The 57,671-nt window shown below is 71.2% G+C and carries 46 protein-coding genes, 6 tRNA genes and 1 rRNA gene (1 of these 53 running past the window's edge); 38 read left to right on the forward strand and 15 right to left on the reverse strand.

Annotated elements, in window-relative coordinates:
- The 13 genes from rrf to AC5020_RS05980 form a co-directional block, all read left to right on the forward strand.
- Positions 1-101, forward strand: a 5S ribosomal RNA gene (gene rrf / locus AC5020_RS05920); the annotation flags it as partial.
- Between the two features lie 557 nt (positions 102-658).
- Positions 659-2,362: a tetratricopeptide repeat protein gene (locus AC5020_RS05925; RefSeq protein ID WP_464987570.1), complete on the forward strand. Its 1,704-nt coding sequence runs from the start codon at positions 659-661 to the stop codon at positions 2,360-2,362.
- 5 nt (positions 2,363-2,367) lie between these two features.
- A complete protein-coding gene (locus AC5020_RS05930; protein ID WP_464987636.1) occupies positions 2,368-3,378 on the forward strand; it encodes an HAD-IIA family hydrolase in 1,011 nt (336 codons plus the stop codon).
- Positions 3,375-4,220 carry a TlyA family RNA methyltransferase gene (locus AC5020_RS05935; RefSeq protein WP_377020124.1) on the forward strand — a complete coding sequence of 282 codons (846 nt, stop codon included), beginning with the start codon at positions 3,375-3,377 and terminating at the stop codon, positions 4,218-4,220. Before AC5020_RS05930 ends, AC5020_RS05935 begins: the two co-directional genes overlap by 4 nt.
- 6 nt (positions 4,221-4,226) lie before the next feature.
- A complete protein-coding gene (locus AC5020_RS05940) occupies positions 4,227-5,171 on the forward strand; it encodes an NAD kinase (RefSeq protein WP_377020123.1) in 945 nt (314 codons plus the stop codon).
- A 17-nt stretch (positions 5,172-5,188) separates the two neighbouring features.
- Positions 5,189-6,934: a DNA repair protein RecN gene (gene recN / locus AC5020_RS05945; RefSeq protein WP_464987571.1), complete on the forward strand. Its 1,746-nt coding sequence runs from the start codon at positions 5,189-5,191 to the stop codon at positions 6,932-6,934.
- Positions 6,931-8,103, forward strand: coding sequence for a putative cytokinetic ring protein SteA (gene steA, locus AC5020_RS05950; RefSeq protein WP_377020121.1), 1,173 nt, complete (start codon positions 6,931-6,933; stop codon positions 8,101-8,103). The genes recN and steA overlap by 4 nt, the downstream gene beginning before the upstream one ends.
- A gap of 15 nt (positions 8,104-8,118) precedes the next feature.
- Positions 8,119-9,156, forward strand: coding sequence for a copper transporter (locus AC5020_RS05955; protein ID WP_464987572.1), 1,038 nt, complete (start codon positions 8,119-8,121; stop codon positions 9,154-9,156).
- A gap of 47 nt (positions 9,157-9,203) precedes the next feature.
- The gene (locus AC5020_RS05960) at positions 9,204-10,040 is read left to right on the forward strand and encodes a hypothetical protein (protein ID WP_464987573.1); all 837 of its coding nucleotides are present in this window, start codon (positions 9,204-9,206) and stop codon (positions 10,038-10,040) included.
- Positions 10,037-11,911 carry a murein biosynthesis integral membrane protein MurJ gene (gene murJ, locus AC5020_RS05965; RefSeq protein WP_377020118.1) on the forward strand — a complete coding sequence of 625 codons (1,875 nt, stop codon included), beginning with the start codon at positions 10,037-10,039 and terminating at the stop codon, positions 11,909-11,911. Before AC5020_RS05960 ends, murJ begins: the two co-directional genes overlap by 4 nt.
- Positions 11,908-13,014 (forward strand): glycosyltransferase, encoded by a 1,107-nt coding sequence (locus AC5020_RS05970; RefSeq protein WP_464987574.1) that lies wholly within the window; start codon positions 11,908-11,910, stop codon positions 13,012-13,014. Before murJ ends, AC5020_RS05970 begins: the two co-directional genes overlap by 4 nt.
- Positions 13,015-13,025: 11 nt before the next feature.
- Positions 13,026-14,834 (forward strand): CTP synthase, encoded by a 1,809-nt coding sequence (gene pyrG, locus AC5020_RS05975; RefSeq protein ID WP_494564400.1) that lies wholly within the window; start codon positions 13,026-13,028, stop codon positions 14,832-14,834.
- A 4-nt stretch (positions 14,835-14,838) separates the two neighbouring features.
- Positions 14,839-15,480 (forward strand): NUDIX domain-containing protein, encoded by a 642-nt coding sequence (locus AC5020_RS05980; RefSeq protein ID WP_464987575.1) that lies wholly within the window; start codon positions 14,839-14,841, stop codon positions 15,478-15,480.
- Between the two features lie 39 nt (positions 15,481-15,519).
- On the opposite strand, the gene AC5020_RS05985 is transcribed toward AC5020_RS05980, so the two are convergent.
- Together AC5020_RS05985 and AC5020_RS05990 are read right to left on the reverse strand one after the other, a co-directional pair.
- Positions 15,520-15,924 carry a VOC family protein gene (locus tag AC5020_RS05985; protein ID WP_464987576.1) on the reverse strand — a complete coding sequence of 135 codons (405 nt, stop codon included), beginning with the start codon at positions 15,922-15,924 and terminating at the stop codon, positions 15,520-15,522.
- 75 nt (positions 15,925-15,999) lie between these two features.
- A complete protein-coding gene (locus tag AC5020_RS05990; protein ID WP_464987577.1) occupies positions 16,000-16,941 on the reverse strand; it encodes an NAD(P)H-dependent oxidoreductase in 942 nt (313 codons plus the stop codon).
- 71 nt (positions 16,942-17,012) lie between these two features.
- Here AC5020_RS05990 and AC5020_RS05995 point away from each other — a divergent pair, with 71 nt between their 5' ends.
- Positions 17,013-17,399, forward strand: a complete 387-nt coding sequence (locus AC5020_RS05995) for a winged helix-turn-helix transcriptional regulator (RefSeq protein ID WP_464987578.1) — start codon at positions 17,013-17,015, stop codon at positions 17,397-17,399.
- A gap of 37 nt (positions 17,400-17,436) precedes the next feature.
- Here the strand turns inward: AC5020_RS05995 and AC5020_RS06000 are convergent, their stop codons facing one another.
- The 3 genes from AC5020_RS06000 to msrB form a co-directional block, all read right to left on the reverse strand.
- Positions 17,437-18,669, reverse strand: a complete 1,233-nt coding sequence (locus AC5020_RS06000; protein WP_464987579.1) for a ribonuclease D — start codon at positions 18,667-18,669, stop codon at positions 17,437-17,439.
- Complete coding sequence (locus tag AC5020_RS06005; protein ID WP_464987580.1) at positions 18,666-19,358, reverse strand: DUF3000 domain-containing protein; 693 nt, start codon at positions 19,356-19,358, stop codon at positions 18,666-18,668. The genes AC5020_RS06000 and AC5020_RS06005 overlap by 4 nt, the downstream gene beginning before the upstream one ends.
- A gap of 156 nt (positions 19,359-19,514) precedes the next feature.
- The gene (msrB, locus tag AC5020_RS06010) at positions 19,515-19,967 is read right to left on the reverse strand and encodes a peptide-methionine (R)-S-oxide reductase MsrB (protein WP_377020109.1); all 453 of its coding nucleotides are present in this window, start codon (positions 19,965-19,967) and stop codon (positions 19,515-19,517) included.
- 254 nt (positions 19,968-20,221) lie between these two features.
- Here msrB and AC5020_RS06015 point away from each other — a divergent pair, with 254 nt between their 5' ends.
- Genes AC5020_RS06015 through AC5020_RS06025 form a run of 3 tightly spaced genes read left to right on the forward strand, consistent with a single transcriptional unit; the run spans position 20,222 to position 23,338 of the window.
- Complete coding sequence (locus tag AC5020_RS06015; RefSeq protein ID WP_464987581.1) at positions 20,222-21,448, forward strand: alpha/beta hydrolase family protein; 1,227 nt, start codon at positions 20,222-20,224, stop codon at positions 21,446-21,448.
- A 49-nt stretch (positions 21,449-21,497) separates the two neighbouring features.
- On the forward strand, positions 21,498-22,646 hold the full coding sequence (gene zapE / locus AC5020_RS06020; protein ID WP_464987582.1) for a cell division protein ZapE: 1,149 nt from the start codon (positions 21,498-21,500) through the stop codon (positions 22,644-22,646).
- Positions 22,643-23,338 (forward strand): GntR family transcriptional regulator, encoded by a 696-nt coding sequence (locus AC5020_RS06025; protein WP_464987583.1) that lies wholly within the window; start codon positions 22,643-22,645, stop codon positions 23,336-23,338. Before zapE ends, AC5020_RS06025 begins: the two co-directional genes overlap by 4 nt.
- Before the next feature lie 6 nt (positions 23,339-23,344).
- Here the strand turns inward: AC5020_RS06025 and AC5020_RS06030 are convergent, their stop codons facing one another.
- The gene (locus tag AC5020_RS06030; protein WP_464987584.1) at positions 23,345-24,217 is read right to left on the reverse strand and encodes an NAD(P)-dependent oxidoreductase; all 873 of its coding nucleotides are present in this window, start codon (positions 24,215-24,217) and stop codon (positions 23,345-23,347) included.
- Positions 24,218-24,309: 92 nt separating this feature from the next.
- Here AC5020_RS06030 and AC5020_RS06035 point away from each other — a divergent pair, with 92 nt between their 5' ends.
- The 3 genes from AC5020_RS06035 to AC5020_RS06045 all read left to right on the forward strand — a co-directional run bounded on the left by AC5020_RS06035 (position 24,310) and on the right by AC5020_RS06045 (position 27,599).
- A complete protein-coding gene (locus tag AC5020_RS06035) occupies positions 24,310-25,098 on the forward strand; it encodes an SDR family NAD(P)-dependent oxidoreductase (protein WP_464987585.1) in 789 nt (262 codons plus the stop codon).
- A gap of 97 nt (positions 25,099-25,195) precedes the next feature.
- A complete protein-coding gene (locus tag AC5020_RS06040) occupies positions 25,196-25,936 on the forward strand; it encodes an SDR family oxidoreductase (RefSeq protein ID WP_464987586.1) in 741 nt (246 codons plus the stop codon).
- A gap of 253 nt (positions 25,937-26,189) precedes the next feature.
- The gene (locus AC5020_RS06045; RefSeq protein ID WP_377020102.1) at positions 26,190-27,599 is read left to right on the forward strand and encodes a GntP family permease; all 1,410 of its coding nucleotides are present in this window, start codon (positions 26,190-26,192) and stop codon (positions 27,597-27,599) included.
- Between the two features lie 24 nt (positions 27,600-27,623).
- On the opposite strand, the gene AC5020_RS06050 is transcribed toward AC5020_RS06045, so the two are convergent.
- The 6 genes from AC5020_RS06050 to AC5020_RS06075 all read right to left on the reverse strand — a co-directional run bounded on the left by AC5020_RS06050 (position 27,624) and on the right by AC5020_RS06075 (position 35,640).
- Positions 27,624-28,604 carry a C-terminal binding protein gene (locus AC5020_RS06050; RefSeq protein WP_464987587.1) on the reverse strand — a complete coding sequence of 327 codons (981 nt, stop codon included), beginning with the start codon at positions 28,602-28,604 and terminating at the stop codon, positions 27,624-27,626.
- Between the two features lie 62 nt (positions 28,605-28,666).
- Positions 28,667-30,457 (reverse strand): malto-oligosyltrehalose trehalohydrolase, encoded by a 1,791-nt coding sequence (treZ, locus tag AC5020_RS06055; protein ID WP_464987588.1) that lies wholly within the window; start codon positions 30,455-30,457, stop codon positions 28,667-28,669.
- Entirely contained in the window at positions 30,454-33,036 is a 2,583-nt protein-coding gene (treY, locus tag AC5020_RS06060) for a malto-oligosyltrehalose synthase (RefSeq protein ID WP_464987589.1), read from the reverse strand. Before treY ends, treZ begins: the two co-directional genes overlap by 4 nt.
- 52 nt (positions 33,037-33,088) lie before the next feature.
- The gene (gene glgX, locus AC5020_RS06065) at positions 33,089-35,254 is read right to left on the reverse strand and encodes a glycogen debranching protein GlgX (RefSeq protein ID WP_464987590.1); all 2,166 of its coding nucleotides are present in this window, start codon (positions 35,252-35,254) and stop codon (positions 33,089-33,091) included.
- A gap of 210 nt (positions 35,255-35,464) precedes the next feature.
- Positions 35,465-35,539 (reverse strand) — tRNA-Val (locus AC5020_RS06070).
- Between the two features lie 25 nt (positions 35,540-35,564).
- Positions 35,565-35,640 (reverse strand) — tRNA-Gly (locus tag AC5020_RS06075).
- A gap of 383 nt (positions 35,641-36,023) precedes the next feature.
- Here AC5020_RS06075 and AC5020_RS06080 point away from each other — a divergent pair.
- From AC5020_RS06080 to AC5020_RS06155, 16 genes are all read left to right on the forward strand, one after another.
- Positions 36,024-36,095, forward strand: a tRNA-Val gene (locus AC5020_RS06080).
- 26 nt (positions 36,096-36,121) lie between these two features.
- A tRNA-Gly gene (locus tag AC5020_RS06085) sits at positions 36,122-36,194 on the forward strand.
- A 63-nt stretch (positions 36,195-36,257) separates the two neighbouring features.
- A tRNA-Cys gene (locus AC5020_RS06090) sits at positions 36,258-36,331 on the forward strand.
- A gap of 23 nt (positions 36,332-36,354) precedes the next feature.
- A tRNA-Val gene (locus AC5020_RS06095) sits at positions 36,355-36,429 on the forward strand.
- Positions 36,430-36,915: 486 nt separating this feature from the next.
- Positions 36,916-38,916, forward strand: coding sequence for a threonine--tRNA ligase (thrS, locus tag AC5020_RS06100; RefSeq protein ID WP_494564401.1), 2,001 nt, complete (start codon positions 36,916-36,918; stop codon positions 38,914-38,916).
- Positions 38,913-39,452: an HIT family protein gene (locus AC5020_RS06105; protein ID WP_377793839.1), complete on the forward strand. Its 540-nt coding sequence runs from the start codon at positions 38,913-38,915 to the stop codon at positions 39,450-39,452. Before thrS ends, AC5020_RS06105 begins: the two co-directional genes overlap by 4 nt.
- 95 nt (positions 39,453-39,547) lie before the next feature.
- The gene (locus AC5020_RS06110) at positions 39,548-40,840 is read left to right on the forward strand and encodes a PrsW family intramembrane metalloprotease (protein WP_377793840.1); all 1,293 of its coding nucleotides are present in this window, start codon (positions 39,548-39,550) and stop codon (positions 40,838-40,840) included.
- Positions 40,841-40,994: 154 nt separating this feature from the next.
- Positions 40,995-41,753: a YebC/PmpR family DNA-binding transcriptional regulator gene (locus AC5020_RS06115; RefSeq protein ID WP_377020094.1), complete on the forward strand. Its 759-nt coding sequence runs from the start codon at positions 40,995-40,997 to the stop codon at positions 41,751-41,753.
- An 82-nt stretch (positions 41,754-41,835) separates the two neighbouring features.
- A complete protein-coding gene (ruvC, locus tag AC5020_RS06120) occupies positions 41,836-42,426 on the forward strand; it encodes a crossover junction endodeoxyribonuclease RuvC (protein WP_377020093.1) in 591 nt (196 codons plus the stop codon).
- A 26-nt stretch (positions 42,427-42,452) separates the two neighbouring features.
- Complete coding sequence (gene ruvA / locus AC5020_RS06125; protein ID WP_464987591.1) at positions 42,453-43,079, forward strand: Holliday junction branch migration protein RuvA; 627 nt, start codon at positions 42,453-42,455, stop codon at positions 43,077-43,079.
- The gene (ruvB, locus tag AC5020_RS06130; protein ID WP_464987592.1) at positions 43,076-44,173 is read left to right on the forward strand and encodes a Holliday junction branch migration DNA helicase RuvB; all 1,098 of its coding nucleotides are present in this window, start codon (positions 43,076-43,078) and stop codon (positions 44,171-44,173) included. Before ruvA ends, ruvB begins: the two co-directional genes overlap by 4 nt.
- Positions 44,174-44,337: 164 nt before the next feature.
- Complete coding sequence (gene yajC / locus AC5020_RS06135) at positions 44,338-44,736, forward strand: preprotein translocase subunit YajC (RefSeq protein ID WP_377020090.1); 399 nt, start codon at positions 44,338-44,340, stop codon at positions 44,734-44,736.
- 53 nt (positions 44,737-44,789) lie between these two features.
- Positions 44,790-46,724 carry a protein translocase subunit SecD gene (secD, locus tag AC5020_RS06140; protein ID WP_464987593.1) on the forward strand — a complete coding sequence of 645 codons (1,935 nt, stop codon included), beginning with the start codon at positions 44,790-44,792 and terminating at the stop codon, positions 46,722-46,724.
- Positions 46,721-48,025 (forward strand): protein translocase subunit SecF, encoded by a 1,305-nt coding sequence (secF, locus tag AC5020_RS06145; RefSeq protein WP_464987594.1) that lies wholly within the window; start codon positions 46,721-46,723, stop codon positions 48,023-48,025. Before secD ends, secF begins: the two co-directional genes overlap by 4 nt.
- Positions 48,022-48,573: an adenine phosphoribosyltransferase gene (locus AC5020_RS06150; protein ID WP_464987595.1), complete on the forward strand. Its 552-nt coding sequence runs from the start codon at positions 48,022-48,024 to the stop codon at positions 48,571-48,573. Before secF ends, AC5020_RS06150 begins: the two co-directional genes overlap by 4 nt.
- 110 nt (positions 48,574-48,683) lie before the next feature.
- A complete protein-coding gene (locus AC5020_RS06155) occupies positions 48,684-51,122 on the forward strand; it encodes a RelA/SpoT family protein (protein WP_377020086.1) in 2,439 nt (812 codons plus the stop codon).
- A gap of 2 nt (positions 51,123-51,124) precedes the next feature.
- On the opposite strand, the gene AC5020_RS06160 is transcribed toward AC5020_RS06155, so the two are convergent.
- Together AC5020_RS06160 and AC5020_RS06165 are read right to left on the reverse strand one after the other, a co-directional pair.
- A complete protein-coding gene (locus AC5020_RS06160) occupies positions 51,125-51,805 on the reverse strand; it encodes a hypothetical protein (protein ID WP_464987597.1) in 681 nt (226 codons plus the stop codon).
- A 92-nt stretch (positions 51,806-51,897) separates the two neighbouring features.
- The gene (locus tag AC5020_RS06165) at positions 51,898-53,781 is read right to left on the reverse strand and encodes a DUF349 domain-containing protein (RefSeq protein ID WP_464987598.1); all 1,884 of its coding nucleotides are present in this window, start codon (positions 53,779-53,781) and stop codon (positions 51,898-51,900) included.
- Between the two features lie 226 nt (positions 53,782-54,007).
- Between AC5020_RS06165 and hisS the strand changes: the two genes are divergently transcribed.
- Positions 54,008-55,405 (forward strand): histidine--tRNA ligase, encoded by a 1,398-nt coding sequence (gene hisS, locus AC5020_RS06170; RefSeq protein ID WP_464987599.1) that lies wholly within the window; start codon positions 54,008-54,010, stop codon positions 55,403-55,405.
- A 90-nt stretch (positions 55,406-55,495) separates the two neighbouring features.
- On the forward strand, positions 55,496-55,864 hold the full coding sequence (gene trxA, locus AC5020_RS06175; protein WP_377020082.1) for a thioredoxin: 369 nt from the start codon (positions 55,496-55,498) through the stop codon (positions 55,862-55,864).
- Between the two features lie 204 nt (positions 55,865-56,068).
- On the opposite strand, the gene AC5020_RS06180 is transcribed toward trxA, so the two are convergent.
- Positions 56,069-57,671, reverse strand: the 3' portion of a protein-coding gene (locus tag AC5020_RS06180) for a DEAD/DEAH box helicase (protein ID WP_464987600.1). Its footprint extends 371 nt past the window's final position; the window shows 1,603 of its 1,974 coding nt (coding positions 372-1,974); the start codon falls outside the window, past its right edge; its stop codon occupies positions 56,069-56,071.

Raw genomic sequence — 57,671 nt, forward strand, 5'->3', positions numbered from 1 at the left:
TCGAGGAAACGCCCGGTTCCATTCCGAACCCGGAAGCTAAGCTCGATTGCGCCGATGGTACTGCACTCGCGAGGGTGTGGGAGAGTAGGTCGCCGCCGGACATCTTCACTGGGAGTGGGAGTGAGCTTGAGACCCCTTGAAAAAGGGTGTTTCGCTCCTCCCACTCCCTTTTTTCGCGCCCGAAAACAACCGGCCCCAGCGCAGATCGGCGTGGCGTGGACGGAGCGGGCAGACCCGGGGGCCCCGGCAAGGGGTGCGGGCGCGTGGGCTGCGCCCCCGCAGCGGTTCCGGGCGGCGACGGCATCGGCGGCGGCCGATCCTCATCGCGCCGGCACGCGTCCGTCCGTCGGACGCCGCCGCTGACTGCACGGCGGGCGACCCTAGCCCGGGCAGCGTTCCCACGTTCTGCAGTCGCTGTGGCGGCCCCATGTCCCTGACGTCGTCCCCGTTCCGGGAGCCGTCCGCTCGCTTGCGGCGCTGCACGAAACCGCCCCTGTGACCGTCTGCACCTCGAGCCACTGCGTACGATCGAAGGGCCGGTGGAGCTCGTGAGAGCAGTCACGGATGGTGGGCTTACTGCCCGGTCTCCTGGACGGGGTCGCATACGCTGGGTGTTCGATAAGGGCATAGGGCGAGCTAGAAGAGACGGACGATCTACGTGGCTGAGGACAGCAAGAGCGAGGACGACCGCGGGTACGGCAGCAGCCGGGACAGCCAGCGGCGCAGCTACCGCTCGCCCGGCGCCCGGAAACGTCCGCAGGGCGGCTCCGGGGACTGGAACTCGCGCTCTCAGGGGGCGAGCCGGGGAGGCACCACTCGCAGCTCCCAGAGCGACGGCGCACGGTCCACCGCCCCGAAGCGTGAGGGCCGGCCCCGTGGCGCGGACGAACCGGGTCGCAGGGGCCCCGCCGGCGACCGCAGCCAGGATCGCCGAGACCCGGCACGCCGGGACCAGAACCGCAGCTCCGACGCTCGCCGCGGCTCCGATCGTCGTGATGGCGGTCGCGGCTCCGACCAGCGTCGTGGAAGCGATCGCGGCTCCGGGAGCGTCCGCCCCTACGGTGCGCAGCGCCGCGATGGCCGTGATGGTCCTGGCCGTCCGGCCGGCTCGCGGTACAGCCCCGGATCCGCCGACCAGCGGGACGGCCGCAGCTCATCCGCAGGGAACCGGCACCCGCGCTCCGGCGAGGGCGCTCGTCGCCCGTCGTCCCGGCAGGGCGACCGCCCGCGGGATGACCGCCGCACTTCGCGCCCGGGGCAGGAAGCACGCGCGGATCGCCCGTTCGAACCTCGCATCCCCCCGGGCATCACCGGCCGGGAGCTGGACAAGGAGATCCGCGACGAGCTCCGGGGGCTCAGCCGCGAGACCGCCGAGCGCGTCTCCCAGCACATGGTCGCCGCCTACCTGCTCGAGGACAGCGATCCGGAGGCCTCCCAGGCCCACGCCCGCTTCGCAGCCCGCATCGGAGGCCGCATCGGCGGGGTCCGCGAGATGTACGGCATCCTCGCCTACCGCTACGGCGACTACCGTACGGCCGTGCGTGAACTGCGCACATCGCTGCGGATCACCGGCCGCACCGACATCCTTCCGATGATCGCCGACGCCGAGCGTGGAATGGGCCGGCCCGAGCGTGCCTTCGATATCGCGGCGTCGGACGATGCCTCCGAACTCGGAGTTCACGCAGCCATCGAGCTGATGATCGTCGTGGCCGGCGCGTACTCGGACATCGGGGACACCGAGACCGCGCTGCGCACGCTCGAGATCCCCGCGCTGCGCCACAAGGTCGACGGCCGCTGGCAGGTGCGCCTCTGGGTCGCCTACGCCGATCTGCTCGACCGTGCGAACCGTCACGAGGAGGCGAAGCGCTGGCTGACGTTGGCAGCCGACGCCGACACCGAGCACCTCACCGACGCCGCCGAGCGTCTTGGCCGTGCGGTACCCACCCCGGACGCCGATCCCCTGTGGGAGGACGACGAGGAGGTGGCGGTGCTCGACGCCTATGATCCCGACGCCGACGACGGCTCTGATGCCGGCGACGACCGCGCAGAAGCCTCTGACGCCGACGAGAGCGGCATCGACGACTCCGGCGCAGGCGGGAGCGGCACCGACGACTTCGATGCGGATCAGAGCGTCACCGACGACTCCGACGCGGACGCGGACGGGGCACAGGCTGGACCCGTCGAGGCCGTCGAGGCCGTCGAGGCCGTCGAGGCCGACGAGCTCGACGGCGACCGCGCGGAGACCGACGGGCTCGACGGCGAGAGAGCGGAGCCCGATGAGCTCGACCGCCCGGAGTCCGACAGTGGCTCGGGCCGCGTGCTGAGTGCGACTCCGAACAGCGGCCCGGAGGCGCGCGCGTGACCCGCATGCCGGACCCGTCGCTGCTGGACCTCTACGACGTGCTGATGTTCGACCTCGATGGCACGTTGATGCACGGCGCGAGACAGATTCCGCACGCCGCCGCAGCTGTGGAACGGGCACGGGAGGGCGGACGCACGCTCGTCTTCGCCACCAACAATGCCTCACGGACGCCGCAGCAGGCCGCCGAGCACCTGGCCGAGGTCGGGATCCCGGCGCGGCCGGAGGAGTTCGTGACCTCCCCGCAGGTGGCATCCCGCCTGCTCGCGGACCGTCTCGACCCCGGCGCGAAGGTCCTCGTCGTCGGGGGAGCCAGCCTCGCCGAGCAGATCCGCGAGGTCGGCCTGGACCCGGTCGAGAAGGACACGGACGATGTCGCCGCAGTGGTGCAGGGGTGGTCACCGGACCTGAGCTGGCCGCTGCTGGCCGAGGGCGCCTACGCGATTCGCCGCGGCGCCTCCTGGATGGCGACCAACGTCGACGCGACCCTGCCCACCGAACGCGGTCTGGCGCCCGGCAACGGTGCCATGGTCGCGGCCCTGCGCCATGCCACCGGCGCCGACCCTGATGTGGCGGGCAAGCCCGAACCGGGCATGTTCACCGTCGCCGCCCAGGACCACGAGGCACGTCGGCCGCTGATCGTGGGGGACCGCCTGGACACCGACATCGAGGGCGCCGTGCGCGCCGGCATGGATTCGCTGCTGGTGCTGACGGGCGTCGACGGCATCGAATCGGCTCTGCGGGCCGACCCCGTACGGCGACCCACCTTCATCCTCCCCGACCTCTCCGAGCTCCACGCTCCCTTCCCGCTGCCCGTCGTGGATGGTGATCGGGCCCGCTGCGGCGCCGTCAGCGCGGCCTGGGGCGAGGACGGGGACATCATCCTGCGCGGCGACGCCGAGGACCCGCGAGTGCTGCGGGCCGTCCTGGCCCTGCTCGGCGCGCATCGTGCGGACGCGGCCTGGACCGGGCGCCTCCTGGACCGGCACGGCATCGAGCAGCGCCCCGGCGACCGGTGAGCGGGCAGCGGCTCGACGTCGCCCTCCTCGCAGCCGGTCTCGCCCGGTCCCGCAGCCACGCCCGCCGCATCATCGAGGAGGGCCGTGCCCGCGTCGACGGCCGGGCGGCCACCAAGGCATCCGCCGCCGTCGCCACCGGCGCGGCGCTGGAGGTCGTCGATGTGCCCGACGGCACGGAGTACGCCTCCCGAGCCGCCCACAAGCTGGCCGGCGCGCTGGACGGTCTGGGCCTCGATCCCACGGGTGCGCGCTGCCTCGACGCCGGCGCGTCCACGGGAGGCTTCACCGACGTCCTCCTGCGCCGTGGTGCCGCCGAGGTGATCGCGGTCGACATCGGCCACGATCAGCTCGCGGACCACGTGCGCGAGGACCCGCGGGTCATCGTGCGCGATCGCACCAGCGTGCGGGAGCTCACCCCGGCGCTGATCGGGACCGCCGTCGACCTGCTGGTCGCCGATCTCTCCTTCATCTCCCTGCGCACCGTGATCAGCCCGCTGGGCGGGGTCGTCCGCCGCGGCGGAGATCTGCTGGTCATGGTCAAGCCCCAGTTCGAGGTGGGCCGAGAGGCTCTTCCCCGCACCGGCGTGGTCAGCGACCCGGCCGCCCGGGCCGGTGCCGTCCGCGGCGTCGCGGAGGCGGCCGCGGCGGCCGGTCTGGCGCTGCTGGCCGTCGGCCCCAGCGGCCTGCCCGGGCAGGACGGCAACCGCGAGTACTTCCTGCATCTGCAGCCGAGCGGCGTGACCTGCGCCCTCGACGCGGATGCCTATGACATGATCGAGACCGCCGTGCGCGGGAATCAGCCGCGCCATCGCGGCACCCAGCACCCCACCCAGGAGGATTGACCCAGGATGCGACGGTTCCTCCTCTACGTCCACACCGGTCGCCGCGCCGCTCTCGGCGCCATGCTCACCGTGCTCCAGGAGCTCACCGCCCGCGGCGTGCGCGGCATCGTGATCGACGACCAGGTCGAGGAGATCAAGGCGCTGCCGGCCGACGTCGCCCCGGAGGGACTGCTGGACGTCCTCACCGGAGGCGAGGTCGACGTGCTCGATGCCCTCTCGGCCGCCGACCTCGTCGAGCTCGGGATCGTCCTCGGCGGGGACGGGACCATCCTGCGGGCGCTCGAAGTGGTCCGCGACGCCGATGTCCCCGTCCACGGGGTCAACCTCGGCCACGTCGGGTTCCTCGCCGAGAGCGAGGCGGAGGCCCTCGCGACCACCGTCTCCCGCCTCCTGGACGGCGACTACGAGATCGAGAAGCGCTCCACGCTGGATATCACCGTGCTGGACGCCGAGGACCACCCCCTGGCCCAGCACTGGGCCCTGAACGAGGCCTCGCTGGAGAAGGCCGACCGCCAGAAGATGATCTCGGTGGCGGTCGAGATCGACGGCCGCCCCGTGTCCTCCTTCGGCTGCGACGGCGTGCTGCTGTCGACCTCGACCGGTTCGACCGCGTACGCCTTCAGCGCCGGCGGACCGGTGATCTGGCCCGAGGTCGACGCGATGCTGCTGATCCCGCTGGCCGCGCATGCGCTGTTCTCCCGGCCCCTGGTGCTGGGCCGTTCCTCCGAAGCGGCGATCGAGATGACGCTGGACAACCGCGAGGATGCGGTGCTGACCCTGGATGGCCGTCGCACCGTGGACGTCACCGTCGGCGCCCGCGTCGAAGCGCGGCTGTCGGCCCAGTGGGTGCGCCTGGTGCGTCTGAGCGCCACCCCGTTCGCCGACCGGCTCGTCGAGAAGTTCCAGCTGCCGGTGGTCGGCTGGCGCGGGCGCGGCCCTCGCACGCGCTGAGGGGGCTGAGGCCGACCATGCTCTCCACCCTGCGGATCCGCCACATCGGCGTGATCGACGACGCCACCCTCGAATTCGGGCCCGGCTTCACCGCGCTCACGGGCGAGACGGGTGCGGGCAAGACCATGATCGTGACGGGGCTGACGATGCTCCTGGGCGGGCGACTGGAACGCGGCCGCCTGCGCGAAGCCAGCACGGTCGACGGGACCCTGGCCCTGGCCGGGCACGACGAGCTGGAGGCCGCTCTGGACGACCTCGGGGCCGAGGAGGAGGACGGCGAGGTGCTGGTGGTGCGCCGCGTCACCCGCGACGGCCGCTCCCGCGCCCAGATCGGCGGGGCCCCGGTCCCCATCGGAACCCTCGCCCGGCTCGTCGGCACCGCCGTCACCGTCCACGGCCAGTCCGACCAGCAGCGCCTCCGTGACCCCGACGCCCAGCGCGAGGCGCTGGACCGCTTCGCGCGGGAGGAGATCGAGCCGCTGCTCGAGCGCCACCGCGAGCTCTGGCGGGAGCGTTCGGCACTGACAGAGCGGCTCGCCGAGCTCGACGACCTGCTCAGCGAGCGCGATCGACGCGCCACGGTGCTGCGCGAGACCCTGGAGCGCCTCGAACAGGCCGATCCGCAGCCCGGCGAGGATGCCGCCCTGCGCTCCGAGCTCGAGCGCCTCGGCAACGCCGGCGAACTGCGTGCCGCCGCGAACCAGGCCGCGCTCGCCCTGGTCGCCGACGACGACGCGCCCGCCGCCGGGCCGCTGCTCGACGTCGCCGCCGAGGCACTGGGACGGGCCTCCCGCACCGACGACTCGCTCGCGCCCCTGGTCGAGCGGCTCGAGGCCTCCCGCATCGAGCTGTCCGACATCGCCGCCGAGCTCACTCGCTACGCCGAGGACATCGACGCCTCCCCGGGGCGGCTCGAGGAGGCGAACGAGCGGCTGCACGAACTGACCGTCCTGATCCGCGACCTCGCGCCGGTGCTCTCGGCCCCCGACGTTCCGGTCGAGGATGTGACCTCACTGCTGGAGGCCTCCCGCGGCGCGGCGGTCGATCTGGACCGCTACGACGGCGCGGATCAGGAGCGGGCCGCGGCCGCGGAGCAGCTGGAGAGCACCCAGGCGGAGCTCGACGAGGCGGCCGCCGCCCTCACCGCAGCCCGCGTCGCGGCGGCCCGTGAACTGTCCGACGCGGTCCAGGAGGAGCTGCGCCACCTCGAGATGCCCGATGCGGCCATCCGCGTCGATGTCGGCGAGCAGTCGCACCGGATCCACGGCCGCGACGCCGTGGCGATCCTGCTGGCGCCCCACCCGGGGGCCGACCATCTTCCCGTCGCCAGGGCAGCCTCCGGCGGCGAACTCTCCCGCGTGATGCTCGCCCTCGAGGTGGCGCTGTCCGCCTCCCGCAGCGATCGCACCGCCGCCCCGGTCTTCGTCTTCGACGAGATCGATGCCGGCATCGGCGGCCGCGCGGCCCTGGCCGTCGGGCAGCGTCTGGCTCGCCTGGCCCAGCACGCCCAGGTCATCGTCGTCACCCACCTGCCGCAGGTCGCCGCGCACGCCGGCACCCACCTGCAGATCGTGAAATCCTCCGTCGACGGCTCCACCAGCTCCACCGTCGAGACCCTGGACCGCGCCGGCCGGATCGGCGAGCTGGCCCGGATGCTCGCCGGCGACACCTCGGATCTCGCCCTCGCCCACGCCGAGGAACTGCTGGAGGAGGCGGGCACCGTCGCCTCCGGCGCACAGGCCTCCGCCGGGACCCGCCGATGAACGCCGCCGAGGTGACCGGCACCGCCCGGCTCGGGAAACGGACCAAGGACCTCACCAAGCGGCTCCAGGCCGGTGACATCGCGGTCATCGACCACGAGGACATCGACCGCGTCGCCGCCGAGGCACTCCTGGAACGCCACCCCGCAGCCGTCCTCAACGCCGCCGCGTCCACGTCGGGCCGTTACCCCAACGCCGGGCCGCGCATCCTCGTCGAGGCCGGCATCGTGCTGGTCGACAACCTCGGCCCCGCCGTGTTCGAAGACCTCCGCGAGGGGCGGACGATCACCGTCAGCGGGGGAGCGGTGCTGCTGGGGGAGACCGTGATCGCACGGGGCACCGCGCAGGACGAGCAGACGGTCGCCGCCTCCCTCGAGGTCGCACGCGACGGGCTGTCCGAACAGCTCGAACTGTTCGCCGAGAACACCATGGAGTACATGCTGCGCGAGCGCGATCTGCTGCTGGATGGGATCGGCGCCCCGGAGGTGCGCACCGAGCTGGCGGGACGACCCGTGCTGATCGTGGTGCGCGGCTACCACTACAAGGAGGACCTGGCGACCCTGCGGCCCTTCCTGCGCGAGAATCGGCCGATCATCATCGGCGTCGACGGCGGCGCCGACGCGGTGCTCGAGGCCGGCTTCCGTCCCGACATGATCATCGGCGACATGGACTCCGTCTCCGACCGGGCTCTGCGCAGCGGAGCCGAACTCGTCGTCCACGCCTACCGCGACGGCCGTGCGCCCGGCTTCGACCGGCTGGAGGAGCTCGGTCTCGGACCCAGAGCGGTCCTCTTCCCCGCGTCCGGCACCAGCGAGGACATCGCGATGCTCCTGGCCGACGAGAAGGGCGCCTCCGTCATCGTCGCCGTCGGCACCCACGGCACCCTGGAGGAGTTCCTCGACAAGGGCCGTGCCGGCATGAGCTCGACCTTCCTGACCCGCCTGCGGATCGGCTCGAAGCTGGTCGACGCCAAGGGCGTCTCGCGGCTGTACCGTCAGAGGATCTCGACGTTCCAGCTGGTGCTGCTGGCGCTGGCCGGGCTCGCCGCCCTCGCGGTCGCGCTCTGGGCCACTCCCGGCGGGCAGGCGCTGGTCCAGATCCTCGGCGCCCGGCTCGATGCCATGCTGTCCTGGTTCACCATGCTGTTCTCACCCCGGGCCACCGGGTCGTAGGAGGGTCCCGACCCCGTGATCGATTTTCGCTATCACCTCGTCTCGCTGATCTCCGTGTTCCTGGCGCTCGCCGTCGGGATCGTGCTCGGCGCCGGCCCCCTGCGCGAGAACCTCGGCAATCAGCTGGCCGAGCAGGTCGAGCAGCTGCGCACGGAACAGGACGACCTGCGCACGCAGGCCGACGAGCTCGAGACCGAGAAGGACCAGCTGGCCTCCTTCATCACCGAGCTCGGTCCCGACCTGGTCGACGGCACCCTCACGGGGACCCGGGTGGCCGTGCTCACCGACGACGCCTCCACCCGCGCCGGCATCGACCGCATCACGGCGCTGCTCGAGGATGCCGGTGCCGCCTCCACGGTGCAGATCGATCTTCAGCCCGCACTGTGGGAACCCGATCAGGAGCAGCAGCGCAGTGAGGCCATCGAGCAGATCCGCGACATCGCTCCCAGCGTTCTCGGTGACGGGTCGACCTCCTCCGAGCAGCTCTCGGCGGTGATCGTGGCCCTGTTGAGCCCACCGGCGACCGGAGAGCTCACTCCCGAGCTGCGCGATCAGCTCTGGCAGGTCCTCACGGATCATCAGCTGGTCGCGGTCGACGGCGAGGCGCCGGCCGAGGTGGATGCGGCCCTGTACGCCAGTGCCGCGCCCGAGGAGCTGACCGGCGGGACCGAGGACGACGCGGTCGCCACCGAGCGTGCTCAGAGTCTGCTCTCCTCGCAGACCGCGCTGCTGGGAGCGCTCGCCGGGACGGGCATGCCCGCGGTGGTCTCCGCCGCGACCCCCGGCAACGATGCCACCACCGGCATCCTGCGCACCGTCCGCGGCGACGACGTATACGACAGCATCTCGACCACCGACCGGCTCCAGGAGGCCGACGGGCCGGTGCTGTCGGTCCTCGCCCTGATCGAGCAGGTCCGCGGCGGGGCGGGTGCCTACGGGACGACCGCGGACGCCGAGGATCGGCTCCCTGCCCTGCCCGAGACGCAGGGCATCGGGGAGGACTCCAGCGGCGGCGAGGGCCCGACACCCTCGGACGGCGGGGGAGCGGAGTGAGCGCGGGGAACCCTGCGGTGCCACCTGGCCCGCGGCGGCTGCGCAGCGTGCAGACAGCGCTCCGCAAGGAGCTGCGCCGTACCAACTTCGCCGGTCGCGCCGTGAGCCTGGCCGAAGGAGTGCTCGTGGTCGCCGGGACCAGCGCGCTGGCACTGCGGAGCCGGCGCCGATCCGATGCCGCCGTGCTCGCCGGCATCGGCGCCCTGGGGCTTGCCGACGACCTGCTCGAGCCGCGCCTGCGCCGTACCGGCCGCACCGTCTCCAAGGGGCTTCGCGGGCACCTCGGCGCATTGCGGGAGGGGCAGCTGACCACCGGAGCCGCCAAGGCGCTCGGCATCCCCCTGCTCGCCATGGCAGGTGCCGCTGCAGCTCCGCGACCACGGTCAGCGGTGATGACCGCGATCGACGGAGCCCTGGTCGCCGGCTGCGCGAACCTCGCCAACCTGCTGGACCTGCGACCTGGCCGCGCCCTGAAGGCCGTGCTGCCCGCGGCCGCGCTGCTGGCGGCCCGTCCCGCACGGGCCGGCACGGAGGGAGAGGCCGGGCGCGCCCTGGCCCTCGCCGCTCTCGTCCCCGGCCTGCTGGTGCTCCCGGCGGACGTCCGCGAGCACGGCATGCTCGGCGACGCCGGGGCGAACGTGCTGGGAGCCGCCGTCGGCACCGCTGCGACGCGGATCCTCCCGGAGCCGGCCAGGGCCGTCCTGCTCGTCGCCGTCGTCGCCCTCACGCTGGCCAGCGAGAAGGTCAGCTTCAGCGCCGTCATCGAATCCACCCCGGCTCTGCGTGCCGTGGACAGGCTGGGGCGCCGCAGCGCCATGCCGTCCGCGCCCGCTGCGCCCCGCGGAGCGGACGACGAGCCCGACGCCGAGGAGAAGGCACGATGAGCACGTCGCATCCTGGGCACACGGGCCATCCCGACTCGACTGCCGCGGCGCCCGCTGGCATCGCCGGAGCCGTGCTGCGCGGCGCCGGACTGATCCTGGTGATCACGGTGCTCGCCAGGATCGCCGGGTTCGTGCGCTACCTCGTGTTCGGTGCCAGCGTGGGCGCCGGTGACGTCGGCACCGCGTACGCCACCGCCAACATGCTGCCCAACGTGCTGTTCGAGATCATCGCCGGCGGAGCGCTCGCCGCCGTGGTGGTCCCGCTGATCGCCGGCCTCGTCCCCGAGCGGGACTCCGACGATCGTGCTGCCAGCGGCGCCGCCTCCGGGCACAGCATCGACGGGACCGACGCGGTCGACGACGCCCCCGGTGACGGCCCCGCTGACAGGAGCCCTAACGAGGGCCCCGGCAGAGCCGGGATGCCCGTGCCGGTGCCCACCCGCGCCGACGACGACCTCCCGCCCCGGCGGGACCGCCGTGACGGAGCCGCCCGCGCCGACCGGATCGTCTCGGTGCTGCTGACGTGGACGCTGCTGGGAACCGTCGTGCTCGCAGCGATCGTCATCGGATTCGCCGAGCCCCTGGCCCAGCTGCTGCTGGTCAGCGAGGACACCGGCTCCGGAGGCGTCCACCTCGGAGCGACCCTGCTGCGCATCTTCGCGGTCCAGCTCCCGCTGTACGGGATCTCGGTGGTGCTCGGCGCGTACCTCCAGGCCCGCAAGCGATTCCTGTGGCCCGCGATGATGCCGCTGATCTCCTCGCTCGTGGTGATGGGCTCCTACCGCGTCTATGCATGGCTGGTGCCGCCGGTCGCCACCACCACCACGATCGGCGACGGCGCGATCGCATGGCTGGGATGGGGGACCACGGCCGGGGTCGCCGCGATGGCTGTCCCGGTCGCGATCGCGGCGCTGCGAGCCGGGCTGCGCGTGCGCCCGGCACTGACGATGCCGCCGCGCTACGGGCGCCGTGCCCTCGCACTCGGCGGTGCCGGTCTCGGTGCCGTCGGTGCTCAGCAGGCCGTGCTCGCCATCGTCCTGCTGCTGGCGATGCGCGCCGGCGGCACCGGGACCCTGCCGGTCTTCCAGTACGCTCAGGCGCTGTACCTGCTGCCGTACGCGATCCTCGTGGTGCCGCTGGTCACTGCTGTCTTCCCCCATCTCTCCGAGATGCGGCTGGTCGGCGACACCACCGGGTTCGCCCGGGTCGCCTCCGCCTCGGTGCGCACCGTCATGATCGTCTCCGTGGTCGGTGCTGCGGTCCTGTTCGCCGGGGCCCCTGCGCTCGAGCAGTTCTTCCGCCTGGTGGATCGCTCCGGCGCGGCCGGCGTCGGGTCCACCGCCGCCGCCTTCGCCCTGGGGCTGGCCGGCTTCGCCGTCGCGACCCAGTGCACCCGGATCCTGGCGGCCGCGCTGCGCGCCCGTGACGCCCTGCTGGTCGGGTCGGTGGGCTGGGGCATCGCTGCCGTGATGATCCTGATCCTGATCATCCCCAGTCCCACCCGCTCGGCCGCCGAGGCCGCCACCGCCTTCGGCATCACGATCGCCGTGGGCATGGCGCTGTCGGCGCTCGTGGGACTGGGCCGCATCGCCGACGTGATCGAGCCGGGCGGCGACCTCCCCCGAGTGCGCCGCATGGCGGTCCTGGCGCCGGTGGCACTTCTGGCCGGCGGCATCCCCGGGATGCTGATCGCCAAGTGGCTGGTGACCACCGAGACCGGCGAGGTCGGCGCCGTGCTGTCCGGGCTCGCCGCGGGAGTCGTGGCCGCGCTGCTCGCCGGCGCCGTGATGGCCGCTGCTGACCCGCCGCTGGTGCGGGACATGATCTCCCGCATGCGGCGCGGAACCGGAGCCGGGAAGATGACGCCGTGACCGCGACCGTGGTCCTGGTCAGGCCTCGGGCCAGCGGAGGTCTTGCAGCACATGTCGACCAGGAGCTCCAGGAGCTGACCCGGGCGGGCCACGATGTCCGCGAGGCGCGGGCGCGGATCGGGGAACGGCCCCGGCCGCTGGCGGACCTCCGCGCGGTGCGCGCACTGCGCCGTTCGTTCAGCACCGCCCCGGTGCCGTCGGCGGTCCACGCCCACGGGCTGCGAGCCGGAGCGCTGAGCGCTCTGGCCATGCCCCGGGGACGCGAGCAGCGCCTGGTGGTCACTCTGCACAACCGCACCGTCGGCTCGCTCCTGGCTCGGGGTGTCGGTGCCGCGCTGCTGCGGGTCCTCGCCCGCCGCGCCGACACGGTTCTGGCTGTGTCCCCCGACCTCGCCGAGGACGCCCGGCGCGCCGGGGCCCGGGACGTCCGCCACGCCGTCATCCCCGCCCCGACGCGAGTCCCCACTGGCGGCACCCCTCCTGGCGGCACTCGTCCCGGCGACGCCCCTCCTGGCGGCGCTGCTCCGCTCGACGAGACTGCTGAGTCCGGCGGCGAGCAGGATCCGGCACCTGCGGAGCCCCTCGACGTGCTGGTGATCGCGCGCCTGGCGGAGCAGAAGGGCCTGCACGACCTGCTCAGCGCTGCCGCCCTGCTCCGCGAGGGATTCCCGGTGCGGATCCGTGTGGCCGGCGACGGACCGCTGGAGAGCGAACTCCGCGACCGGATCCGCGCCGAGCGCCTGCCGGTTCAGCTGCTGGGCAGGCGCGATGACATCCCTGGTCTGCTGGCCGCGACGGACCTCGTCGTCTCCGCCGCCCGGTGGGAGGGCCAGCCGGTCGCTCTGCAGGAAGCGCTGCGGGCCGGCCGCGCGATCGTCGCGACCGACGCCGGCGGCACCCGCTGGGTGACCGGGTCCGCTGCTCGGCTGGTCCCCGTCGGGGACGCGCCCGCCCTGGCGTCCGCGATCGCCGAGCACCGCGACGTGCAGCTGCGAGAACGGGCTGAGCAGGCCTCACGCCGTCGTGCCCGGGAGCTGCCCACCGCAGGTGACATGATCGACCAGCTGGGCGATGTCCTGGCCCTGAACCAGGGCCGATGGTAGGTTGGGGGTCCGTGGCAGAGAGCAACGTGAGCACCCCCCATTCCGGTACCGGCCCGATTCCACGGATCGGCCAGGCCGCCTCGGCCAAGCCGTTCCGGAACCCCGGCACCACCAAACACATCTTCGTGACCGGGGGAGTGGTCTCCAGCCTCGGCAAGGGATTGACCGCCTCCTCCTTGGGGATGCTGCTGCGAAGCCGCGGCCTGCGGGTCACGATGCAGAAGCTGGACCCGTACCTGAACGTGGACCCCGGCACGATGAACCCGTTCCAGCACGGAGAGGTCTTCGTGACCGAGGACGGCGCCGAGACCGATCTGGACATCGGCCACTACGAGCGCTTCCTGGACGAGAACCTCACCGCCGACGCGAACGTCACCACCGGCCAGGTCTACTCCGGCGTCATCGCCAAGGAGCGCCGGGGCGAGTACCTCGGTGACACCGTGCAGGTCATCCCGCACATCACCAACGCCATCAAGGAGTCGATGCGCTCCCAGGCCGGCGATGACGTCGACGTGATCATCACCGAGGTGGGCGGGACCGTCGGCGATATCGAGTCCCAGCCGTTCCTGGAGGCCGCCCGCCAGGTCCGCCAGGACATCGGCCGCGACAGCGTCTTCTTCGTGCATGTCTCGCTGGTGCCCTTCATCGGCCCCTCCCAGGAGCTGAAGACCAAGCCGACCCAGCACTCCGTGGCCGCCCTGCGCTCGATCGGCATCCAGCCCGACGCGATCGTGCTGCGCGCGGACCGTGAGCTGCCGACCTCGGTCAAGGCCAAGATCTCCTCCATGTGCGACGTCGACATCGACGCCGTCGTCACCTGCGCGGACGCGCCGTCGATCTACGAGATCCCGCTGGTGATCCACGGGGAGGGACTGGACGCCTACGCGATCCGCCGCCTCGACCTGCTCAGCCACGACGTGGACTGGACCCAGTGGGAGTCCCTCCTGCAGCGCGTCCAGCACCCGGTCTACGAGGTGACCGTGGCCCTGGTCGGCAAGTACATCGACCTGCCCGACGCGTACCTCTCGGTCACCGAGGCATTGCGCGCCGGCGGCTTCCATCACTCGGCGAAGGTGTCCATCCGCTGGGTCGAGGCCGATCTGTGCGAGACCGAGGACGGCGCCCACCAGCAGCTGCGCGATGTCGACGCGATCGTGGTCCCCGGCGGCTTCGGGATCCGCGGGGTCGACGGCAAGGTCGGTGCGCTGCATTACGCCCGCACCCACTCGATTCCGACCCTGGGCCTCTGCCTGGGCCTGCAGTCGATGGTCATCGAATACGCCCGGCACGAGCTGGGCCTGGCCGGCGCGCACTCCACGGAGTTCGAGCCGGCCTGCGAGCACCCGGTGATCGCGACCATGGCCGAACAGGCCGACATCGTCTCCGGCGCAGGCAACCTCGGCGGCACCATGCGCCTGGGCTCCTACGACCACACGCTGGTCGAGGGGTCCCTCGCCGCCCGCACCTACGGCAGCACGCGGGCGGCCGAGCGCCACCGCCACCGCTACGAGGTCAACAACGCCTACCGTGAACAGCTCGAGGAGGCCGGCCTGGTCGTCTCCGGCGTCTCGGCGGACCGTTCTCTGGTGGAGTACGTGGAGCTGCCCACGGATGTGCATCCGTACTACATCGGCACTCAGGCCCATCCCGAGCTGAAGTCCCGGCCCACCCGCGCCCACCCGCTGTTCGCGGGGCTCATCGGCGCGGCGCTCGACCTGCAGAAGGCCACCCGTCTGCTCGAGGTCGAGCCGGAGCCGGTCACGGACGAATCGAGCGAGGCGGCCGACGAGCCCGCGCCCGCCGCGGGCGACCGGGACTGACCCGATGACCCTGGCCGACGAGCCCGGCTCCCGCCCCGTCTCGGCGCGGGAGCGGGTCCACTCCGGGATGGTGTGGGACATCGTCCGTGACACCGTCGAGTTCGCCCCGGGGGTGCAGTTCCAGCGTGAGTACATGTGGCACACCGGGGCGGTCGCGGTGCTCGCCGTCGACGACCAGGACCGAGTGCTGCTGATCCGGCAGTACCGCCATCCCGTCGGCCACACGCTCTGGGAGATCCCGGCGGGTCTGCTCGATGTGAACGGCGAGGCGCCTCACGTCGGCGCCGCGCGCGAACTGTCCGAGGAGACCGGACACGCCGCCGCGCACCTGCAGACGCTGGTGGACCTGCGGCCGAGCCCCGGCGGCAGCGATGAGGTGATCCGGGTCTACCTCGCCACGGGCGTCACGGCGCTGACGGAGGAGGGCGAGTTCGTACGCACCGACGAGGAAGCCGAGATCGAGGTGCGCTGGGTGCCCCTGGCCGAGGCGGTCACGGCCGTGCTGGAGGGCCGCCTCACCAACGCGACGACCATCGCCGGTGTCCTCGCACTGCACGCTCAGCGGACCCTCGCCGCCACTGGCGCTCCCGCGCCACCGCTGCGAGCGGCCGATGCGCCGTGGATGGAGCGGCCCGGTCGGGACTGAGCCTCCGTGGTCGACCGAGCCTCAGCCGTCGTTCGAGCCTCAGCTGTCGACATACAGGCAGAACGGATGCCCGGCCGGGTCCAGCACCACACGGACATCATCCTGTGGTTGGAACTCGGCCACGGTGGCTCCCAGCGCCCGAGCTGCGGCGACGGCCTGCTCGAGGTCGCGTGCCCCGATGTCGAGGTGGAGCATCATGTGCGGGTCCCCGGGACCTGCGGGCCACATGGGAGGCGCGTAGTGCTCCTCGCTCTGGAACGCGAGGTTCGCCGGGGCGCCGGGGATCTGCATCGTGCACCATTCCGGCGTGTCCTGATGCAGCGGCCACCCGAGCAGGTCACGGTAGAAGTGCGCGAGAGGCTGCGCCCTCGGAGCGCTGAGCACGACCCCGATCCAGCCGCTCAGGTGCGGGCGGGGAGCTTCGCGGGAGGATTCGTCGTCCATCCCCGTAGCGAACACCCGCGGCGGCCGGATGGCAAGGGTCCCGCTCCCGGCGCCGCGGCCCTGGCCGGCCGGTGCTCATCCGCCGCAGCAGGCCGGCTCGTCCAGGTGCACACTCAGCCCCGATTGCCCGGGCAGCAAATGGGGTGCCAGCTCCCACTCCGGCGTGTACTGACCGGTGAACTGCGGCCGGTAGGGGAGCGGGGCCTCCGTGAACAGGCCGTCCAGCCGCGTCCGCAGGCTCCGACGGACAGGCGCGGAGTCCTCGATCCGGTCCGCACTGGGCAGCGCCCACGGACTCAGCACATCCATCCCGGTGTACGCGAAGGTGCCGTGGAGGAGCCCGAACAGCAGCTCGTGCAGCTCCCCGGACTTGCCCCGCGGCCCGATCGCGTGCGGCCGGTCTCCGAGCGTGGTGACCACCAGGGCCCGCTTCTGCCTGAACGGGCCCTGCTCGAATCTCAGCCGCCGCCCGGTCCCGGGATCGGTGCCGAAGGCGAACCCGCTGACGAACACCCGGTCGAACCAGCCCTTCATCAAAGCAGGCATCCCGTACCACCACAGAGGGAACTGGAGCACGATCGCAGCGGCCCGCTCCAGCTTCGCCTGCTCCCGCACGACATCTGCCGGCTGCCTCCCGGTCAGGAGCGCCTGGCGGGTATCCGCGCTGACCCGGAACCGCTCCGGCGGCTCGTCGCAGCCCGCGGTGTCGGCGCCGGGCCCCTCGACACGGGCGCCGTCGCGCGGGCGCAGCACCGGATCCCAGTCCATGGCGTAGAGGTCGGATTCGATGACGCTGTGTCCGAGCCGGCGCAGATGGGCGATCCCGTCGCGACGCAGCGAGCCGTTCAGCGAACGCGGCTCCGGGTGCGCACTCACCCACAGGACCGTCCGCGTCCCGTCGGTGCCGTCGGCCGCGTCGTCGGGCTCGGAGCGTGCGGGTCGGGTCGGCCGGCCGGCGCGTCCCGGCCCTCGAGGTGCGGCCGAAGCCGCGGTGTCATTCTCGGTGTGATTCGACATGACCCCATGGTCGCGCCACGCCTACGATAGGGGAAGTACGGACATTTCTGTCCACTGGTCAGGAGGTGCGCATGCGATTGCCGGTGCAGCGAGCCATGGAGGTGTGCCCCGTCGAGGTGGCGGTGTCCGTCCTCGGTGGCACCTGGAAGCTCACCCTGGTGAAGCACCTCCTGGAGGGCACCAGACGGTTCAACGAGCTCGGGCGGCTGGTCCCGCTCGCGAACACCCGGACGCTCACGCGGCAGCTCCGCGAGCTCGAGGAGGACGGCATCGTGCGGCGCACGGTCTACCGCGAGGTTCCGCCGAAGGTGGAGTACAGCCTGACCGATCTGGGACGGAGCCTCGGGGGCATCGTCGAGCGCATGGACCGATGGGGCGAGCACTTCGCCGAAGACCGCGCACAGATGACCGCTCGCGACGAGCCGGCGCACGCGCCCGCCCGCGACGAGACGCGGTGACCCGCGACTGTCAGGCCCTGACGAGCCCGGCGATGAGTCAGTCCTCCGCCGGCTCCGGGGCCGGGCTCTGCTCGCTCTGCTCGGTCAGCGCCCGGTGGATCACGGGCGCTGCCTGGTGCGCCTGCCACGGGCGGGCTCCCAGCGCGACCAGCTCCTCCTCCAGCACCGTCTCCTCGGGCACCGACTCGTGCTCCCACACCCAGTGGCGCAGCAGCGAGGGCTGGACGAGGTTCTCCGCCGGCAGCTCGAGATCCTCGGCGCGCTCACCGATGGCGGTGCGGACGACCTGATAGCGCTCCCAGACCTCCGGGTACTTCTTGGCCCAGAGCTTGTGCGGCGGCGGGTAGGAGCGCTCCGAGCGCTCGGGAAGGTGCGAGGCGGGCAGCTCGATCCCGGAGCGAGCCGCCTTCCACCAGATGTCCTTCCCGCGCAGCTTCGCAGGCAGAGCACGCTCGAAGTCCTCGCGGCCGCGGGTCGCCTCCTTGGCGGCGGCGACGATGTCACGGTCCTTGATCACGCGATGCGGTGAGAGATCCTCGCTGCGCGCGATCTCGTCGCGCCGCAGCCACATCTCGCGGGCCGCAGCCAGCTGTCGTGCCGAACGCAGCGACCCCAGTCCATGCATGCCGCGCCAGCTCGCCGAACGGGGCGGTCCCAGCTCTCGAGTGCGCTCGTACTCGAACTCCTGACGCGCCCAGTCCTCCTTGCCCGCATCCCGGAGCCGCTGCTCCAGCACGTCGCGCACCTCGACCAGCACCTCGACGTCGAGCGCGGCATAGGTCAGCCAGCCCGGAGGGAGCGGTCGCTTCGACCAGTCGGCGGCGGAGTGCTCCTTCGCCAGGCGCAGCCCCAGAGTGTCCTCCACGACGGCGCCCAGGCCCACCCGCTCCATGCCGAGCAGACGGGCGGCCAGCTCGGTGTCGAACAGGCTGCCGGGCTTCATGCCCAACTCGGCCAGGCTCGGCAGGTCCTGGTCAGCGGCGTGAAGCACCCATTCACGGGAGGCCAGCAGGTCCAGCAGCGTCGAGGGCATGGTGAAGGCGAGCGGATCGATCAGCAGGGTGCCGGCAGCCTCGGTGCGCAGCTGCACCAGATAGGCGCGCGGGCTGTAGCGGTAGCTGGAGGCCCGCTCGGCATCGACGGCGACGGGCTCGTCGGGTTCCGTGGACGCGGCCTCGCACCATGCCAGCACCGGCTGGATCCGATCGATCACCGGCACGAAACCGTCGCGGGGCGCCGTCAGATCAGTGGTGGTGGGTGCATCGGTCACCGAGCGTCACCGGCTTCCTCGGGGCGCGGTGCCCTCGCGTGGTGGGTGGGAGCGATGGGGGCGACCCGCGGCGGCGCCGGGGGCAGCCCGCCTGCGGCGGCCAGCATCGCCGTCCAGGCCGCGAAGTGCGGTGCGAGGTCGGGGGCCGTGGCCGCGGCCGACGAGCCGCCGAGGGCGAGCGGCGGCGTCTCCGGCCCGGCCGCGGAGGCGCTCGTCGTCTCCGATGCCTCCGGGGTCCATGACACGCGCATCTCGACGTCCACGGTGGAAGGCCGAGAGGCGAGCGCCCCGTAGGACTGGGAGACCACCCGCGTGGCGGTGCAGCCCAGTTCGCGCGCGTCGGCACCGTGCAGCTCGAGGGATTCGGTGACCCATGACCATGCGACGTCCCCGAGCATCGACTCGACGGCGAACTCCGGCTCCAGCTGCGCCTGGACCAGTGCCACCACGCGGTAGGTGCCGTCCCACGCCTCCTGCCCTGCAGGGTCGTGGAGGATGACCAGACGGCCGGAGGCGAGCTCCTCGTCGTGCACGAGCACCTCGCCCGTGCAGGCCCAGGTCGACGGCGCCATCTTCGAGGGCGCCGGGATGTCGCGCCATGTGAACTCAGGGCGGACCGGAGCGCTGGTCATGGCGTCGATGGCGGCACGGAAGGTGTCGTCGCCGGAGCGGAATCGATGGACGGACACACCGTGAGACTATCCGCGCGGGCGCCCGCCCCGGAACAGGCGCGCCGCGACCTCCTGCGGCAGGGCCCGCTCTCCTCGCCGGTTCCCCGACCCGTGAGCAGCCCGTGGCCGGCCCGGCCGCCGCCCCGCGGCGGGAGCCGCCGCGGGGCGGTGCGGTCAGCGTGCGGAGGCGTCCCCGGCGGGGGCGTCGTCGCTGTGCACCAGGCTGATCGAGTTGATGCAGTAGCGCTGGTCCGTGGGGGTGTCGAAGCCCTCGCCCTCGAAGACGTGCCCGAGGTGTGAACCGCAGTTCGCACAGCGCACCTCGATGCGGCGCATACCCATCGAGGTGTCCTCGAGCAGCTCGACCGAGTCGGAGTCCGTCGGCGCGTAGAAGGCCGGCCACCCGCAGTGGGCATCGAACTGGGTCTCCGCCGTGAACAGCTCCGCGCCGCAGGCCTTGCAGGCGTAGGTCCCGGCGGGCCGGACCTCCTCGTACTCGCCGGTGCCGGGACGCTCCGTGCCGCCCTGGCGCAGGACCTGGTACTCCTCGGGGGAGAGGCGCCGGCGCCATTCCTCCTCGCTGATCGCGATCGGGTAGGGACGCGTGCCGATGGGGTCGGTGGTCATGGGGGAGCCCTCCGATCTGCGGCGCTGCGGGCGTCGCTCTCGCCGATGGATCGAGCGCGCGCCTCGCCCAGGGACGGACACGGCGCTCACAGCTGCAATTCTAGCTCGCCGATAGGATGATCGGCATGACGCGAGAGTTCTTCCGGTGCCGGCCCGAGACAGGTCCCCTCGCGTGGACCCGCGCCCTGCGACCCCGTTCCGACCAGGGAAGATGGGCGGAAGCTGCCGTCGTGGGGGCGGTGGGAGCGGCGTCGATGTTCACACTCAGCGCAGGACTGCTGACCCTCGGGGCCCGCGTGATGGCGCGCCTGCCGCTGGTGCCGCAGCAGGGCCTGCGCCAACGCTCCGACCTTCCTGTGCGAGCGGTCCATCCCGACCGTGTCCATCTCGACGCGACCAAGGAAGCCGCGAGAGCCGGGTACCTCGCGCTGAGGCAGGCCGGTGGCGCGGTCCACGTGCGGCTGGGCCCGGTGGACGGCCGTCCCACCCCGACCACGGTGTCCCGTCCGCTGCTGGCCTCCGACACGGCCGAGCAGCTGACGGTCGAGAAGGCCGGCGTCAACGGTTTCTTCTGGGCGGGGTCCCCGCAGACCGCGCACGGGCTGGAGACCGAGGAGGTCGAGGTCGACTCGCCCGTCGGCCACATGCCCGCGTGGCTGGTGCGGCCCGATGCGGCGCAGGGAGCGGCCTCCGGCCGCGAGGACACGTGGGCCATCCTCATCCACGGCCACGGCTCCACCCGGGGCGAGGCGTTGCGGGTGATCCCTCTGCTGCACAGGCTGGGACTGACCAGCCTGGCGATCACCTACCGCAACGACACCGGCGCCCCGGCGTCCGCGGACAGCATGCACCACCTCGGGGTCGCCGAGTGGGAGGACACCGAGGCCGCGATCGAGTTCGCGCTGGCCCGGGGAGCCCGCCGCGTCGTCCTGGTGGGTTGGTCGATGGGCGGGAGCATCGCCCTGCGCACGTCGGTGCGGTCGGCCCATCGTGATCTCATCGCTGCGGTGGTGCTCGACTCGCCGGCGGTGGACTGGCGGGACATCCTCATCTATCACGCCACGGCGCTGAAGGCGCCGCGGCAGATGCGGCGCCTGGCGATGTGGATGATGACCTCCCGCGTCGGAGCTCGGATGGTGCGGCTGCACGAGCCGCTTGCCCTGCACGAGATGACCCCGGAGTTCTACGCCGCCCACCTCACCCATCCCACTCTCCTGTTCCACGCGCTGGATGACTCGACCGTCCCTCCCGGTCCCAGTCGGAGACTGGCGGCGCTGCGTGGCGACCTGGTGGAGTTCGTGCCCTTCGAGGGCGCCTCGCACACGCGCGAATGGAACCGGGATCCTGCCCGGTTCGAGTGGCTGCTGGCTGATCATCTGGTGCGCGTCCTCGACCTCGATGAGGACGTCAGCTCGTGGCAGCTGCCGGTGCGCGACCCCGCCGCCGCCCCGCTCGCCGAATCCATCGGACTGCGTCTGTGAGCTCACGCGCTCGTGGTCCGGTCCGGTGGCGGAACATACACTGGCCGACGTGACTGATGCGCTCTGCGACCGCCGGCCGGAACCCACCCTCGAGCGTCTGCTCGCGGATCTGGTCCCGCCGCCGAGGTTCTCCGGGGCGCGGCTGGAGAACTATGTGCCTGATCCCGCGTTTCCCTCGCAGGAGCAGGCCAAGCACAGCATCTCCGAGTTCGCCGCCCAGCTGGGCAGGCCGCGGGGCGGTTTCCTGGCGCGGCTGCGGCGCCGCCCGGAGCCCGCGCGCGGGCTGTATCTCGACGGTGGTTTCGGCGTGGGCAAGACCCACCTGCTGACCTCCCTCTTCCACGCCGTCGAGGGCGAGCGCGTCTACGGGACGTTCGTCGAGTACACCGACCTGGTGGGCGCGCTCGGCTTCCAGAAGGCCGTGGACCTGCTGGGGCAGTCGGTGCTGGTGTGCATCGACGAGTTCGAGCTCGACGACCCGGGTGACACGCTGTTGATGACCCGGCTCATCCGTGAGCTGTCCGACCGGGGAGTCGCGGTGGCGGCGACCTCCAACACGCTGCCCGACGCACTCGGTGAGGGCCGGTTCGCGGCGCAAGACTTCCTGCGCGAGATCCAGGCGATGGCCGAGCGCTTCGAAGTGATCCGCATCGACGGCGAGGACTACCGCCACCGCGACGGTGTGACCGAGGTCGTCGCACTGCCCGAGGACCAGGTGCGCGACCATGCCGCGGGCCTGGCCGACGCCACCTTGGATTCCTTCGACGACCTGCTGCGCCACCTCACGCGGCTGCATCCCTCTCGGTACGGGGCCATGCTCGACGGCGTCGCGGCCGTCCATCTGACCGGGATGCATGAGCTCTCCCACCACCACGACGCGCTGCGCTTCGTCGTCCTCGTCGACCGGCTCTACGACCGTGAGGTGCCCACCCTTGTCTCGGCCGCCGCCATGCCGCCACGCACGGACACGGCCCGGGAGACGGACTCGGCAGGGAACGGGCCGTCCTCGCCGGCGACCACCGGGGACCGCCCCGCGGAGCCCACCGTGATCACCGAGCTGTTCGCGCCCGATCTGCTGCGCAGCGGATACCGCAAGAAGTACCTCCGGGCGCTGTCGCGGCTCGCCTCGCTCACGCACGACGGCAATGCCCTCGCCGCCGGGACATCGGGTCCCCGGACCGCGGAGCGCACTGCGTGAACGGCCCGGCCGAGCGAGCTTCCGCCACGGCCTCCGCAGCTCGCGGATCCCGCTCGGAGCAGGCCCGTCGGGCCCTCGCCGCGCGGATCATGGACGGCACGCTCGCTCCGGGCACCCCGCTGCGGATCGGCGTGCTCTCCCGCGAACTGGGCATGAGCGCGACACCGGTGCGGGAGGCGCTGAACCTGCTGACCGGTGAGAAGCTCGTCGACTATCTGCCCATGCGTGGCTTCGTGGTCACCATGCCGCCCGATGATGATCAGGTGCGCTGGATGGGGGAGGCGCGGCTGCTGCTGGAGCCGGAGCTCGCAGCGCTCGCCGCCGCGCGCGCCACGGCGAGCCAGCGCGAGGACCTGGCCGCGACCCTCGAGCGCACCCGGACCGCCGGTGTCGGGGCCCGCTTCAGCGAGTACGAGGGGTACCTGCAGCACTCCAGCGCCTTCCACGCGGAGATCGCGGGCGCCGCGCGCAACCCGTATCTCGCGGCCGCGCTCGAGGCGATCCCCGTGCACACGCTGCGGTTCCGCCGTTTCGGCGACGCCGGTGTCGATGACGCCGAGGTCTCGCTCGCCGAGCATCGCGAGGTGCTCGAGGCGGTGCAGCGCGGCGACGAGGACGCCGCGCGGGCGGCGATGAGCGCCCACGTCCGCGGAGTCACCGCCCGGTCACTGGGCAGTGCCGGCTCGCCATGAGGCGGCTCAGCTCTCGGGATCCAGATAGAGCTCCTGTATCGCCGCGTGGTCCTCGTCGCCGTGCCCCTGCTCGACCGCCTCGGTGAACTGCTCGAGCAGTACGGGCAGGAGTCGCGCCGGCAGCGCCGCACGGTCCGCCGCCGCGGTCGCATACCGCAGATCCTTGACCTGGTTGATGGTCGAGCCACCTGACGAGTACTCGCGGGCCAGCAGCTTCTGCTTCTTCTGACTGAGCACCTCACTGCGGGCCAGGCCGCTGCCGAGCAGCGCCACCACCTGCTCGGCATCGAGGCCGGAGCGCCGGGCCAGGGCGAGTGCCTCTCCGAGGGCGGCGAGGGTCCCGCCGACGACGATCTGGTTGCACAGCTTCGCCACGGCCCCGCTGCCGAGCGGGCCCAGGTGCTCCACGGCGCCGCCGATGATCTCCAGGACGGGCCGCACTGCGGTGACGTCCGCCTCCGTCCCGCCGATCATGATCGACAGGGTGCCGGCGTCCGCCCCGGCGATCCCGCCGGACATCGGGGCATCGACCACGGAGATCCCGTCGGCTGCCAGCTCGTCGGCGAGAGACCTCACGGTGTCGGGGCCGGTGGTCGACATGATCACCAAGCGCGCACCGGCCGCGCCCCATGCTGCCCGGGTCTCCGCGTCCAGGCGCTCCCGCAGCTGGGCCACGTCGGGCAGCACCGAGAGGATCACGGGGGCCGCGGCGTGCGCGAGGGTCTCGGCGCGTCGTGCGCCGGCGGCGACGAGGTCGTCAGCCCGGGCGGGCGTGCGGTTCCACACCACCACGGAGTCCGGGGCGGCGGCGACCAGGTTGGCGGCGATGGGATGGCCCATCGGCCCCAGGCCGAGGACTGCGGTCCGGGGATGGTCCATGGTGGCTCCTTCACAGGTGCTGGGCCGGGGCATAGACTCCAGATCATATTTTATTCGGCAGTCCGCCGTCCCCGATCCTTCAGGAGCATCCCATGGCGCTTCCGGCCTATCCCGCCTCACCGTTCCCCGATCTGCCCGCCGCACTGGTCACGGGCGCCGCCTCACCGCGCGGCATCGGCCGGGCCACCGCGCACCGTCTTGCGCGAGAGGGGTGGGCCGTCGCCGTCGTCGACCTCGACGGCGGGGCGTGCGAGGAGCTCGCCGGGGAGCTCACGGAGCGCTATGGGGTCCCCGCGCTGGGTCTCGGTGTCGACATCTCCGACGAGCAGGCGGTCGCCGACGCCGTCGCCCGGATCGATGCCGAGCTGCCCCAACTGGTCGGCGTGGTCAACAACGCCGGCATCTCCTCGCCCACCCCGTTCACCGAGGTGAGCACCGAGGAATGGCGGCGAGTCTTCGACGTCAACGTCCACGGCACCTTCTTCGTGACCCGCGAGGCCGTGGCGATCTTCCGGCGGCACAGCCTGGGGCGCATCGTGAACATCTCCAGCGCCTCGGCCGAGCGCGGCGGCGGCGTCTACGGCCGCGCCGCATACTCCGGTTCCAAGGCCGCGCTGCTGGGGATGGCCAAGACGTGGGCTCGCGAGCTCGGGGAGTACGGCATCACCGCGAACTCGGTCGCTCCCGGCTCCATCGACACCGACATCATGGGTGGCCGGCTCACCGACGAGCGCAAGCAGGTGCTGCTCCAGGAGCTGCCCGTCGGCCGCGTCGGGACGGTCGACGATGTCGCCGGGGCCGTCCACTATCTGCTGGGCCGCGACGGCGGCTACCTGACCGGCGTCACCCTCGACGTCAACGGCGGCTCGCACATCCATTGAGGCCGGAGCCCCGGAGTCGGAGACGGGGCAAAGAAGACAGCGACGACAGCGAAGACGAAGACGTCAGCGAAGACAGAGAAGACAGAGAAGGACGGACATGAGCGCACCTGGCACCCTCAGCGTCGACCTGAACGGGGCGACCGCCGTCGTCACCGGATCCACCCGCGGCATCGGCCGCGCGATCACCGAGCGGCTGCTCGCCGCCGGCGCCGAGGTGATCGGTCTCCAGCGCGGCACCGAGCCGGTCGGGCCCGGCCACCACTGCGTCGGCGTCGATCTCACCGATCCCGACGCCCGCGCCGAGGCGGTGCGCCAGGTGCTCGCCGAGCATGAGGTCGACATCCTGGTCAACAACGCCGGGATCAACCTGCGTCACCGTTTCGAGGAGTTCCCGCTGTCGGAGTTCTCCGAGGTGATGAACGTCAATCTCGACGCCGTGGTGCAGCTGACGCAGGAGCTGGGCCGCCCGATGCTCGAGCGCGGCCGCGGTCGCATCATCAACATCGCCTCGATGCTCTCCTTCTTCGGAGGGCTCAACGCCTCGGCGTACGCGGCCTCCAAGGGCGCCGTGGCGCAGTTCACGAAGTCGGTGGCCAACGAGTGGGCCGGGCGCGGCGTGGCGGTCAATGCCGTCGCCCCCGGTTTCATCGCCACCGAGCTGAACGTCTCCCTGCGCGAGGACGAGGGTCGCAACAGCGAGATCGTCGGCCGGATCCCCGCCGGCCGGTGGGGCCGCGCCGACGACATCGCCGGCACCGTCCTCTTCCTCACCAGCGAGGGCGCAGAGTACGTGCACGGCACGGTGATCCCGGTCGACGGCGGGTATCTCGGCCGCTGATCCTTCCGGCCCCGCGGCGGGATCGGTCTGCGGCGCCGCAGCGTGACCGACCCACCGACCCGCCGCGCGGCGCGGTGCCCGTGCTCGCCGAGCGTCCGCGGCTCGTGCGCCGAGGGCCCGGGGCTCGACGCGGAGTCTGTGTACGCCGAGGGTCCGATGATCCATTACGGTGATCGCCGCACATCCGTCGCCGGGCCGTGCCGCGGCCCCGACATCCGAGAACGCCCGACATTCGACAAGGAGGGATCCGACGATGGATCCGACACCGGTCCAGGAGACCGACTGGACCAGCTGGCTCGGCGACGGCGGGCTGATGGCGCTGGCCGTGGTCGCGGTGGGACTGCTGCTGTTCCTCGTCATCCGGTTCAAGCTGCACGCCTTCCTCGCCCTCATCGTGGTCTCCCTGCTGACCGCGCTGGTGGCGGGCGTACCTGCCCAGAACGTGGTGCCCACGCTGGTGAGCAGCTTCAGCGAGACGCTCGGCGAGGTCGCGCTGCTGGTCGCGATCGGCGCGATGCTCGGCGCCCTGGTGGAGACCTCAGGTGGTGCGCGCGCCCTCGCCGAGGCCATGATCCGGCTGTTCGGCGAGAGGCACGCCCCGTTCGCGCTCGGGGTGACCTCGCTGTTCATCGGCTTCCCGATCTTCATGGATGCCGCGTTCGTGCTCATGATCCCGATCGTGTACGCCGTCGCCCGACGCCTGACGGGCAACGTCCTGGCCTTCGGTTTCCCCGTGGCCGCGGCCCTGTCGGTCATGCACGTCTACGTGCCCCCGCACCCCGGTCCGGTGGCCGCCTCCGGGTACGTCGATGCGGAGATCGGCGTCGTCATGATCCTCGGGCTGCTGCTGGCCTTCCCGACCTGGTACGTCTCCGGTCACCTCTGGGGCAAGCACGTCGCCCGCAAGTACAACCTGCCGGTGCGGGACCTCTTCGGCACGGCCGACGAGGCCGAGCAGGTCGAGAACCCGCCGGCGCCGTGGCAGGTCGTCCTCGTCCTGGTCCTGCCCCTGGTCCTCATCCTGTTCAACACCGGCCTGAACACGCTGGCCGGCGCCGGCCTCATCGAGGGCGAGGCAGGATGGGTGCATGCCCTGCGCATGGTGGGGGAGACCCCGATCGCGCTGCTCATCACCGCCCTGACCACGATCGTGCTGTTCGGCTTCCGCCGCGGCCGCTCGGGCACCGCCATCGAGACCACGGTGGACAGGGCGCTCGGCCCGATCTGCTCGGTCGTCCTGATCACCGGAGCCGGCGGGATGTTCGGCGGCGTGCTGGCGGCCACCGGCATCGGCGGCGCGATCGAGAATACCCTCGCGGCGGCAGGCATCCCGGTCATCTTCGCCGCTTACCTGATCGCGGTCGCGATGCGACTGGCACAGGGGTCCGCGACGGTCGCCCTGACCACCGCTGCGGCGCTGATCGCACCGGCCGTCCTCGCCTCCGGGGCGGGCACCGTGGAGCTCGCCTGCATCGTCATGGCGACGGCCGCCGGCTCCGTCTTCGCCGGCCATGTCAACGACTCGGGCTTCTGGCTGGTGGGCCGCCTGCTCGGTATGGACGTGAAGACCACGCTGAAGACCTGGACGATCCAGCAGGCCATCGAGTCCGTCGTGGCATTCACGATCGTGCTGGCGGTCTACGGGGTCGTGCAGCTGTTCTGAGGGCCCGCGGGATCGCTCCGGCGGTCAGCCTCGGCGGCCGGTGGCCTCGAGCACCTCGGGATTGAGGATGTTCCGGGGCCGGCGGCCGCCCAGGACGTCGACGACGTTCTCGATCACACGGCGCTTCAGCTCGGTCTCGGACTCCTCGCTGTACCAGGAGGCGTGCGGGGTGAGCACCGCGGTCGGGCACTCGCGCAGCGGGCTGTCCGCCGGCAGCGGCTCGGTCTCGAACACGTCCAGCCCCGCCCCGCGCAGATGGCCGGAGCGCAGCGCATCGACCACGGCCATGGTGTCGACCACGCCGCCACGGCTGGTGTTGACCAGCAGCGTGCCGGCCTGCATCCGGGCGATGGCGGCGGCGTCGACCAGATGATGGGTGTGCTCGGTCAGCGGCACGTGCACACTGATCACGTCCGAACCGGACAGCACCGTCTCCTGCTCCACCACCGCGATGCCGTCCTCGGTGGTCGTGCCCGGCTCGCGCATCGGGTCGCAGCCGTGGACGGAGAAGCCCAGGGCGCGCGCCTTGCGGGCGGTGGCCGCGCCGATGCGCCCGAGGCCGATGACGCCGAAGCTGCGGCCGGCGATGCGGTGCAGCGGTTTGACGGGGGCCAGCGAGTACGTGCCCTCGCGGAGGTTCCGGTCCAGCTGCACGACGCCTCGGGCCAGGGACACCGCCAGCGCGACGGCATGATCGGAGACGTCTTCGGTGCCGTAGTCCGGCACGTTGGACACGGCGACTCCGAGCGCGGTCGCCGCCGCGAGGTCGACGGTGTCCACGCCGACGCCGTACCTGCCGACGGCCCGGACCGTCGGCAGGGCCTCGAGCACCCGTCGGGTGATGGGGGCGTACTGCACCAGCAGGGCGTCGGCGCCCTGGGCCGCGGCGATCACCTCGTCCTCGGTGCCGGCCTGAGCCCGCACCAGCTCGGCGCCGGCGGCGTCGGCGACCGTCTGCTCCTCGGTCGTGCGCTCCTGGTCCAGATCGGTGATGACGATCTTCATGCAGGTCCTCCTCGTCTCGGGTGCTCGGGTCCTCGGGTGCTCCGGCTCCCCGGGGATGTCGATCAGGCCGCGCCGCTGCGGAGCACCACGGCGCCGGGGCCGGCCAGGGAGATCCTGCCGTCTCCGTCGCGCGTGACCTCGCCGAACGCGGCGAGGACCTCCTTAGCGCGCGGTCCGGCGGTCAGCGGGCCGGTCCCGCGATGGGCGAGCACGCTCAGGTCTCCGCGGCGCAGCAGCACCGTCTCCTCGCCGAGGACGTCGACGCCGGTGCGGCGCAGGTCGGGATCGGTGAGGTCGGGGTGCCGGCGACGCAGCGCGATCAGGGTCCGGTACCACTGGAGCATCCGGGCGTGCTCGCCCTCGGCACGCTCGTCCCAGCGCAGCATCGCGGCCTCGAAGGTGGAGCGATCCTGGGGATCGGGCACCTCGGCGTCCCAGCCCATGGCGGCGAACTCCTCCGCGCGCCCCTGACTGACCAGCGGGCCGAGCTCGTCGTCATGGTCGGTGAAGTAGGTGAACGGGGTCGAGGCCGCCCACTCCTCGCCCTGGAACAGCATCGGGGTGCCCGGACCCAGCAGGATCAGGGCGATCGCGGCGGCGTGCTCACCGGCGGTCAGCGAGTGATGGATCCGGTCGCCGGCGGCGCGGTTGCCGATCTGATCGTGGTCCTGCAGGAAGGTCACGAAGGAATGGGCGTCGTAGGACGGCGAGCCGGGATCGACGGGATGACCCCACACCGTCCCGCGGAAGCTCGAGTACGTGCCGGTGTGCCGGAACACGCGGGCGAGGACCTTCGCCAGCACGTCGGCGGATCCGAAGTCGCCGTAGTAGCCCTGGCGCTCGCCGGAGATCCACGCGTGCACGCCGTGGTGGACGTCGTCGGCCCACTGCATGTCCATGCCGAGGCCACCGGCCGCGGTGGGCGTGACGGTGGTCGGATCGTTGCGGTCCGACTCCGCGATCAGGGTCAGCTCGCGACCGGTCTCGCTCTCCCAGACGGCGACGGCGTCGGCCAGCTCGGCCAGGAAGTGGCGTTCGGAGTCGTCGCGGAGCTCATGCACTGCATCGAGTCGCAGGCCGTCCAGGCCCAGGTCGACGAGCCACTGTCGTGCGCTGCCCAGCAGGAAGTCGCGGACGTGGCGGGAGCCGGGCTGGTCGAGGTTGATCGCCTGGCCCCACGGGGTCTCGTGCTGGTCGGTGAAGTAGGGGCCGAACTGCCCCAGATAGTTGCCGGCGGGTCCGAGATGGTTGTGCACCACGTCCAGGATCACCGCGAGACCGCGCTCATGGGCGGCGTCGAGGAACCGCGCCAGGCCGGCGGGGCCGCCGTAGGCGGCGTGGACCGCGTACAGCCCGACGCCGTCGTACCCCCAACCACGATCCCCGGGGAAGGTGGCCACCGGCATCAGCTCGACGGCGTCCACGCCGAGGTCGACGAGATCGTCGAGCCGCTCGATCGCGGAGTCGAACGTGCCTCCGTGCCCCTCGGGCCCCGCCGTGAAGGTCCCCACGTGCAGCTCGTAGAGCACGCGGCCGCGCAGGCCGCGTCCCGCCCAGCCGACGGATCCGCCCAGCAGCCGGGGGTCGACCACCTCGCTGTCGCTGTGGACGCCGTCGGGCTGGGAGAGCGACCGGGGATCGGGCAGCCAGCGCTCGTCGTCATCGAGACGGAAGGCGTAGCGGGCTCCGGGGACGGCGGGGACGTCGTCGAGGGTGAACCAGCCGTCCCCGGCCGGACGCATCGCGTGCTCGTTCCCGTCGATCCGGACAGTGACGGCATCGGCCGAGGGCGCCCACAGCTGGTAGCGGTCGTAGGCGCGCGGGGCCACCGGAGCAGGGACGGGGTCGTTCATCGCGACTCCTGGGCAGGAGGGGACGGGTGGGACGGGGCGGATTCCGCGGCGCCGCACCGGACCAGCAGGGCGACCGGCCCGTCGGCCAGGAGCTCGTCCAGGGCGAGCCGCCCGCCGTCGAACTCCGCGCCGCCGAGGGTGTCGCGCCAGCGGCCGTCGGGGAGGGCTATCCAGGCATCGCCCCATCCGCCCCGCTGGGCGAGGCCGTGGGCGAGACGGGTGACGACGGTGACGACCTCGACGGGTCCCTCTCCGCGGGCCCGGCCGAAGGCGACGGCGTGGGCGGTGGTGGTGGGCAGCGGCCGGTAGGTGGCCTCACGCCCCTGGAACAGCTCCGGCCGCTCCCGGCGCAGGACGAGCGCGCGGTGGGTCAGCCACAGCTTCTCGTCCCCGATCCCGTCGGGTCCCGCGCCGTCGATCATCCGCGCCAGCCTTTCGGCGTGTCCGGCATGGTCGACGGACCGGCGGTTGTCGGGGTCCACGAGCGAGAGGTCGACGGTCTCGTTGCCCTGGTACACGTCGGGCACCCCGGGCATCGTCAGCTGGATCAGCTTCTGGCCCAGGATCGCGGTGCGCTGGACCGCCAGCGTGCGCCGGGTCCAGTCCGTCAGGATGCGGTCGACCTCGTCGTGCGCCAGCGCCGCCCGGCCCAGGTCAAGCACCTGCTGCTCGTACTCCGTGTCCTGGTCGGTCCAGGTGGTGTGGGTCTTGGCCTCGCGCATCGCCTTGACCAGGTACTCCTCGAGCCGCTCGGCGGTGATCCGGGGTGCGTCGGAGCCGGGCAGGTCCCAGCAGGCGGCGAGGGTCTGCCACAGCAGCAGCTCGATGGCGCCGTCGACCCGGTCCCCGCGCACCTCGGCGGTGACCCGGTCGAGGTCCTGGACCACCAGCGCCCACTCCAGCGGTTGCTCGGTGAGCACGGCCAGGCGGGCGCGCACGTCCTCGCTGCGCTTGGTGTCGTGCGTGGACAGGGTGGTCATGGTGTCGGGCCAGGTGAGGACCATCGTCTGGGCGTGATCGTGGAGATCGTCGGGCTCGACGCCGATGTGCTCCGGATCCGAGCCCACCTCGTTGACCGCCAGGAAGCGGGTGTAGCGGTAGAAGGCTGTGTCCTCGAACGCCTTGGCGTGCACGGGGCCGCAGGTCTGGGCGAAGCGGACGATCACCTCGGCGCGCGCCGGGCTCTCGGTGCGGCCCGCACTGCCGACCTCGTCCCCGCACACCAGGGCCACGACGGTCTCCAGGGTCGTCACCAGGTCCTCGTCGTCGCCGAGCTCGCGCTGAGCTCTCTCGGCCGCCTGCTCGATCACGGCGCGCTCGGAACCGGGGGCGGGTTCGCCGGGGACGATGTAGGCCCGGTACCGGTCCATGGCCGACAGCAGGGCCATGACCGTCTTCTGGATGTTGCGCCGGGTGGTGTCCCGCAGCCGGATGTCCTCCTGGCAGATGGCGTAGATCAGGGAGGTCAGTCGTTCGATCTCGGCCCAGAGACTGGTGGAGATGATGTGCTCGGTGGACTCCCGGGCGATCTCGGAGAACGGCCGCAGGTCACCGGTGCGGCGCTGCCAGAGGTGGGTCAGTCCCAGAGCGCCGTGCGGATCGTGGAAGAGGCCCCCGACCCTCCACAGGGCGTCATAGCCGGTGGTGCCGGCACAGGGGAAATCGCCGGGCAGGCGCTCCTCGCCCTCGAGGATCTTCTCCACCACGGTCCACGCCCCGCCGGTGGCGTCCTCGAGGTCACGCAGATAGCCGCGAGGGTCGGTGAGGCCGTCGGGATGGTCGATCCGGTACCCGTCGATGATCCCCTCGGCCTGCAGCCGCAGCAGCGTGGCGTGCGTCGCCTCGAACACGTGCGGCAGCTCCACGCGGACCGCCGCGAGGGTGTCGACATCGAAGAAGCGACGGTAGTTCAGCTCGTCGTCCGCGACCTTCCAGTAGGCCAGGCGGTACCACTGGCGTTCCAGCAGATCGGCCAGCCCCAGGTGCTCGGTGCCCTCGGCGACGGGCAGGACATGGTCGTAGTAGCGCACCACGGTCTCGGTGCTGGTCGTGCCGTCGGCCTGTGGGATCTCCTCCTCGCCCACGGTGATCTCGTCGTCGGCCAGGACGGCGCCGATCGGGCGGCCCAGCACGGGCACCAGGATGGATCGCTCGGCCGACGGATCGAGGTCGAACCAGTCGGCGAACGGCGAGCGCGGGCCGTCGCGGAGCACTGACCACAGCGCACGGTTGTGCCAGATCGGGGTGGGGATCGCCATGTGGTTGGGCACCACGTCGACGATCATGCCCATCCCGTGCGCATGGGCGGCGTCGGCGAGGCGACGCAGCGCGTCCTCGCCGCCGATCTCCGCGCTGATCCGCGAGTGGTCGACGACGTCGTACCCGTGGGTGGAGCCCGGCGCGGCCTGGAGGACGGGGGAGCAGAAGACGTGCCCGACGCCGAGCCGGGCCAGATAGGGCACCAGGGCAGCGGCGTCGTCGGCCGTGAACCCCTCGTGCAGCTGGAGCCGATAGGTCGAGGTCGGGACAGCCGCCGCGCGGGCGCTGTCCGGGGGCGGAGGGGCGAGGTCGCGGGTCACGGCGGGCTGCTCTCCTTATGGGGGCGGAGCCTCCGGCGCGGAGGCTCCCGGATCAGGCGCGGACGGGCTGGTCGAAATCCTCGGCCGGTGAGCTCTCCCCGTCGAGATCCATCGGCGGGCGCATGAGGATCAGCAGCGAATGCCCCGCCCGCGACAGGGTCTCCCCGGCCGAGACCTGAGCGCCGAGGTCCAGGGCGCCGCCGGTCCCCAGGACGACCGTCCAGCGCTCCCCGTGATCCTCGGGTGGCAGCGTGAAGTCGACGGCGTTGCCGGAGGCGTTGAACATGACCAGTGCCGAGTCCCCGACGATGCGCTCACCGCGCGAGTTCGGCTCGGGAATGGCAGAGCCGTTGAGGAACATGGTCAGGCACTTGTTCTCGGCGGCATCCCAGTCCTCGGCGGACATCTGGGCGCCGTCGGTACCGATCCATTCGACGTCCGGCAGGGACGATTCGGCGTCGTCGCGCACGTCGCCCTGCAGGAAGCGGCGCCGGCGGAAGATCGGATGCTCACGGCGCAGAGCGATCATCTGCTGGGTGAACCAGAGCATCTCGCGCTGATCGGAGTCCAGATCCCAGTCCATCCACGAGATCTCGTTGTCCTGGCAGTAGGTGTTGTTGTTGCCGCCCTGGCTGCGGCCCATCTCGTCGCCGTGGAGGATCATCGGCACGCCCTGGCTGACCAGCAGCGTGGCCATCAGATTCTTGGCGCGTCGAAGCCGCAGCGCCAGGACGTCCTCGTCCTCGGTCTCGCCCTCGGCACCCGAGTTCCAGGAGCGGTTGTGGCTCTCGCCGTCGTTGTTGTCCTCGCCGTTGGCCTCGTTGTGGCGTTCGTTGTAGGACACCAGATCGCGGAGGGTGAACCCGTCGTGCGCGGTGACGAAGTTGATCGAGGCGATGGGGGTACGGCCTGAGTGCTGGTAGAGATCCGAGCTGCCGGCGAGGCGGGAGGTGAAGTCCCCGATCACGCCGGGCTCGGAGCGGTGGAAGTCGCGCACCGTGTCGCGGTAGCGGCCGTTCCACTCCGACCACAGCGGCGGGAAGCCGCCCACCTGGTAGCCGCCCTCGCCGAGGTCCCACGGCTCGGCGATGAGCTTGACCTGGGAGATGATCGGATCCTGCTGGATGATGTCGAAGAACGCCGAGAGCCGGTCCACCTCGTGCAGCTCGCGCGCGAGGGTGGAGGCCAGGTCGAAGCGGAAGCCGTCCACGTGCATGTCGGTGACCCAGTACCGCAGCGAGTCCATGATCAGCTGCAGCACGTGCGGGGTACGCATCAGCAGCGAGTTCCCGGTGCCGGTGGTGTCGTAGTAGTGAGCCTTGTCGTCCTCGACGAGGCGGTAGTACGCGGCGTTGTCGATGCCCCGGAAGCACAGGGTGGGGCCCATGTGGTTGCCCTCGGCGGTGTGGTTGTAGACCACGTCGAGGATCACCTCGATGTCCGCCTCGTGCAGGTTCTTGACCATCTGCTTGAACTCCTGGACCTGCTGCCCGGGAGCGTCCGCGTAGGCGTACTCGTTGTGCGGCGCGAAGAAGCCGATCGTGTTGTAGCCCCAGTAGTTGCGCAGATCCTTCTCCAGGAGATGGCCGTCCTGGACGTACTGGTGGACCGGCATCAGCTCGACGGCGGTCACGCCGAGCTCGGTGAGGTGTTCGATGATCGCCGGGTGGCCCATGGCCACGTAGGTTCCGCGGATGCTGTCATCGAGATCCGGATGCTGCATGGTCAGGCCCCTGACGTGGGCCTCGTAGATCACGGTCTCGTGGTAGTCGTGCGCCGGGGGATGGTCGTTGCCCCAGTCGAAGAAGGGGGAGACGACCACGGAGTGCATCGTGTGCTCGGCCGAGTCCTCGGTGTTGCGCTGATCCGGATCGTCGAACTGGTAGCTGTACAGCGAGGGGTGGTTGCTCGCCATGCCCGTGATGGCCTTCGCGTACGGGTCCAGCAGGAGCTTCGACGGGTCGCAGCGGTGACCGGCCTCGGGATCGAACGGGCCGTGGACGCGGTATCCGTAGCGCTGTCCCGGCTGGACGGACGGCAGGTAGACATGCCACACGAAGGCATCGACCTCGGTGATCTCGACCGCGGTCTCCCCGCCGTCCTCGTCGATCAGGCACAGCTCGACGCGCTCGGCGACCTCCGAGAAGAGGGCGAAGTTGGTGCCGGAGCCGTCGAAGGTGGCGCCCAGCGGGTATGACTGACCGGTCCAGATCTGCATGGCTTCAGGGTAACCGTGCCGCGCGATATCCGGTTCGGGTTCTCCGCCTGTCAGGCTCTCCGCCTACCGAGTGGCCGGGGCGGCAACCGGCCGGGCCGGCCTCCGGGTGCGACGGGGCAGGTCGCAGAGGTGGCGGTCGCAGAGGCGGCCATCGACCACTGGAACGACGACAGCCCCGGCCGACGGGCCGAGGCTGCACAGGTACTTCGGTGGTGGGCGATACTGGGTTCGAACCAGTGACCTCTTCCGTGTCAGGGAAGCGCGCTACCGCTGCGCCAATCGCCCATACGCCCGGAGGCGCGAGGAGGAGTGGAGCGGACAACCGGACTCGAACCGGCGACCCTCACCTTGGCAAGGTGATGCTCTACCAACTGAGCTATGTCCGCACATCGGCTGAGCCGACGAGGGAACACGATATGCGGGCCCCGCCTCCTGGCGCAAATGCTGATGGCCTGCAGTGCCGGACGTCACGGTGCGAGGCGGAGTGTGGTCGCGAATCGGCTGCAGGGGTGGTCGCGAATCGGCTGTACCGGCTGCCGGCCGGCGCCGGAGCGTGCGGGCCCGTGCGGGAGTATGCGGGACTGTGTGGGAGGCAGTGTCGGAGCCGCTGAACGGTGGAGTGGTCGAGGTGGCCGGGGCGGCGTAGTGCGGCGAGAGTGCCGCCGGGCCGCCCTCAGGACGACATAGCTCACATCGCCGCAGGGCGATTCGGCCCGCGAGGTTCGTGTAAGCTTCTGCGAGTCCACTCGAGAGGGTGGCCAGCACCTTCGGGCGATTGGCGCAGTGGTAGCGCGCTTCCTTCACACGGAAGAGGTCACTGGTTCGAACCCAGTATCGCCCACGGCGCGATCTCCGGATCGTTGCATTGCGGACATAGCTCAGTTGGTAGAGCATCACCTTGCCAAGGTGAGGGTCGCCGGTTCGAGTCCGGTTGTCCGCTCCGGGAGCGGCGCGCCCGACGCGAGTCGGGAGCGCCGTTTCGTATGATGCAGGAGCATTTCCCGGTGGGTTGGCCGAGAGGCGAGGCAACGGCCTGCAAAGCCGTGTACACGGGTTCGAATCCCGTACCCACCTCCATCGGCGCTCCCGGGCGCCGGTAGGGGCGATTGGCGCAGCGGTAGCGCGCTTCCCTGACACGGAAGAGGTCACTGGTTCGAACCCAGTATCGCCCACCACCCCGAACGGCCCCGTCGTCCTCATCGGGCGGCGGGGCTGTTCGCTGTGCGGAGCGTGATGGGCGACCTCGTGCCGCCCAGCGTCCCCGCCGCACAACATGCCGCCCGCCCGTCGCGCCGGCCCGATTGCCCGGGCCCGTCCCGCCGGCCCGCCTCGATGGGCCCCCGCTGGCTCGCCTTCCCGGGCCCGTCCCGCCGGCCCGCTTCGATAGAGCGCTCGATACCGCGTGAACTGACGTTTTCCGGCCCGCTTGAGGTCAGTTCACGCGGTATCGACAGGGTGAGGCCAGGGACGAGCGGCCGGGGCCTCGAAGAGCTCGGGCCCGGGGGTCAGGGAACTCGTCCTTCGTCACGGGCGTTCCTCACGCGCCCGACAGGTCCGGGTGCCCACCGTGGGGCGGTCGGCGGGGGCGGTTGCGTGACCGTACGATGGTCTGCGGAGCCGGCATCGTCGGCCGGCTCGACCCGAACCCAAGGAGCATTCCCGTGGCCCAGATCGCCATCACCCTCGACGGATCCCCGCATCGACTCGAGGAAGGGACCACGGGCACCGCGCTCTTCGAGGGGCGCACCGAGATCATCGCCCTGCGTATCGACGGCGAGCTGCGTGATCTCGAGACGACCCTCGCCGACGGTCAGGTGGTCGAGGGCGTCGACATCTCCAGCGAGGACGGACTCTCCATCCTCCGTCACTCGGCCGCGCACGTGCTCGCCCAGGCAGTGCAGAAGGCGAACCCCGAGGCCAAGCTCGGTATCGGTCCGCCCGTGGCCGACGGCTTCTACTACGACTTCGAGGTCGCCGAACCCTTCACTCCCGAGTCGCTCAAGGCTCTCGAGAAGGAGATGGGGCGCATCGTCAAGCAGGGGCAGCGTTTCGTGCGCCGCGAGATCAGCGACGAGGACGCCCGTGCCGAAGAGGCCTCCGAGCCGTACAAGCTCGAGCTGATCGGGCTGAAGTCCAGTGCCGAGGACGCCGCCGAGGGCGCCGACGTCGAGGTGGGTGCCGGCGGGCTGACCATGTACGACAACGTCGACCGCCGCGGCGAGGTGGTCTGGACCGACCTGTGCCGGGGTCCGCACCTGCCGAGCACCAAGCACATCGGCAACGGCTTCGCGCTGACCCGCTCCGCGGCCGCCTACTGGCGCGGCAGCGAGAAGAACCCGATGCTGCAGCGCGTCTACGGCACCGCCTGGCCCACCAAGGACGAGCTGAAGGCCTACCAGGAGCGGGTCGCCGAGGCCGAGCGCCGTGACCATCGCCGTCTGGGCAGTGAGCTGGATCTGTTCTCCTTCCCCGATGAGATCGGCTCCGGGCTGCCGGTGTTCCATCCCAAGGGCGCGATGATCAAGATGGAGATGGAGGACTACTCCCGTCGCCGCCACGTCGAGGCCGGGTACTCCTTCGTCTCCACCCCGCACATCACCAAGAAGAACCTCTTCGAGACCTCCAAGCACCTGGAGTGGTACGCCGAGGGGATGTACCCCCCGATGCACGTGGACGAGGAGCACGACGCCGAGGGCAACGTCACCAAGCAGGGCCAGGACTACTACCTCAAGCCCATGAACTGTCCCATGCACAACCTCGTCTACCGTTCCCGGGGTCGCTCCTACCGTGAGCTGCCGCTGCGGCTGTTCGAGTTCGGCAGCGTCTACCGCTACGAGAAGTCCGGCGTGGTGCACGGGCTCACCCGCGCCCGCGGCTTCACCCAGGACGACGCCCACATCTACACCACCCGCGAGCAGATGCGCGACGAGCTGGCGAGCCTGCTGGGCTTCGTGCTGGACCTGCTGCGCGACTACGGCCTCGACGACTTCTACCTCGAGATGTCCACTCGCGACCCGGAGAAGTCTGTCGGCGACGACGCGACCTGGGAGGAGGCGACCCGCACCCTGGAGGAGGTCGCCACCGCCTCGGGCCTCGAGCTCGTCCCGGATCCCGGCGGCGCCGCCTTCTACGGGCCCAAGATCTCCGTGCAGGCCAAGGACGCCATCGGCCGCACCTGGCAGCTCTCGACCATCCAGCTGGACTTCTTCGAGCCGGAGCTGTTCGAGCTGGAGTACACCGCGCCCGACGGCTCGCGTCAGCGTCCGGTGATGATCCACCGGGCCCTGTTCGGGTCGATCGAACGGTTCTTCGGTGTGCTGCTGGAGCACTACGCGGGGGCTTTCCCGGTGTGGCTCGCCCCGGTCCAGGTGGTCGGCGTCCCCGTCGCCGCCGAGTACGCGCCCTACCTCGAGGGGGTCGCGGCCAAGCTGCGGGCCCACGGGGTGCGCGTCGAGGTGGACTCCTCCGACGACCGCATGCAGAAGAAGATCCGCACCCACACCAAGGAGAAGGTCCCCTACCTCCTCATCGCCGGTGGCGAGGACCAGGAGAAGGGCGCGGTCTCCTTCCGTCTGCGCGACGGCAGCCAGGACAACGGCATCGACGTCGACGAGGCCGTCGAGCGGATCGTGACCTCGATCCGGGAGAAGGCACAGGTGTGAGGGCCGAGGATCCACGCGATTTCGCGGGCGAGCCCGACGACACCCAGCGGCTGTGGACCCCGCACCGCATGGCGTACATCGGCGGGGAGAACAAGCCTGCCGACCCCGACGACGGTGATCAGTGTCCCTTCTGCTCCGCGCCGCAGCGCACGGATGAGGAGGCGCTGATCGTCCACCGCGGCGAGGTGGCCTACGCGGTCCTGAACCTCTACCCGTACAACGCCGGGCACCTGCTGATCTGTCCGTACCGTCACGTCGCCGATTACACCGACCTCGACGACGCGGAGGTGCGGGAGGTCGCCGAGCTCACCCGCACCGCGATGCGGGTCATCCGGGAGGTCTCCGGCCCGGCCGGCTTCAACCTGGGGATGAACCAGGGGCCGGTCGCCGGTGCCGGTATCGCCGCGCACCTGCACCAGCACGTGGTCCCGCGCTGGATGGGCGATGCGAACTTCCTGCCCATCGTCGGCCGCACCAAGGCCGTCCCGATCCTGCTGGCGGACACGCGTCGGCTCTACGCCGACGCCTGGCCCTGAGCTAGCATGACCGAGGTCCGGGCGGCCGGGACGAGCGGGCACGGAGCACCCGGACGCCGCAGTCGGCACCGGGGGAGCGAGAGGAGACCGCAGCGATGAGCACCACCGGAGCCCCGCCGCGCCGACCGGGACAGCCCGATCCCGGATACGCCTACGACGTCGAGCGCGTCGATCCCCGAGCGCCGGGTCGGATGGGGGAAGCCGGGCCGCTGCGGATACGGCGTCGTCGCCCCTGGGTGCGCTGGGTCTTCTTCACGCTGACCTTCCTCGGCCTCGCGGGTGTGGCCGTCCTGCTGTACTTCTTCGTGATCCTCCCGCTGGGCTTCGGGACCTCCCTGGTCGCCTTCACCTCGGCGCTCGTGCCCGTGGCGATCGTGTTCACCGCCGTGTGGTGGATCGACCGGTACACGCCGCAGCCGCGCTCGTCGGTCATCTACGCCTTCGTCTGGGGCGCGGCCGGGTCGGTGGCCCTGACCTTCCTCTTCGGTGGGATGTTCACCTCCTGGATCAGCCCCAGCGAACCCAGCGAGGTCACTGCGTCCTTCCTGGGAGCGGTGATCCAGGCGCCGGTGATCGAGGAGTCGATGAAGTCCTTCGGGCTGGTCGCGCTGCTGATCTGGGGTCGCAAGTACATCGCCGGACCGATCGACGGCGTGGTCTATGCCGCGCTGATCGGCGGCGGCTTCGCGTTCACCGAGAACATCCTCTACTTCGGCCGGTCCTTCCACCAGGCGCAGGCCGCCGGGGAGGTCGCCGTGTTCTGGGAGACCTTCTTCCTGCGCGGCGTGCTCTCTCCGTTCGCCCACGTCTGCTTCACCGCGCTGTGCGGGCTGGGCCTCGGGATCGCGGCCGAGCGCCGTTCCCTGATGCTCTACTTCGGGCTCGGTATCGGGGGGCTCTCGCTGGGCATGGTCCTGCACGCGCTGTGGAACGGCTCGAGCTTCTTCCTCGAGGTCGATCCCCAGAACCCGCTGGGCGGATTCCTGCGCTACTACGTGAGCGTGCAGGTGCCGATCTTCGTGCTGCTGGTCGCGATCGTGCTGTTCCTGCGATTGCGCGAGCGCCGCATACTGCGCCGCCAGCTCTCGGACTACGGCCGCTCGGGCTGGTTCGCCCCGCCCGAGGTGGACATGCTGGTCGCCATGGGAAAGCGCCGCAAGGCGGAGAAGTGGGCCGCCCGTCATGGCGCGGTGGCCAGGATGGCGATGCGCGATCTTATCCGCGCCTCCATCGAGCTGGGCATGGAGCGCAACAGCGTGCTGCACGGCAAGCCATCGGCCAAGACACGGCGCCGCGAACGCGAGCTGCTCGAGCGGATCACCGCCGATCGCCGTCTGATCGGGTCTCTGACCCAGCCCGTCGTGCGCACCGCCGATACGGCCTCGTAGCAGCGCGCACGGAGGACGTGCAGCGCGCAGCCCTGCGAGTGCGGGGGAGCCGACCAGCTCGCCAGGGCACGGGCACGACGAGGGCCCCGGGGAAGTGGCACTAGAATGGGGCGGCATTCCGCCGGAGGCCGGCGGGCGAGTCGGGAGGAGAGAGATGTCAGGGCACTCGAAGTGGGCGACCACCAAGCACAAGAAGGCTGTCATCGATGCCAAGCGCGGCAAGCTGTTCGCCAAGCTGATCAAGAACATCGAGGTCGCCGCGCGCATGGGTGGACCCGACCCCACTGCGAACCCGACGCTCTTCGACGCCATCCAGAAGGCCAAGAAGACCTCCGTCCCCAATGACAACATCGACCGCGCCGTCAAGCGCGGCGGAGGCCTGGACGGCGGCGCCGTCGACTACGAGACGCTGTGGTACGAGGGGTACGCGCCGGGCGGCGTCGCAGTGCTGGTGGAGTGCCTGACCGACAACAAGAACCGCGCCGTCTCCGAGGTGCGCCTCGCCTTCAACCGCAACGGCGGGAACATGGCCGATTCCGGCTCCGTCTCCTACCTGTTCGAGCGCAAGGGCATCGTGACCCTCCCGCGGGGCGACCAGACCGAGGACACCCTGCTCGAGGTCGTCCTCGATGCCGGCGCCGAGGAGATCCGCGACGAGGGCGAGACGTTCGAGATCGTCTCCGAAGCCACCGACGTGGTCGCCGTGCGCACAGCGCTGCAGGAGGCGGGCATCGACTACGACAGCGCCGAGGCGCAGTTCGTGCCGACCATGCGCACTCCCGTCGACCTCGACGGCGCCCGGAAGGCGCTGCGCCTGATCGATGCCCTCGAGGACAGCGACGACGTCCAGAACGTCTTCTCGAATCTCGACATCCCTGACGACGTCGCCGCGCAGCTCGACGACGCCGAGTGATCCCGGTGGACGCGGGAGCCCGCAGGGAGCCGGCGGCCCCCGCGACACCTGTCCGCGTCCCTGACCGGCCGGGCGGGCACCGATGACCATGCGAGTGCTCGGGATCGACCCCGGCCTGACCCGGTGCGGGATCGGCGTGATCGACTCCACCGGTGCTCGCCGAGCGCGACTCGTCCACGCCGGTGTGGTCCGCTCCGATGCCGCCGACGGGATCGACCACCGCCTGCTCGCGATCACCCGCGGGCTGCGCAGCGCGATCGAGGAGTACGCCCCCGACGTCGTCGCCGTCGAACGCGTCTTCAGCCAGAACAACATCTCCACCGTGATGGGCACAGCGCAGGTCTCCGGTCTGGCGATCGTGGAGGCCGCCGAACGCGGGATACCGATCGCGATGCACACACCCTCCGAGGTGAAGGCCGCGGTCACCGGCAGCGGCCGGGCCGACAAGAAGCAGATCCAGACGATGCTCGTCAAGCTGCTCGGACTCGACGCGCCTCCGCAGCCGGCCGACGCCTCCGACGCGGTGGCGATCGCTCTGACGCAGCTGTGGCGCGGCCCCGGACCCGTCAGCCTCGACTCGACCGGCGGAGCCCGCACCAGCGCACAGGCAGTGTGGGCCGAGGCGGAGCGGAAGGCTCGACGCGCCCGGGAGCGGTCCACCTCCCGGCACTGATCGAACACCCGTTCTAGAGTGGCCTCGTGATCGCATCCCTGACCGGGCGAGTGGCCCGTATCGACCTCGACGCCCTCGTCCTGGACGTCGGCGGCGTGGGCTACCTCGTCCGCACCACCCCCCAGGCGCTGAGCGCGACCCGCCACGGCGTCGAACTCACCCTGCACACCGAGCTCGTCGTCCGCGAGGACTCCATGACTCTGTTCGGCTTCCCGCATCCCGAGGAGGCCGAGACCTTCCGCATCGTGCAGTCCGTCTCCGGGATCGGGCCGCGGACGGCGCTCGCGGTCCTCGCCGTCCTGGACCCCGAGGAGCTGCGCCGCGCCGTCGCCGACCAGGACGTCAAGACGATCGCCCGCACCCCCGGCATCGGTCCCAAGGTCGCCAGTCGCATGCTGCTCGAACTGGGCGGCAAGCTGCCCGCCCCCGTCGGCGCCGGAGCCTCCGGAGCCCCTGGGGCCTCTGGGGGAGATGCGGAGGCGGCCCCGGCGGCGGGCGTCGATGCGGACGTGGTCGAAGCTCTCGCCGGGCTGGGCTGGGCCGAGAAGGCTGCTGCCTCCGCCGTCGAGGGCGTGCGCGCTGACGAGGGGGAGGGGCTGGACGCCGCCGAGCTCCTTCGCCACGCCCTGCGACGCCTGGGAGGCAGCCGATGACACCCGAGGACGACGAGGTCGCACTGGAACCCTCCGCCGGCGCTCCTGCGCACGACCGCGACGGGAGCTCCGTGACGAACCCGGAGTCCGCGCCCCCGGAGCGCACGGCCGAGGCGGCGCTGCGGCCGCGCCGGCTGGATGAGTTCGTCGGCCAGCAGATCGTGCGCGACCAGCTCTCGCTGGTGCTGGACGCCGCGACCGCACGGGGCCGTTCCCCCGAGCACATGCTGCTGTCGGGTCCGCCGGGGCTGGGCAAGACCACGCTGGCGATGATCATCGCCGCCGAGCTGTCCGCCCCGCTGCGCATCACCTCGGGCCCTGCCATCCAGCACGCCGGGGACCTCGCCGCCATCCTCTCTTCGCTCGACGAGGGTGAGGTGCTCTTCATCGACGAGATCCACCGCCTCGCGCGCCCCGCCGAGGAGATGCTCTACATCGCCATGGAGGACTTCCGCGTGGACGTGGTGGTCGGCAAGGGCGTCGGCGCCACCTCCATCCCCCTGGACCTGCCGCCCTTCACGACGGTCGGGGCCACCACCCGGGCAGGCCTGCTGCCCGCGCCCCTGCGCGACCGCTTCGGCTTCATCGGCCACCTGGACTTCTACGCCCCGCACGAGCTGCGTGAGGTCGTCCGCCGCTCCGCGCTCCGTCTCGAGGTCGATCTTGTCGAGGAGGCCGGGGTGGAGATCGCCTCCCGCTCCCGGGGCACGCCCCGCATCGCGAACCGTCTGCTGCGCCGGGTGCGCGATTGGGCACAGGTGCGCGGCAGCGGCCGTCTGGATCTCGCCGCCGCGAGGGAGGCTCTGCGCGTGTACGAGGTCGACGAGCGAGGGCTGGACCGCCTGGATCGCGCCGTGCTCTCCGCCCTGTGCGGCCGCTTCGCCGGCGGCCCGGTGGGCCTGTCGACGCTCGCCGTGGCGGTCGGGGAGGAGACCGAGACGGTCGAGACGATGGTGGAGCCGTACCTGGTGCGGGAGGGTTTCCTCCTGCGCACTCCGCGCGGGAGAGCCGCGGCTCCGGCGGCCTGGACGCATCTGGGTCAGGAGCCACCGGAGGGTCCGGAGGGCACCGCGCCGATGCTCGGCCGGTTCTGAGACCCAGGCGGCAACGGGACGGACCGGATCGGGGTCGTCGTCGCGCAACGGCTGGGAGGAACGTCCCGACTCGGCGGGTACAGTGGGATGGTCAGCCGTCCGCGGCAGGGCCGTTGCTCGCGCAGAACATGCCGGGACCGCCGCTGTCCGCCGAAAGGAAATCCGTGGAATCCCTCCTTCCTCTCCTGCTCATCTTCGCAGTCATGATGCTGCCCCTGCTGTTCATGTCGAACCGCCAGAAGAAGATGCAGCGCAAGCAACAGGAGCTGGTCAACGCCCTGGGCGTCGGCGACGAGGTCCGCACGCACTCCGGTTTCTACGGCCTGATCGTCGATTCCTTCGACGACATCGTGATCCTGGAGTCCGAGAACGGCGCCCAGACCAAGTGGGCCCGTCAGGCCATCGCCATGAAGGTCGACCCGGAGGGTCTGGACGACGAGAACCTCGACGAGGATGCCGATGACGAAGCGCTCGAGGGCGAGAGCTCTGCGAACCGCGGTGATGTTCCGGGCGTGACCACGTCCGACGACGCCGCCCGCGACGAGGACCGTCGCGACCGCTGAGCGGTGCCCCGAACCACCCGTGATCTCTCCGTCGTCCTGAGGAACTCTGCCCCATGCCCGCACGTCGCATCGCCCTAGCGGCCCTCGCGGTGCTGATCCTGCTGCTGGGCGGCGGGATCGGTGCCGGGGTCGCCAAAGGTGGCTGGGAACCAGCCCCTGAGCTCGCACTCGACCTCGAGGGCGGCACCCAGGTCATCCTCCAGGCCGAGTCCCGCGACGGCGCGCAGATCGATCCGGCCGCCATGGAGCAGGCTCGTCAGATCATCTCCCAGCGCGTCAACGCCCTGGGCGTCGCGGAGACGCAGATCAGCATCCAGGGCGGGACGAACATCGTCATCGACGTCCCCGGACAGCTGGACCAGGAGACCTCAGAAGCCCTCCGGCAGACCGCCGCGATGTCCTTCCGCCCGGTGCTGGGCGTGGTCGCCCCCGAGAGCGCCGGCGCCTCCGACGGCGGCGGCTCCGACGCCGGTGGGCTCTCGGACTCCGGCGGCGGATCGGACACGGGCTCCGGCTCCGAGACGACCGACCAGACGTCCTCCGCTCCGGCGGATCCCTCGCAGCAGAAGTTCGACGGGCCGGTCAGCGGCGACTCCTCGCTCGCTCCGCAGGAAGCCCCGGCCGAGGGTGAGCTGCAGTACCCGGCGTGGTCGATGGACTGGCTCACCCCGGAGCTGCAGACCGAGCTGATGAACGTCGACTGCACCGATCCGGCCGCTCAGCAGGAGAAGGTCTCCGACGCCGCCGCCGATGAGCCGGTCGTCGCCTGCGACACGGCGGGCACGCAGAAGCTGCTGCTCGGGCCGGAGGTGGTGGCCGGTTCCGCGATCGAGGATGCCGGTGTCGCCTCCGACATGACTCCCACCGGGCAGCCCACCGGCTACTACGTCGTGAACATGAGCTTCCACGAGGAAGGGTCACAGGCCTTCGCGGACATGACCTCCGCGCTGTACAACGGCGAGGGGGCGACCCAGGCCTTCGGCATCGTGCTGGACGGGCTGGTGATCTCCGCGCCGCAGGTCCAGGAGCCCTCGACGGGCGGTGAAGCCTCGATCTCGGGGAACTTCTCCCAGGAGGAGGCGAGCCAGCTGTCCGATCAGCTGCGCTTCGGCGCGCTGCCGCTGGAGTTCGAGGTCGCCTCGGAACAGCAGATCTCCGCGACCCTCGGTGCCGACCAGCTCCAGATGGGACTGATCGCGGGTCTCATCGGCCTCGCCCTGGTCGTCGCCTACGCCTTCTTCCAGTATCGGGCGCTGGCGCTGGTGACCACGGCCAGCCTCCTGGCGATGGGCACGCTCACCTACGGCGTGCTGACGGTGCTCTCGAACCTCCCCGAGATCGGGTACCGCCTGTCACTGGCCGGCGTCGTCGGCCTGGTGGTGGCCATCGCTTTCACCGCGGACTCGTTCATCGTCTACTTCGAACGCGTCCGTGACGAGATCCGCGAGGGCAGGGGCATCGTCGCGGCCGTCGACCATGGGTGGAACCGCGCCAAACGCACGATCCTCGCCTCCGACTCGGTCAACCTGATCGCCGCGATCGTGCTCTACATCCTCTCGACCGGCAGCGTCCGCGGCTTCGCCTTCGTCCTCGGTGTGACCACGGTGCTCGACCTCCTGGTCGTCTTCCTGTTCACCCACCCGATCCTGCAGGTCCTGGTGCGCACCCGGTTCTTCGGGAAGGGCCACCCCTGGAGCGGCCTGGACCCGGCGGTCCTGGGCCGCAGCGTCCCCGCCTACGCCGGTCGCGGCCGTCTGCGGTCCAGCGGCGGAGACGAGGACGAGGAGGAGCCCCGCGAGCCGCTGGCCGCGCGCAAGGCCCGCCTGGCCCGGGAGGCCGCCGAACGCGACGGCTCCGCCGAGGAACCATCCGGGGCCGGCGACGAACACCGGGCCGACGGCGGTGGCCCTGAGAACGACCCGGGGCGGGCGGACGGCTCCGGCCCGACCGACACGAGAGACGACGACTCCGAGGAGGAGAGCCGATGAGTGCGACCTTCTCCCGGATGGGCAATGACCTCCACGCGGGGCGTCGTACCGTCCCGATCGTGCGGCGCCGACGCACCTGGTACCTGATCAGTGTCGTGGTCGTGGTGATCCTGGCGGGGCTGGCCGTGCTGCGCGGACCCAACCTCGGCATCGAGTTCACCGGCGGATCGGAGTTCCAGGTCGCCGGTGTCAGCGATACCGACCAGGCCATCGCCCGGGACGTGGTGCGCGAGCAGCTGCCGGACAACGAGCCCAAGGTGACCGTTATCGGTCAGGACACGATGCGGGTCCAGACCGAACAGCTCGACTCCGGCCAGACGGCCGCACTGGCCGAGGACCTCGCCTCCGCCTACGGGGTGTCCACCGATACGGTCTCGACCTCGTACATCGGGCCGGTGTGGAGCACGGACATCACCCAGAAGATGCTCCGCGGGGTTCTCGTCTTCCTGGTGCTGGTCGCGGCCACGATGGCGCTGTACTTCCGCAACCTCAAGTCCTCCGCCGCGGCGATGACCGCGCTCGTGCACGACATGCTGTTCACCGCAGGGGTGTACGGAGTGGTGGGCTTCGAGATCACGCCCGGCACCGTGATCGGGTTCCTCACGGTGATGGGCTACTCCCTCTACGACACCATCGTCGTCTTCGACAAGGTGCGCGAGAACACGGCGGGCGTGACGGCACAGTCGACGGCGACGTACTCGGATCGGGTCGAGCTGGCCGCGAACCAGACCCTGGTGCGATCGATCAACACCTCGGTCGTCGCGCTGCTCCCGGTGGGATCGATTCTCTTCATCGGCGCCTTCCTGCTGGGAGCCGGGACGCTCAAGGACATCGCGCTCGCCCTGTTCATCGGCATCTTCGCCGGCACCTACTCCTCGATCTTCCTGGCCCCGGGTCTTCTCGTGGACCTGCGTTCCCGGGAGTCCGGCATCGCCGCGCACACCCGGCGGGTCGAGCAGGGGCGCCGCAGCGGCACCGTCGGCGATGAGTCCGGCACGGCCGATGACGCCGCCGGCGCGGACGACGCGGGCCCGGACGACTCGGACGCGGATGACTCTGACGCCGACAGATCGGACGAGGACGGCTCGGACGTGGACGGCTCGGACCAGGACCGCGGGGACGAGAACGGTGACCACGGCGATCCCGAGCACACGGAAGACGGGGATCGGAGCGAGCCCGACGCCGAGGGAGACCTCTCGGGGACCGGCGAACCGGCCGACGGCACGGCACGTCGCGAGCGCCGCCAGCCGCGCCGCACCACGCGCCGTGGCCGCAACGTCCCCGGACGGGGCTCGCGATGAGCGAGCCGGTGCCGTCCGCGGAGGAGATCGAGGAGCTGCGCGGCTCCCACATCACCGAGCACCCGGACTTCCCCGAACCCGGCGTCCTGTTCCGGGACATCACCCCGCTGCTGCGCGATGGCGCCGCCCTGCGCTCGGTCATCCGGTACTGGAGCTCGATCCTTCCCGACGGCATCGAGTACGTCGTGGGAACCGAGGCCCGCGGCTTCGTCCTGGGTGCCCCGCTCGCGTACGAGATGGGAGCCGGGTTCATCCCGGTGCGCAAGGCCGGCAAGCTCCCCGGCACCCCGGCGTCGCTCAGTTATGGCCTCGAGTACGGCAGTGCCGTCGTGCAGATCCCGCAGGATTCGCTCCCGGCCGGCGCCCGCACGCTGGTTGTCGACGATCTCCTGGCGACCGGGGGCACCGCCGCAGCCACCGTCGAACTCACCCGACGGTTCGACGTGGACCTGGTCGGTGCCTCCTTTCTCATCGAGCTGGAGGGCCTGCGCGGGCGCGACCGGCTCCCCGGGGTGCCTCTCACGACGGTCTGGTCCATCCCGAACTGAGCAGTGGGCGCATCCGGCCCGGCGCACCGGCGCCTGTTCGCCCTGCGAAGACGTCTCCGAGCAACCGGGAACGCGCGCGTAGACTGGAGGACCGAGCCAGGAGGTGCGCAGTGCAGGAGCGGTCCGTATCCGAGTCCACGGGAGCCGACGCCGTGGCGCCGGGTCCCGATCGCAGCGCGCCCGCCTCGCCCTCACCGCCCACTCCGCCGGCGCCCCCTGCGGCGTCCGCCCCGGCGGGTCAGAGCCAGGGACCGCGCAAGCCGCGCTCGCGGCTGTCGTTCTTCTCGCCCCGCTCCGGGACAGCGGACCCGCTGCTGGCGCCGCTGCTGGAGACCATGTCAGCGGTCAGCCCGAAGGAGAGCCTCGCCCTGGTCCAGCGGGCGTATGCGGTCGCCGAGCGCGCCCACCGCGGGCAGACGCGCAAGAGCGGCGATCCGTACATCACCCACCCGGTCTCGGTCGCGACGATCCTGGCGGAACTGGGCTCGCCGGCAGAAGTGGTGGCCGCGGCCCTGCTCCACGACACCATCGAGGACACCGACTACTCGCTGGATAAGCTCCGGGAGGAGTTCGGTGAGGTGATCGCCGTGATGGTCGACGGCGTGACCAAGCTGGACAAGGTCACCTACGGCGAAGCCGCGCAGGCCGAGACGGTCCGCAAGATGATCGTGGCGATGAGCCGCGACGTGCGGGTCCTGCTGATCAAGCTCGCCGACCGCCTGCACAACGCGCGGACCTGGAAGTACGTCCCCCCTGCCTCGGCCGAGCGCAAGGCCAAGGAGACGCTCGAGATCTACGCGCCGCTCGCGCACCGCCTCGGTCTGAACACCATGAAGTGGGAACTCGAGGACCGCTCGTTCCAGGTGCTCTACCCCAAGGTGTACGAGGAGATCGTCAGCCTCGTCGCCCAGCATGCACCGGCCCGGGACCAGTACCTCAGGACGGTCTCCTCCCAGATCCTCGAGGACCTGAAGAAGGCGAAGATCAAGGCCGAGGTCACCGGTCGACCCAAGCACTACTACTCGATCTACCAGAAGATGATCGTGCGGGGCCGGGACTTCACCGACATCTACGACCTGGTCGGGGTCCGGGTGCTGGTGGACACCGTGCGCGACTGCTATGGGGTTCTCGGCACGCTGCACGCGCGCTGGTCACCGGTCCAGGGCCGGTTCAAGGACTACATCGCCCTGCCCAAGTTCAACCTGTACCAGTCTCTGCATACCACGGTCATCGGCCCCACCGGAAAGCCCGTGGAGGTCCAGATCCGTACGCGCGAGATGCACCGGCGCGCCGAGTACGGCGTCGCGGCGCACTGGAAGTACAAGGCGATGGCCGGCCACGGCGGCGACGCGGCGTCGAAGCCCATCGCCAACGAGGCCGCCTGGCTGCGTCAGCTCATGGACTGGCAGAAGGAGACCACCGACTCCGGCGAGTTCCTGGATTCGCTGCGTTTCGAGATCAACACGCAGGAGGTGTACGTCTTCACCCCGAAGGGGGACGTGCTCGCGCTCCCGCAGGGATCGACACCGGTCGACTTCGCCTACACGGTGCACACGGAGGTCGGGCACCGCACCATCGGTGCCCGGGTCAACGGGCGCCTGGTCTCGCTCGAATCCGCGCTGTCCACGGGCGACGTGGTCGAGGTGTTCACCTCCAAGTCGCCGGACGCGGGGCCCAGCCGGGACTGGCTCGGCTTCGTCAAGTCTCCCCGTGCCCGCAGCAAGATCCGCCACTGGTTCTCCAAGGAACGCCGCGGCGAAGCGCTCGAGCGGGGGAAGGACGAACTGGCCAAGGCGCTGCGGCGCCAGGACATGCCGATGCGGCGGCTGCTGACCCACGACACGCTCGCCACGGTCGCCACCGATCTCAACCTTCCCTCGGTCGACTCGCTCTACACCTCCATCGGCGAGGGCCACACCGGCGCGCAGCACGTGGTGGAGAAGCTTCGGGCCGTCTTCGGCGGGTCGGACGGCGCCGAGGAGGACCTGGCGGAGATGACGCTGCCCTCCCGGGCGCGCTCACGGCCCAGCCGCTCCGAACGGCACACCGCGGAGACCGACCAGGGCGTGATCGTCGACGGCCAGACCGATCTCTGGGTCAAGCTCGCCAAGTGCTGCGCCCCAGTCCCCGGTGACCCCATCATCGGCTTCGTCACGCGCGGCTCCGGCATCTCGGTGCACCATTCGCGGTGTTCGAACGCGATCCAGCTGCAGGAGAGGCAGGCGGACCGGATCGTGGATGTGGCGTGGTCCGGCAGGCACAGCACGGCCTACCTGGTCCACATCAAGGTCGAGGCCCTGGACCGTCCGCGGCTCCTGACGGACCTCGCCCTGGTGATCTCCGAGCAGCAGGTGAATCTGCAGTCGGCCTCCGCACAGTCCAATTCGGACCGACTGGCCTCGACGTACTTCTCCTTCGAACTGGCCGATCCCTCCCATCTGCAGTCGGTCCTGGCACAGGTGCGTCGTGTCGAGGGCGTCTATGACGTCTACCGGGTCACCGGAGACGGCAAACCGGTCGGCTCGGAAGCCCCTCTGACCGTGAGCTGATCTCAGGCCGCCGTCTCTGCTGGCTCCAGCATCATCCGGCGCAGCCGGTGCCGTGCCTCGCGCGCTCCGGGATAGCGCTCCATCTCCCATAATCGCTGTTCGACCGCCCGCTCCGGGACGTGCCCGCTGGCGATCAGCCGGGTCAGCGCCGGCTGCGCCACGTGGTCGGGGCTGAACCGCAGCAGGTCGACGGCGGTGCGGACCGGCTCGGTGACCGGGGCCCCGCCGATCGTCTCCACCTCGAGCGGACGCAACCGGCAATGGCGCACCGTCGTGCCGGCGACGGGACCGCGATGGGCCGGTGAGATCAGCTCGGCCGGCGCAGGAGGCTCCCCGCCGAGCAGGACCCAGGCTGCCGACGGCCCCGCGATCACGTGGTAGGACTGGAGGCGACCGCCCAGAGCGCACCCCAGCGCGAGAGCACGGTCGATGGCAGAGCGCATCGCGTCGGGAGGCAGGAAGATGCCCGGCAGCAGCCGCGCCAGCAGCCCGTCCTCCACCATGGTCTGGACCGAGGGCGATTCCGCCCAGCGCTCCAGGCCGGCGCCCAGGGGGACCGCCAGCTCGGCAGCATGATGCGACCAGGCGGCGCAGAGCCCCGTCGGCAGCGGAGGGGGCCCGACCGCTCTCGGGCCGGGGACCATACGCTGGCGCGCGTTGTTCGCCGGCCTCGTCGATCTCATGCACCGACTCTGACCCGCGGGGCGCCCGACGGCAAACGCCCCGCCCGTCGATGTGGACGGGCGGGGCGCGGGGAGGAACCGTGGCGGACCGGTCAGCCGAGGTCCTGGGCGGAGCGCTCGATCACTGCCAGCCACTCCTTGCGGGCCTCGAGCGCGGACTCCGCCTCGGCGATCTTCTGAGGGTCACCGGTGGCACGGGCCTTCTCCAGCGCCTCCTCGTACGAGGCGATCGCCGAGTGCAGCTGGGAGGAGACGCCCTCGACCCGGGCGCGGGTGCGGGGATCGGTGCGACGCCACTCCTCCTGCTCGGCGTTCTTGACGCTCCGTTCGACCTTGCGCAGACGCTCGTCGATCCGTCGCATGTCGGAGCGCGGCACCTTGCCCGCTTCCTCCCAGCGATCCTGGATCGAGCGCAGCTTCGCCTTCGCCGCATCGACGTCCGCCGTCGGGTCGATCTCCTCGGCCTCGACGAGCAGGGCCTCCTTGACCTCGAGGTTCTTGCGCTGCTCGGCCTCGATCTGCTGGAGATCCGCGTTCCGAGCGTCGAAGAAGCGGTCCTGGGCCGCCTTGAACCGCTTCCACTGCGCGTCATCCTTCTTGCGACTGCCGCGCGGGGCACTGCGCCACTGCTCCATCAGGTCCTTGAAGGCGCGGACGGTCGGTCCCCAGTCGGTGGAGTCCTGCATCGCCTCGGCGCGGGCGATGAGGTCCTCCTTGATCGCCGCCGCCTCCGTGTGCTTCTCATCGAGCTGGGAGAAGAACTGCTTGCGCATCCGGTCGAAGGTGGCCCGGGCGGCGGAGAGCCGCTTCCACAGGCTCTCCTCGGTGGGACGGTCCAGCGAGACGTCCTCCGTCTGCATCTGCTTCCACCGCGGGACCATCTGCCGCATGGTGTCCCCGGCCTTCTTCCAGGAGATCTGCTCAGGATCGGTCGCGACCAGCGCCTCGATCGACTCGACGAACTCGGTGCGGCGCCGGGTGGCCTCGGCCCGCTCGTCGGCGCGCTTCGCCTCGAGGGCCTGGATCTTCGACTTGGCGTTCTCGCGCAGCTCGTTCGCTCGCGCCCTCAGAGCCGGGATGTCGCCGACGACCTGCGGCTCCTTCATCTTCTTGCGGAGGTTCTCGAGCAGGCGGTTCAGCTCGTTCTGCGTGTGCTCCGGAGCGTTGAGGGTCTTCTGGGTCAGGTCCAGGAAGGCGACCAGGTCGAGATAGCCGCGAGCATAGGGATCGAGGGCCTTGTCGTGGTCCGTCTCGGTGGTCGTGCCGATGGTGCGCACCTGCGTGCCGTCCTGGACGGTCACCGTGCCCTCTTCATCGACGGACCCGAAGGCCTTCGCCGCGGCCAGCTGCTCCGCGTCGTACTCGGTGACGGGCGGTGCGACCGGCACCAGGGGAGCGGTGGGCTTCTTCCCCGCCAGGGCCGCCGGCGAGGGAACGCCGGGCTTGGGACCGGGAGCCGGACGCGGTGTCGGTCGCGGCGCGGGGTCGGGTGCCGGCTCGGTCTGCTCAGCGGATGGGGCCTCGGTGTCGCTCTCCGGCTCGGCGGGGGCTTCCGAACCGGTCTCGGTCTGGGCGTCCGCTTCCGGGGCGGCGTCGGTCGCGGATTCGGACTCGGCATGGACCTCCGTGTCGGCGTCCGGCTGGACGTCTGCTTGCACGTCGGCATCAGACTCGGCGCCGGCCTGCGCCGGTGCGTCGGCACCGGTCTCCGCGCCGAGCTCTGCCGGGGCGTCGGCATCAGACTCGGCGCCGGGCTCCGGCACCGCCTCGGGGTCCGCAACGGCCTCGGGCGCGTCCGCGGCAGGGGCCGGAGCGCCCTCGTCGGAGACGTCGCCGGGGGCGCTGCTGGCCTCCGCGGGCTGCGCCGATTCGGGGGAGTCGGACGCGGGGGACTGGTCGCTGACCTGATCGGCGGTCGGTCCGGGTTCCTGACCGGCAGGGTTCGACGCGGGGACGGGGGTCTCGGACTCGCTCACGATTGAGCTCCTTCGAAGGGATCCGCTGCAGGGCGGGACACTGCCGCCTCGTGCGGCGGCCGGGCTGGCTCGCGGAACGCCCCGGGAAGGGACGAACCACTTCACGGAACTCTACAGCGAGCACCCCAGCTCTTTGTCACCGTCCGGCGTCAGCACGGGCCGCCGCACGCGGGAGATAATGGACGCTCGCCGCCCCTGCCGACGACCCGATAAGGATGTGCCCCGCATGGCGAAGACCCCGAAGACCTCTCGTCTGTCCGGATTTCCGGAATGGCTCCCCGCCGAGCGTCTCGTCGAACAGCATGTGATCGACGTGTTCCGCGAGGTCGCCGAGCTGCACGGATTCTCCGGCATCGAGACGCGCGCGGTCGAGCCGCTCGAGCAGCTTCTGCGCAAGGGGGAGATCGACAAGGAGGTCTACGTGCTGCGGCGGCTGCACGCCGAGGACTCCGACGGCGGGGGAGATGATTCCGGAGCCGATCCCTCCCGCACTCTCGGGCTGCACTTCGATCTCACGGTGCCGCTGGCCCGATACGTCCTGGAGCACCAGAACGATCTGACCTTCCCGCTGCGCCGTTTTCAGATCCAGAAGGTGTGGCGCGGGGAGCGGCCCCAGGACGGCAGGTTCCGTGAGTTCTACCAGGCCGATCTCGATGTCGTCGGCCAGGACACCCTGCCCGGGCACATCGAGGCCGAGGTCGCCGTGGTGATGGCCGAGATCCTCGACCGGCTGCCGCTGCCCAGTGTCACGATCCACGCCAACACGCGGCGGCTGTCCGAGGGCTTCTTCCGCTCCCTCGGCCTCGAGGATCACCCCGCCGTGCTGCGCATCCTCGACAAGCTGCCCAAGCTCGGGGCGGACACGGTGCGGGAGCAGCTGATCTCCAAGGCCGGGGCGAGCGCGGAGCAGGCCCAGGCGTGCCTGGACTTCGCCGCCATCCGCACCCGCGACTCGTCGTTCGCGCAGCGCGTGCGCGATCTCGGGGGCAGCGGCGAGATGGTCGAGGAAGGCATCGCCGAGCTCACCGCCGTCATGGAGCGGGTCGAGGCGTCCGTGCCCGGCGTGATCCTCGCCGACCTCTCCATCGCACGCGGTCTGGACTACTACACCGGCACCGTGTTCGAGACCTTCGTCGCCGGTCACGAGGGCCTCGGCTCCGTCTGCTCCGGGGGACGCTACGACTCGCTGGCCTCCGACAACCGCCACACCTACCCCGGGGTCGGGTTGTCGATCGGGCTCTCCCGCCTGGTCTCCCGGATGCTCTCGGCGGGTCTCGCCCGGCCATCGCGCGCTGTGCCGACCTGCGTGCTGGTCTCCGTCACGGACGAGGACTCCCGACAGGTCAGCGAAGCTGTCGCCCGTGACCTCCGCGCCCGCGGTATCTCGTGCGAGGTCGCGCCGACGGCCGCCAAGTTCGGCAAGCAGATCCGCTACGCCGACCGGCGCGGCATCCCGTTCGTCTGGTTCCCCGGGACCGAGGGCGAGGCCGACGAGGTCAAGGACATCCGCTCCGGTGAGCAGGCGCCGGCCGCCTCGAGCACGTGGGAGCCACCGGCCCAGGACCGCACGGTGCGCATCCTCGCCTCCGATGCCGATGCCGATGCCGATGCCGATGCCGGATGAGTGCTGGGGCAGCGTCGGGTCGCTCGGCGTGAGCTGACTCACGGCTGGCCGTCTCGGGAATGATCGGCGCTCCCGAGGCGTTGCCCGAGCATGGCTACCGTCACGCTGACCGAAGAGAACCACGACAAGACCGTCGAGGACGGCATCGTCCTGATCGACTTCTGGGCGGGCTGGTGCGTGCCGTGCCAGCGTTTCGCCCCCATCTTCGAGGAGTCCTCGGAGAAGCATGAGGACGTCACGTTCACGAAGGTCGATACCGAGGACCAGCAGCAGCTGGCCATGCGCTACGGCGTCACCTCGATCCCGACCCTGGTGGCCTACCGCGAGGGCATCCCGGTGTTCTCGCAGGCCGGCGCCCTGCCGCAGTCCGCTCTGGAGGACCTCATCGGCCAGGTCAAAAACCTGGACATGGACGAGGTCCGCAAGGCCTATGCGGAGGCCCAGGAACAGCAGAGCTGATCGCCCTGAGGTGCGGCTGCGGGCCGACGGCACACGTCTCGCCGTCGGCACCCACCGGCCGTGAGCCGGCTGGTCGGCACAGCTGACCGGCCGACACAGCTGGGACGTTCCCAGGCATCGCTCACCGCAGTCCCCGCAACCGCAGAAGGCCCCGTCTCCGATCACTCGGAGGCGGGGCCTTCTCGCAGGGGCGAGGCCGGTCGATCAGCCGTCCGTGGGGCGGCGGTAGCTCGTGCGCTTCGCGTCGTGCCGACCGGCGTCGTCGCGCCGCGGGCGGTCGTCGTGGCGGCGCCGCGGGCCGGCGTTGTCGTGACGTCCGCCCCGATCGCCGCCGTGGCCGCCCTTGGAGGAGCGGGGGCCGTTGTCCGGGGCGATCCGCAGGGATCGTCCGCCGACGCGGGCCTTGCTGATGCGGGCCATCTGGGCATCGTCCAGCGAACCGCGGATCTGCACCAGGGCGAACGTGCCGAAGATCTGGATCTTGCCGACGTCCTTGCCGTTGAGGCCGCCCTCGCCGGTGATGGCGCCGACGATGGCTGGCGGCCGGGCGCCGTGGGTGTGGCCCACGCCGATCCGGTAGGAGGTGTATCCCTTCTCGGTGTGGGCACCGCCCTCACCACGGGGTCCGCGGTCGCCGCGGTCACCGCGGGAACGGTCGTCACCGCCGGAGAGCGTCGCGGAGGTGAACTCCTCGTCCTCCGTGGTCGCTCCGGGCCCGTCGTCGCCGACGGTCATGGCGCCCAGCACGGCCGCGAGCTCCAGCGGGTCGATGTCGTTCTCGGCGACGTAGTCGCCGATCAGCTCGCGGTACAGCGCGAGCCGTCCGCGCTCGATGCGCTCAGGCACCTTGGTCAGCAGCGAGGCCAGGCGGTGACGGGACACGTCGCGCGGCGACGGGATCACGGCTTCCTCGAGGGTCTGCTTGGTGGCGCGTTCGATGTTCTTCAGCGCGCGACGCTCATGGGGACCGATCAGGGTCAGAGCCTCGCCGGAACGACCCGCACGGCCGGTGCGGCCGATGCGGTGGACGTAGGCCTCCGGCTCGCGCGGGACGTCGAAGTTGACGACCAGGCCGATGCGCTCGACATCCAGGCCGCGGGCGGCGACGTCGGTCGCGACCAGGACCTGCAGGGAGCCCTCGCGCAGCCGCTCGACGATCTTCTCGCGCTCCTTCTGAGGCACGTCACCGCTGATGGAGGCGGCGATCACCCCTCGCGAGACGAGGGCCGTGCCCACCTCCTCCGCGGCGGCGCGGGTGCGCACGAAGACGATGGCCGCTTCGGCATCGGAGGTCGCGAGCACCCTGGCCAGGGCGCCGGTGCGGTGCTTGAACGGGACCACGGCGTAGGTCTGACGAACGCTCTTGACCGTGGAGGACTGCGGGCTCACGCTGACGCGGACCGGGTCCTTCATGTGGTTCTGGGCGACGCGCTGGATGGCCGACGGCATGGTCGCCGAGAACAGGGCGAGCTGCCGGCTGGCGGGAGAGTGGGAGAGGATCTCCTCGACGTCCTCCGCGAAGCCCATGCGCAGCATCTCGTCGGCCTCGTCCAGCACGGCGAAACGGATGGTCTCCAGCCGCAGCGTGTTGCGCCGCATATGGTCCATGACGCGGCCGGGGGTGCCGACGACGACCTGCGCACCGCGGCGCAGAGCGCGCTCCTGAGGGCTGTAGGGCGAGCCACCGTAGACGGCGACCACGTCCAGACCGCCGATGGCGGTGGCGAAGGAGGAGATCGCGTCGGCGACCTGCATGGCCAGCTCACGGGTGGGAGCGAGCACGAGGCCCTGGACCTCGCGCAGCTCG

This window comes from Brachybacterium sp. SYSU DS0246, assembly GCF_059391765.1.

Bases quoted from the DNA above. Each gene is read 5' to 3' on its own strand.
- AC5020_RS05930 (WP_464987636.1), top strand. From the start codon at position 2,368: ATGCCGGACCCGTCGCTGCTGGACCTCTACGACGTGCTGATGTTCGAC.
- AC5020_RS05940 (WP_377020123.1), top strand. From the start codon at position 4,227: ATGCGACGGTTCCTCCTCTACGTCCACACCGGTCGCCGCGCCGCTCTC.
- recN (WP_464987571.1), top strand. From the start codon at position 5,189: ATGCTCTCCACCCTGCGGATCCGCCACATCGGCGTGATCGACGACGCC.
- steA (WP_377020121.1), top strand. From the start codon at position 6,931: ATGAACGCCGCCGAGGTGACCGGCACCGCCCGGCTCGGGAAACGGACC.
- murJ (WP_377020118.1), top strand. From the start codon at position 10,037: ATGAGCACGTCGCATCCTGGGCACACGGGCCATCCCGACTCGACTGCC.
- AC5020_RS05980 (WP_464987575.1), top strand. From the start codon at position 14,839: ATGACCCTGGCCGACGAGCCCGGCTCCCGCCCCGTCTCGGCGCGGGAG.
- AC5020_RS05985 (WP_464987576.1), bottom strand. From the start codon at position 15,924: ATGGACGACGAATCCTCCCGCGAAGCTCCCCGCCCGCACCTGAGCGGC.
- AC5020_RS05990 (WP_464987577.1), bottom strand. From the start codon at position 16,941: ATGTCGAATCACACCGAGAATGACACCGCGGCTTCGGCCGCACCTCGA.
- AC5020_RS05995 (WP_464987578.1), top strand. From the start codon at position 17,013: ATGCGATTGCCGGTGCAGCGAGCCATGGAGGTGTGCCCCGTCGAGGTG.
- msrB (WP_377020109.1), bottom strand. From the start codon at position 19,967: ATGACCACCGACCCCATCGGCACGCGTCCCTACCCGATCGCGATCAGC.
- AC5020_RS06015 (WP_464987581.1), top strand. From the start codon at position 20,222: ATGTTCACACTCAGCGCAGGACTGCTGACCCTCGGGGCCCGCGTGATG.
- AC5020_RS06030 (WP_464987584.1), bottom strand. From the start codon at position 24,217: ATGGACCATCCCCGGACCGCAGTCCTCGGCCTGGGGCCGATGGGCCAT.
- AC5020_RS06035 (WP_464987585.1), top strand. From the start codon at position 24,310: ATGGCGCTTCCGGCCTATCCCGCCTCACCGTTCCCCGATCTGCCCGCC.
- AC5020_RS06040 (WP_464987586.1), top strand. From the start codon at position 25,196: ATGAGCGCACCTGGCACCCTCAGCGTCGACCTGAACGGGGCGACCGCC.
- AC5020_RS06045 (WP_377020102.1), top strand. From the start codon at position 26,190: ATGGATCCGACACCGGTCCAGGAGACCGACTGGACCAGCTGGCTCGGC.
- AC5020_RS06050 (WP_464987587.1), bottom strand. From the start codon at position 28,604: ATGAAGATCGTCATCACCGATCTGGACCAGGAGCGCACGACCGAGGAG.
- treZ (WP_464987588.1), bottom strand. From the start codon at position 30,457: ATGAACGACCCCGTCCCTGCTCCGGTGGCCCCGCGCGCCTACGACCGC.
- glgX (WP_464987590.1), bottom strand. From the start codon at position 35,254: ATGCAGATCTGGACCGGTCAGTCATACCCGCTGGGCGCCACCTTCGAC.
- AC5020_RS06110 (WP_377793840.1), top strand. From the start codon at position 39,548: ATGAGCACCACCGGAGCCCCGCCGCGCCGACCGGGACAGCCCGATCCC.
- AC5020_RS06115 (WP_377020094.1), top strand. From the start codon at position 40,995: ATGTCAGGGCACTCGAAGTGGGCGACCACCAAGCACAAGAAGGCTGTC.
- ruvC (WP_377020093.1), top strand. From the start codon at position 41,836: ATGACCATGCGAGTGCTCGGGATCGACCCCGGCCTGACCCGGTGCGGG.
- ruvB (WP_464987592.1), top strand. From the start codon at position 43,076: ATGACACCCGAGGACGACGAGGTCGCACTGGAACCCTCCGCCGGCGCT.
- secD (WP_464987593.1), top strand. From the start codon at position 44,790: ATGCCCGCACGTCGCATCGCCCTAGCGGCCCTCGCGGTGCTGATCCTG.
- secF (WP_464987594.1), top strand. From the start codon at position 46,721: ATGAGTGCGACCTTCTCCCGGATGGGCAATGACCTCCACGCGGGGCGT.
- AC5020_RS06150 (WP_464987595.1), top strand. From the start codon at position 48,022: ATGAGCGAGCCGGTGCCGTCCGCGGAGGAGATCGAGGAGCTGCGCGGC.
- AC5020_RS06160 (WP_464987597.1), bottom strand. From the start codon at position 51,805: ATGAGATCGACGAGGCCGGCGAACAACGCGCGCCAGCGTATGGTCCCC.
- hisS (WP_464987599.1), top strand. From the start codon at position 54,008: ATGGCGAAGACCCCGAAGACCTCTCGTCTGTCCGGATTTCCGGAATGG.
- trxA (WP_377020082.1), top strand. From the start codon at position 55,496: ATGGCTACCGTCACGCTGACCGAAGAGAACCACGACAAGACCGTCGAG.